Origin of the sequence: Achromobacter sp. MYb9 (assembly GCF_002975275.1) — a bacterium.
Classification (GTDB): Bacteria; Pseudomonadota; Gammaproteobacteria; order Burkholderiales; family Burkholderiaceae_B; genus Achromobacter.
Window position 1 is genome coordinate 1 of the sequence record NZ_PCOQ01000032.1, and the last position, 57671, is coordinate 57671.

Annotated in this window: 48 protein-coding genes and 1 tRNA gene (1 of these 49 running past the window's edge); 29 read left to right on the forward strand and 20 right to left on the reverse strand. The window is 65.6% G+C overall.

Annotated features, from left to right (window positions below):
• The first annotated feature begins 50 nt into the window (after window positions 1–50).
• Together CQ050_RS27965 and CQ050_RS27970 are read left to right on the forward strand one after the other, a co-directional pair.
• Entirely contained in the window at window positions 51–3428 is a 3378-nt protein-coding gene (locus tag CQ050_RS27965) for a beta-ketoacyl synthase N-terminal-like domain-containing protein (protein WP_146121074.1), read from the forward strand.
• A gap of 59 nt (window positions 3429–3487) precedes the next feature.
• Window positions 3488–4123, forward strand: a complete 636-nt coding sequence (locus CQ050_RS27970; protein WP_146121075.1) for a hypothetical protein — start codon at window positions 3488–3490, stop codon at window positions 4121–4123.
• 100 nt (window positions 4124–4223) lie between these two features.
• Here CQ050_RS27970 and CQ050_RS27975 read toward each other — a convergent pair.
• Window positions 4224–4299 (reverse strand) — tRNA-Ala (locus CQ050_RS27975).
• 68 nt (window positions 4300–4367) lie between these two features.
• Window positions 4368–5150: an exodeoxyribonuclease III gene (gene xth / locus CQ050_RS27980; protein WP_105560096.1), complete on the reverse strand. Its 783-nt coding sequence runs from the start codon at window positions 5148–5150 to the stop codon at window positions 4368–4370.
• A gap of 280 nt (window positions 5151–5430) precedes the next feature.
• On the opposite strand from xth, the gene CQ050_RS27985 reads away from it, so the two are divergent.
• Window positions 5431–5640: a hypothetical protein gene (locus CQ050_RS27985; protein WP_105560137.1), complete on the forward strand. Its 210-nt coding sequence runs from the start codon at window positions 5431–5433 to the stop codon at window positions 5638–5640.
• 37 nt (window positions 5641–5677) lie between these two features.
• On the opposite strand, the gene CQ050_RS27990 is transcribed toward CQ050_RS27985, so the two are convergent.
• Entirely contained in the window at window positions 5678–6481 is an 804-nt protein-coding gene (locus CQ050_RS27990; RefSeq protein ID WP_105560097.1) for a FadR/GntR family transcriptional regulator, read from the reverse strand.
• Between the two features lie 271 nt (window positions 6482–6752).
• Here CQ050_RS27990 and CQ050_RS27995 point away from each other — a divergent pair, with 271 nt between their 5' ends.
• Window positions 6753–8189 (forward strand): aldehyde dehydrogenase family protein, encoded by a 1437-nt coding sequence (locus CQ050_RS27995; RefSeq protein WP_199196952.1) that lies wholly within the window; start codon window positions 6753–6755, stop codon window positions 8187–8189.
• A gap of 112 nt (window positions 8190–8301) precedes the next feature.
• On the forward strand, window positions 8302–9006 hold the full coding sequence (locus CQ050_RS28000; protein WP_105560099.1) for a riboflavin synthase subunit alpha: 705 nt from the start codon (window positions 8302–8304) through the stop codon (window positions 9004–9006).
• A 21-nt stretch (window positions 9007–9027) separates the two neighbouring features.
• On the opposite strand, the gene CQ050_RS28005 is transcribed toward CQ050_RS28000, so the two are convergent.
• Entirely contained in the window at window positions 9028–10524 is a 1497-nt protein-coding gene (locus tag CQ050_RS28005) for a M81 family metallopeptidase (RefSeq protein WP_105560100.1), read from the reverse strand.
• 313 nt (window positions 10525–10837) lie between these two features.
• Between CQ050_RS28005 and speG the strand changes: the two genes are divergently transcribed.
• Window positions 10838–11422 carry a spermidine N1-acetyltransferase gene (gene speG / locus CQ050_RS28010; protein ID WP_105560101.1) on the forward strand — a complete coding sequence of 195 codons (585 nt, stop codon included), beginning with the start codon at window positions 10838–10840 and terminating at the stop codon, window positions 11420–11422.
• A 39-nt stretch (window positions 11423–11461) separates the two neighbouring features.
• On the opposite strand, the gene CQ050_RS28015 is transcribed toward speG, so the two are convergent.
• On the reverse strand, window positions 11462–13906 hold the full coding sequence (locus CQ050_RS28015; protein WP_369868964.1) for a heavy metal translocating P-type ATPase: 2445 nt from the start codon (window positions 13904–13906) through the stop codon (window positions 11462–11464).
• A 98-nt stretch (window positions 13907–14004) separates the two neighbouring features.
• Here CQ050_RS28015 and cadR point away from each other — a divergent pair, with 98 nt between their 5' ends.
• From cadR to lpdA, 9 genes are all read left to right on the forward strand, one after another.
• Window positions 14005–14439, forward strand: coding sequence for a Cd(II)/Pb(II)-responsive transcriptional regulator (gene cadR / locus CQ050_RS28025; RefSeq protein ID WP_105560104.1), 435 nt, complete (start codon window positions 14005–14007; stop codon window positions 14437–14439).
• 90 nt (window positions 14440–14529) lie between these two features.
• Window positions 14530–15123, forward strand: coding sequence for a nitroreductase (locus CQ050_RS28030; protein ID WP_105560105.1), 594 nt, complete (start codon window positions 14530–14532; stop codon window positions 15121–15123).
• A 101-nt stretch (window positions 15124–15224) separates the two neighbouring features.
• Window positions 15225–15737, forward strand: a complete 513-nt coding sequence (locus CQ050_RS28035; protein WP_105560106.1) for a sigma-70 family RNA polymerase sigma factor — start codon at window positions 15225–15227, stop codon at window positions 15735–15737.
• Complete coding sequence (locus CQ050_RS28040; RefSeq protein WP_105560107.1) at window positions 15734–16696, forward strand: FecR domain-containing protein; 963 nt, start codon at window positions 15734–15736, stop codon at window positions 16694–16696. Before CQ050_RS28035 ends, CQ050_RS28040 begins: the two co-directional genes overlap by 4 nt.
• 71 nt (window positions 16697–16767) lie before the next feature.
• The gene (locus tag CQ050_RS28045) at window positions 16768–19161 is read left to right on the forward strand and encodes a TonB-dependent siderophore receptor (RefSeq protein WP_105560108.1); all 2394 of its coding nucleotides are present in this window, start codon (window positions 16768–16770) and stop codon (window positions 19159–19161) included.
• A gap of 205 nt (window positions 19162–19366) precedes the next feature.
• Window positions 19367–20599 (forward strand): 3-methyl-2-oxobutanoate dehydrogenase (2-methylpropanoyl-transferring) subunit alpha, encoded by a 1233-nt coding sequence (locus CQ050_RS28050; protein WP_105560109.1) that lies wholly within the window; start codon window positions 19367–19369, stop codon window positions 20597–20599.
• 2 nt (window positions 20600–20601) lie between these two features.
• Window positions 20602–21645, forward strand: a complete 1044-nt coding sequence (locus CQ050_RS28055; RefSeq protein ID WP_006227340.1) for an alpha-ketoacid dehydrogenase subunit beta — start codon at window positions 20602–20604, stop codon at window positions 21643–21645.
• Window position 21646: 1 nt separating this feature from the next.
• Window positions 21647–22990 carry a dihydrolipoamide acetyltransferase family protein gene (locus CQ050_RS28060; protein ID WP_105560110.1) on the forward strand — a complete coding sequence of 448 codons (1344 nt, stop codon included), beginning with the start codon at window positions 21647–21649 and terminating at the stop codon, window positions 22988–22990.
• Between the two features lie 2 nt (window positions 22991–22992).
• Window positions 22993–24396 (forward strand): dihydrolipoyl dehydrogenase, encoded by a 1404-nt coding sequence (gene lpdA, locus CQ050_RS28065; protein ID WP_105560111.1) that lies wholly within the window; start codon window positions 22993–22995, stop codon window positions 24394–24396.
• 144 nt (window positions 24397–24540) lie between these two features.
• On the opposite strand, the gene CQ050_RS28070 is transcribed toward lpdA, so the two are convergent.
• Together CQ050_RS28070 and CQ050_RS28075 are read right to left on the reverse strand one after the other, a co-directional pair.
• Complete coding sequence (locus tag CQ050_RS28070) at window positions 24541–25002, reverse strand: MaoC family dehydratase (RefSeq protein WP_105560112.1); 462 nt, start codon at window positions 25000–25002, stop codon at window positions 24541–24543.
• A 50-nt stretch (window positions 25003–25052) separates the two neighbouring features.
• Window positions 25053–26042, reverse strand: a complete 990-nt coding sequence (locus CQ050_RS28075) for a tripartite tricarboxylate transporter substrate binding protein (protein WP_105560113.1) — start codon at window positions 26040–26042, stop codon at window positions 25053–25055.
• Window positions 26043–26243: 201 nt separating this feature from the next.
• Here CQ050_RS28075 and CQ050_RS28080 point away from each other — a divergent pair, with 201 nt between their 5' ends.
• Together CQ050_RS28080 and CQ050_RS28085 are read left to right on the forward strand one after the other, a co-directional pair.
• Window positions 26244–27146, forward strand: a complete 903-nt coding sequence (locus CQ050_RS28080; RefSeq protein ID WP_105560138.1) for a LysR family transcriptional regulator — start codon at window positions 26244–26246, stop codon at window positions 27144–27146.
• A 117-nt stretch (window positions 27147–27263) separates the two neighbouring features.
• Entirely contained in the window at window positions 27264–28424 is a 1161-nt protein-coding gene (locus CQ050_RS28085; protein WP_105560114.1) for a CaiB/BaiF CoA-transferase family protein, read from the forward strand.
• Between the two features lie 30 nt (window positions 28425–28454).
• Here CQ050_RS28085 and CQ050_RS28090 read toward each other — a convergent pair whose 3' ends face one another.
• The gene (locus CQ050_RS28090; protein ID WP_105560115.1) at window positions 28455–30470 is read right to left on the reverse strand and encodes a PEP/pyruvate-binding domain-containing protein; all 2016 of its coding nucleotides are present in this window, start codon (window positions 30468–30470) and stop codon (window positions 28455–28457) included.
• Window positions 30471–30689: 219 nt separating this feature from the next.
• A complete protein-coding gene (gene argH / locus CQ050_RS28095) occupies window positions 30690–32111 on the reverse strand; it encodes an argininosuccinate lyase (protein ID WP_105560116.1) in 1422 nt (473 codons plus the stop codon).
• A gap of 148 nt (window positions 32112–32259) precedes the next feature.
• On the opposite strand from argH, the gene CQ050_RS28100 reads away from it, so the two are divergent.
• The 3 genes from CQ050_RS28100 to CQ050_RS28110 all read left to right on the forward strand — a co-directional run bounded on the left by CQ050_RS28100 (window position 32260) and on the right by CQ050_RS28110 (window position 36224).
• On the forward strand, window positions 32260–33624 hold the full coding sequence (locus tag CQ050_RS28100) for a mechanosensitive ion channel family protein (RefSeq protein ID WP_105560117.1): 1365 nt from the start codon (window positions 32260–32262) through the stop codon (window positions 33622–33624).
• Window positions 33625–33700: 76 nt separating this feature from the next.
• Window positions 33701–35767 (forward strand): NAD(+) synthase, encoded by a 2067-nt coding sequence (locus CQ050_RS28105; protein ID WP_105560118.1) that lies wholly within the window; start codon window positions 33701–33703, stop codon window positions 35765–35767.
• A 118-nt stretch (window positions 35768–35885) separates the two neighbouring features.
• Window positions 35886–36224, forward strand: a complete 339-nt coding sequence (locus CQ050_RS28110) for a P-II family nitrogen regulator (RefSeq protein WP_006218942.1) — start codon at window positions 35886–35888, stop codon at window positions 36222–36224.
• 156 nt (window positions 36225–36380) lie between these two features.
• Here CQ050_RS28110 and gspF read toward each other — a convergent pair whose 3' ends face one another.
• Window positions 36381–37586 (reverse strand): type II secretion system inner membrane protein GspF, encoded by a 1206-nt coding sequence (gene gspF / locus CQ050_RS28115; RefSeq protein ID WP_105560119.1) that lies wholly within the window; start codon window positions 37584–37586, stop codon window positions 36381–36383.
• A 177-nt stretch (window positions 37587–37763) separates the two neighbouring features.
• Between gspF and gspD the strand changes: the two genes are divergently transcribed.
• On the forward strand, window positions 37764–40151 hold the full coding sequence (gene gspD / locus CQ050_RS28120) for a type II secretion system secretin GspD (protein WP_105560120.1): 2388 nt from the start codon (window positions 37764–37766) through the stop codon (window positions 40149–40151).
• A complete protein-coding gene (gspE, locus tag CQ050_RS28125) occupies window positions 40148–41575 on the forward strand; it encodes a type II secretion system ATPase GspE (RefSeq protein ID WP_105560121.1) in 1428 nt (475 codons plus the stop codon). The genes gspD and gspE overlap by 4 nt, the downstream gene beginning before the upstream one ends.
• 101 nt (window positions 41576–41676) lie before the next feature.
• Here gspE and gspN read toward each other — a convergent pair whose 3' ends face one another.
• The 8 genes from gspN to gspG all read right to left on the reverse strand — a co-directional run bounded on the left by gspN (window position 41677) and on the right by gspG (window position 47108).
• Window positions 41677–42435: a type II secretion system protein N gene (gene gspN, locus CQ050_RS28130; RefSeq protein WP_105560122.1), complete on the reverse strand. Its 759-nt coding sequence runs from the start codon at window positions 42433–42435 to the stop codon at window positions 41677–41679.
• The gene (gene gspM / locus CQ050_RS28135) at window positions 42435–43022 is read right to left on the reverse strand and encodes a type II secretion system protein GspM (RefSeq protein ID WP_105560123.1); all 588 of its coding nucleotides are present in this window, start codon (window positions 43020–43022) and stop codon (window positions 42435–42437) included. Before gspM ends, gspN begins: the two co-directional genes overlap by 1 nt.
• The gene (gene gspL, locus CQ050_RS28140) at window positions 43019–44011 is read right to left on the reverse strand and encodes a type II secretion system protein GspL (RefSeq protein ID WP_105560124.1); all 993 of its coding nucleotides are present in this window, start codon (window positions 44009–44011) and stop codon (window positions 43019–43021) included. Before gspL ends, gspM begins: the two co-directional genes overlap by 4 nt.
• 241 nt (window positions 44012–44252) lie before the next feature.
• Window positions 44253–45206, reverse strand: coding sequence for a type II secretion system minor pseudopilin GspK (gene gspK / locus CQ050_RS28145; protein ID WP_105560125.1), 954 nt, complete (start codon window positions 45204–45206; stop codon window positions 44253–44255).
• Window positions 45203–45829 (reverse strand): type II secretion system protein J, encoded by a 627-nt coding sequence (locus CQ050_RS28150; protein ID WP_369868969.1) that lies wholly within the window; start codon window positions 45827–45829, stop codon window positions 45203–45205. The genes gspK and CQ050_RS28150 overlap by 4 nt, the downstream gene beginning before the upstream one ends.
• 2 nt (window positions 45830–45831) lie before the next feature.
• Window positions 45832–46233, reverse strand: coding sequence for a type II secretion system minor pseudopilin GspI (gene gspI / locus CQ050_RS28155; protein WP_105560127.1), 402 nt, complete (start codon window positions 46231–46233; stop codon window positions 45832–45834).
• The gene (gspH, locus tag CQ050_RS28160; RefSeq protein WP_105560128.1) at window positions 46220–46708 is read right to left on the reverse strand and encodes a type II secretion system minor pseudopilin GspH; all 489 of its coding nucleotides are present in this window, start codon (window positions 46706–46708) and stop codon (window positions 46220–46222) included. Before gspH ends, gspI begins: the two co-directional genes overlap by 14 nt.
• Complete coding sequence (gspG, locus tag CQ050_RS28165) at window positions 46680–47108, reverse strand: type II secretion system major pseudopilin GspG (RefSeq protein WP_035214085.1); 429 nt, start codon at window positions 47106–47108, stop codon at window positions 46680–46682. Before gspG ends, gspH begins: the two co-directional genes overlap by 29 nt.
• A gap of 41 nt (window positions 47109–47149) precedes the next feature.
• On the opposite strand from gspG, the gene CQ050_RS30785 reads away from it, so the two are divergent.
• Window positions 47150–47380 (forward strand): hypothetical protein, encoded by a 231-nt coding sequence (locus CQ050_RS30785; RefSeq protein ID WP_146121076.1) that lies wholly within the window; start codon window positions 47150–47152, stop codon window positions 47378–47380.
• Between the two features lie 64 nt (window positions 47381–47444).
• On the opposite strand, the gene CQ050_RS28170 is transcribed toward CQ050_RS30785, so the two are convergent.
• Window positions 47445–47888 carry a general secretion pathway protein GspC gene (locus CQ050_RS28170; RefSeq protein ID WP_105560129.1) on the reverse strand — a complete coding sequence of 148 codons (444 nt, stop codon included), beginning with the start codon at window positions 47886–47888 and terminating at the stop codon, window positions 47445–47447.
• A gap of 195 nt (window positions 47889–48083) precedes the next feature.
• On the opposite strand from CQ050_RS28170, the gene CQ050_RS28175 reads away from it, so the two are divergent.
• From CQ050_RS28175 to CQ050_RS28190, 4 genes are all read left to right on the forward strand, one after another.
• Window positions 48084–50051: a PhoX family phosphatase gene (locus CQ050_RS28175; protein ID WP_105560130.1), complete on the forward strand. Its 1968-nt coding sequence runs from the start codon at window positions 48084–48086 to the stop codon at window positions 50049–50051.
• 238 nt (window positions 50052–50289) lie between these two features.
• Window positions 50290–52296: a LamG-like jellyroll fold domain-containing protein gene (locus tag CQ050_RS30790; RefSeq protein WP_233214343.1), complete on the forward strand. Its 2007-nt coding sequence runs from the start codon at window positions 50290–50292 to the stop codon at window positions 52294–52296.
• Window positions 52297–52316: 20 nt separating this feature from the next.
• Window positions 52317–52517 carry a hypothetical protein gene (locus CQ050_RS28185; protein WP_105560131.1) on the forward strand — a complete coding sequence of 67 codons (201 nt, stop codon included), beginning with the start codon at window positions 52317–52319 and terminating at the stop codon, window positions 52515–52517.
• Between the two features lie 35 nt (window positions 52518–52552).
• Window positions 52553–54724 (forward strand): phosphocholine-specific phospholipase C, encoded by a 2172-nt coding sequence (locus tag CQ050_RS28190; RefSeq protein ID WP_105560132.1) that lies wholly within the window; start codon window positions 52553–52555, stop codon window positions 54722–54724.
• A 3-nt stretch (window positions 54725–54727) separates the two neighbouring features.
• Here the strand turns inward: CQ050_RS28190 and CQ050_RS28195 are convergent, their stop codons facing one another.
• On the reverse strand, window positions 54728–55630 hold the full coding sequence (locus tag CQ050_RS28195) for a LysR family transcriptional regulator (RefSeq protein ID WP_105560133.1): 903 nt from the start codon (window positions 55628–55630) through the stop codon (window positions 54728–54730).
• Window positions 55631–55736: 106 nt separating this feature from the next.
• Between CQ050_RS28195 and ggt the strand changes: the two genes are divergently transcribed.
• Window positions 55737–57365 (forward strand): gamma-glutamyltransferase, encoded by a 1629-nt coding sequence (gene ggt / locus CQ050_RS28200; protein ID WP_105560134.1) that lies wholly within the window; start codon window positions 55737–55739, stop codon window positions 57363–57365.
• Window positions 57366–57400: 35 nt separating this feature from the next.
• On the forward strand, window positions 57401–57671 hold the beginning of the coding sequence (locus CQ050_RS28205; protein WP_105560135.1) for an ABC transporter substrate-binding protein. The gene runs 1244 nt beyond the window's last position; 271 of the gene's 1515 nt are visible here — the first part of the coding sequence; the start codon lies at window positions 57401–57403; its stop codon lies beyond the right edge, outside the window.

Consider the following 57671-nt stretch of genomic DNA (forward strand, 5'->3'; position numbering starts at 1 on the left):
CGATTGAAGCGCCGGCAGAGGCCGCTCACGAACTGGGTCAGCAGATCATCGTGGCTATTAGCGATGGCCTGATGCAGGTCCAGAGCGAAAAGAAGACGCCGCACGAAGAGCCCCGTGTATGGATGCCTTCGCACAAGTCCCATGCGGCGACCGTAGCGTCGATGCCTGTACCGGCCAAGATAGCGCCCAAACGACACTCGGACCAGGCTCGGACCGCGATCCGCGCGAGCATTGCTCAAACGCTCAAAGTGAGCGAGGCAGACCTCGAGGACGATCAACCGTTCTCGACATACGGTATTGATTCGGTCACAGGCGTGGCGCTGATCAATGCGATCAATCTGCAGCTAGGGTTGATGCTGCCCACCACCGTGTTGTTTGATCATGCCACGATTGCGCAGCTTGGCGCGCATATCAGCGCAATCAGCCCCGCCCTTGAAGAACCCTCGAGCCCGGCGGCCTTATCCGTTGCGGCGACGCTCCCCAGGCTGGAAGCCTCCGTGGAGAAAATCAAGATTATCCCGGTCGGACGAGGGCGCCGCCGGCATGGGGAAGCTATCGCCGCGCCGCCGCCTGCTGTGCAGCAAAGCCCGCAGAATACCGGGTCGCTATATCGGCGCGTATGGCTGGAGCGGCCCGGCACGATTGACGATCTTCACATCAGAGAGGATCACCTGCCGCCCTTGGGCGCACACGACGTGCGGATTGCGGTAAGAGCCTTCTCGCTGAACTTCGGTGACTTGTTGTGTGTGAAGGGCATGTATCCGACCCAGCCCGCCTATCCGTTCACGCCAGGCTTCGAGGCCAGCGGAGTGGTGGTCGCGATTGGGTCGAAAGTGTCGCGTGTCGCAGTGGGCGACGCGGTGATTGCGCTGGCGGGATCTACCCTCGGAGCGCATGCGACGGCATTGACCTGCGCCGAGACCCGGGTGTTTGCCTGCCCGGCCGGTCTGTCGTTTGAGGCAGCTTGCGCGCTGCCTGGCGTGGCGCTGACGATGATCGAGTGTTTCAAGAAGGCGCAGCTCAAGCCTGGCGAGCGGATCCTGATTCAGACGGCGGCAGGCGGTGTCGGCTTGATCGCGGTGCAACTGGCCAAACATGCGGGGGCCGACATCTATGCAACCGCCGGGTCCGAGGCAAAGCTCGATTATCTGGCATCCCTGGGGGTGCCGCATCGGATCAACTATCAGAAAGAGGACTTCGAGGCGGCCATTCAGCGGTTGACGCACGGTCAAGGGGTGGATGTGGTGATCAATACCTTGCCTGGGGATGCCGTTCAAAAGGGCCTGAACTGTCTTGCTCCTGGCGGCCGCTATATCGAGATTGCGATGACGGCGTTGAAATCTGCGCGGTCGATCGACCTGTCGGGCCTGACCGACAACCAAGTGTTGTACAGCGTCGATTTGAACAAGCTCAGCCACGGCAAACCTGCCATCCTTCAGGACTCCGTGCTCGAGATGGAGCGGTTGTTGGCCGAAGGCGTGATCAGTCCGACACTGGGCCGGACGTTCAACTTCAACGAAATCCAAAACGCCTACCGCTGGCTGCAGGACCGCCGGAATATCGGCAAAGTAGTGGTGAGCATTCCGGAAGAGGATCGCTTCGATGCCGACAAGACAATTGCGCTTGCACCGCAATTGGAACCGATCGCCGTGATCGGTATGAGCGGGCGCTTTCCAGCGGCGCCGGATGTAAATGCGTTCTGGGACAACCTGAGCGGCAATAGGGACTGCATTGCAGAGGTCCCTGAAAACCGCTGGCATCTTGATGGTTTCTTTAATTCCGATCGAGAAGAGGCCATCAATAAAGGCATGAGCTACTGCAAATGGGGCGGTTTTATTGAATTCGATGGCCGCAGCCCCAGATCTTTTTTGTCCGGCGTTCTGGGGGACGATGAGCCAGACAGCACGCCGTACCGGCTGACCGTGGAATCGATCTGGAGCGCCCTGGAGTCTTCCGGATATACGCGGTCGGCCTTGAAGAAAAGCACGCAATCCAGAACTGGCCTATATCTTGGAATGATTGGCGAACTGCGAAGGCCAGGCTCCGATGCCGCAGTGCAGCCGATGTCGTCCGGCAGCTCAAGCGCCCTTGTCGGTCATATCTCGAAATTCTTCAATTTCACGGGGCCGACCATTGCGGTAGACACACTCAGCGCCTCGTCTGCGACGTCGATCCATATGGCTTGCCTGGATCTTCACTATGGCAATTGCAGTGTTGCCGTTGTCAGCGGGGTAATGCTCCTGGACGAGGGGCTGTATCGCCGGGTATGCAAGGCAAACTATATGGCCAGCGGGACAGAGAGGCGGAGTTTCGCGGAAGGAAGAGATGGCGCGCTTTTCGGAGAGGGCGCTGCCACTGTGGTGCTTAAACCGCTGTCTCAGGCGATCCAGGACAAGGACACCATTCTCGCGACAATAAAATCGACGACATCGCAGTTTGGGGATGGCTCGGTAGAGACCTTGTCCAGGGCGATGTCTGACAATGTCCTCCGCGCAAACGTGCCGCCTCGGACCATAACGCATGTGGAATGCTCCGCGAATGGATCGCCTTTTGGCGATGAACTCGAATATGTTGCCACGAGCAGGGTCTTCGAGGCTTTCACGTCCGACCGGAATTACTGCTCCATCGGCTCTGTCAAGCCGAACATAGGGCATCTGGGGCCGGCCTCGGGAATGTCTCAGCTGCTGAAAGTAATCATGCAGATGAGACACGGAAAACTCGCGCCGTTCATGAATGCCACGGCATTTAGTCCGGTCTTGAATCAGAAATCCTCGCCGTTCTTCTTATGCAGCGAGATCCGACCCTGGCCGCGCCAGCGGGTTACGGCCGAAGGGGCCGAACACGAGGTTCCAAGGCGAGCCATGATCAATTCGTTCGGCTATGGCGGGTTTTACGCGGGCGCTATCGTAGAGGAATACATCGACCAGAATGATGCCCTGCGAAGCGTCCACTTCTCCGCTGGCAGGCCCGGGCCACAGGTTATTGTTCTATCGGCCGATGACAAGGGTGACCTGAAGGTAAAGCTGAACCAGCTGTCCCAGCATTTGAAGGGGAATCCGCAGGTTTCAATGGATGATCTTGCCTACACCCTGCAGATAGGGCGAGAGGCGATGTCCTATCGTTGGGCCACCGTCGCGACGGGCTACGATGATCTGCTTGATACGCTGGCCGATCCTTTCCAGGAGCTTCGTCCCGCAAAAACGAAAAATGGCGTATTTTTCGGTTGCGTCGCCAGCCTCTCGCCACGATGCAAACAAAGGCCCGCCGGGGCAGATCCGCAGTGCCCGGTCTGGAATGATGCCGATGAAAGTGATTTATTGAACTTGGCATCATGGTGGGTGGACGGCGGCGATGTGCCATGGAATGAATGCGCCCCCGACGATGCCCGAAGAATTGCGCTACCCGCCTATCCGTTTGCAATCCCATGAGCCTTTCACGTCCGGTCGGGCATGGCTCGATGTCTCGCGCTCTGGGTCTGGAGGGCGACGTGAGCCGCGAGCTCCTGCAACTGACCTGTCAGCCTGTCGCTTGCGCTGTCGAGATCATTGATCAAGACGGGGGCCTGTTGCCTGAGGAAATGGTCGTTGTCAGGAACGCTGCCTGGAAGCGGAGGGTGGAGTTTGCCGCGGGACGATCTGCCGCCAGGCGGGCGTTAGGGAAAATGGGTGAGCCTTCTCAACCGATCCCGAAGGGAAAACTGGGCGAGCCAATATGGCCGGCAGGGTACGGCGGGTCGATCAGCCATGATGGCCCGTTCGCAGCGGCTATCGTTCACGCCATCAAGACGTCCGCCGAGGCCCTGGCGATTGACCTGATAGACGCTTCCGATTTGACGCGCTATTGGGAGGTTTCCCACCTTGTCCGGGCGGCGGGTGAGTCGTCGGAGATTGCTGGCGATCCGAGGTCCGCGGCGCTTCTGTTCGGGGCGAAAGAGGCGGCAATTAAGCTGATATCTCCTCGCGCTGAACGTTACATAGGATTTGAGCGTCTTGTGGCCGCCAGGACAAATCGCGGGTTCCAGATAAGGTGCACGTACAGCAATCTATGTATTCTGGTGCGAACCTTCGAGTCCAACGGCATCATTGTGTCGCTGGGGATTCTCGACCGCCCGTGTGGCGCATGAGCCGCCCGCTTGGCGCGCTCCAGTGTCGCCGTAAAGTCAAACAAAAACAGCGCCTTAGGGCGCTGTTTTAGACTTCTTCAGATCACTCTGGAACTTGAAATGGTGGAGCGGAGGAGGATCGAACTCCCGACCTTCGCATTGCGAACGCGACGCTCTCCCAGCTGAGCTACCGCCCCAATGAAGCAAGACCAAAACTATACAGGAACAATCCAGCGGCGCGCAATATGCCGCCCGCCGAAAGTTCTCAGACGAATTCCAGGGTGGCGACGACCGGCGCATGGTCCGACGGCTGTTCGTTGCGGCGCGGCTCCTTGTCGATCACGCAGGCAATGCAACGCTTGACCAGCGGGGCTGACAGCAAGACGTGGTCGATCCGCAGGCCGGCGTTGCGGCGGAAGGCGAATTGGCGGTAATCCCACCAGGAAAACGACTTTTCCGGCTGCTCGAACAGGCGGAAGGAATCGGTCAGGCCCAGGTCGAGCAGCGCGCGCAAGGCGGCACGTTCCGGTTCAGACACCAGCACCTGGCCTTCCCATTTTTCCGGGTTGTGCACGTCTTCATCGGCAGGGGCGACGTTGTAGTCGCCCAGCACGGCCAGGCGGGGATACTGCTTGATCTCGTCGGCCAGCCAGTTGCGCATGGCGTCGAACCAGGCCAGCTTGTAGACGTATTTGTCGGAATCCACCGATTGCCCGTTGGGGCAGTAGGCGCATACGACTCGCACGTCGCCTTCGGGGCTGGGGAAAGTCAGGGCCAGGACGCGCTGTTGCGGATCTTCGTAGCCGGGGATGTTGCGCACCATCGACGTGCCCGGCACGCGCGAGATGATGGCGACGCCGTTATAGGTCTTTTGGCCAGCCCAGACCGCGTGGTAGCCGGCTTCCTTGAAAGCGGCTTCGGGAAACTTGTCGTCGGTAAGCTTCAGTTCCTGGATGCACAGCACGTCGACCGGATTGGCGGCCAGCCAGTCCAGCACCTGTTGCAGGCGCACATTCAGGGAGTTCACGTTCCAGGTGGCTAATTTCATGGTTCTTATCGGTCATTGACGGGGGCCGCGGCGCGTGGCCGGCGCGGTCCGGAAGAAGGGCGCTGCCGGCTTGCATGCCGCGTGGGTGGCAGGCCGCGGCGGGCCGTCCCGGCGAACGACGAATGATACCTTGCGCCGGGGTCGGATTTGCCGGGCGCCACGGAGGGCGCCGCTGAAGGATCGGGCCGAGACGACGCAACAATCCGGTGAGAATTGCTGAACCTTATCGTCGGTATCGTTTCGTAATATCTCCGCTGAAAGAATAATGAAAGGCGGAGAGATGGCGATATGCAGCGAATGCGAGAACATCGTGCAGCACACCCGTGGGGCGCCGGGCCATGCCGGGCTGATCCGCCTTGGCGCCGTGCGCAGCCTGGGGGCGGCCAAGCGCAAGGCCACGCACGAAGCGTTCGTCTGCGCGGTCTGCGATACCGGATGGGATTACCTGGACGACAAGCGCGATCCGTCGGCGGGATGGACGCGGTGCTGACGGTGTGCTGACGGTCCTTGGGCCCCGGCCGGGCTGATCAGTGTTCGGAACCGCTGTTCAGCATCCGGCTTTTCGCTTTTTCGATGTGCGCGCGCATGACGTTGCGGGCGCCGTCCGCGTCCTGTTGCAGGATCAACAGGTAGATGTGCCGGTGTTCGTCGATGGCGGCGCGGGTGCGTTTCCAGGGTTCGCTGTGGACCAGATGGCGCATGACGTTCACGGCGTGGCTGACGTCGTACTCCAGCGATTTCAACACTTGCACGAAGCGCTGGTTGCTGGTGGCCGCCGCGATGGCGCGGTGGAAGCCGTAGTCGTGATGGTGGGCGATGGCGCCTGAGGCGTCGGCTTCTTCATAGCCCGTCAGCATCCGATCCATTTCGCGCAGGTCGTCCGCGGTGCGGCGCAGGGCTGCCAGATAGGCGCATTCGGGTTCGATCACCATGCGCAGTTCCAGGCCTTCCAGGATATGGCCAACGCGGCGTGCCGGGTCCACGGCGGGCATGCCGCCCATCAGGTCGGGCTTGGCGCGCACGTAGGTGCCTGACCCGCGGATGGAGTCCACGAGCTGGTCTTCGCGCAGACGGTCCAATGCCTGCCGGACCACGGGGCGCGACACCTCGAACAACGCCGCCAGTTCCAGTTCCGTCGGCAGTTTGTTGCCGGGCGGGATCTTGCCGGTGGCGATGGCGTAGAACAGGCTTTCGTACACGCGTTCAGCAAAGCGTTCGGCGCGCACATAGCCCAAGCCAGAGGCCACTTCGGCCAGCACGTCCAATTCAGGACGGGGGCGGGTGGCGGCTTGCAACAACGATTCCAGCTGCGGGTCACGCACGTCGCTCATCAGCGTGCTCCTGATGTAAGTGCCAGGATTGTCATTCGGGATAACAGCCGTGGCGGAAAGGGATTCAGCCGTGAATCCTTGAAATATTAGGGATTACCCGATCGGCCAGGAAAATATCCTGAAGCTTGGGATAAAAGCTGTCAATTCAATTGACAAGTTACGGTGGCCTCTCGTACCTTGCTTGAAACCATTGCTCCGCGCTGCGTGACGCCATTCGTGCGTCACGAGCCCTTTTCGCAACCGGCCATCGGGCCGCTACTTTACTCCGCACATCGTGACTCAGAAGAACTTTATCGCCAATCAATGGGTGGCGGCCGCCGCCGGTGAAACCATTCCCGTCCTGAACCCGTCCGATGGCAAGGCCTTCGAGGCGATCGCCCGTTCGGGCGAAGCGGATATCGACCGCGCCGTGGAGGCCGCCCGCGAAGCCTTTGAAGGCGAGTGGGGCCAGATGGCGCCTGCCGCGCGCAGCCGGTTGCTGATGCGCATCGCGTTTGCGCTGCTGGACCGCCAGGAAGAATTGGCGCAGTTGGAATCGGCCGATACGGGCAAGCCCATCAAGCAGGCCCGCGCGGATGCCGCGGCGGTGGCGCGCTATTTCGAGTTCTACGCCGGCGCGGTCGACAAGCTGCATGGCGAGACCATTCCCTACACCCCGGGATTCACGGTGCTGACGGTACGCGAAGCGCATGGCGTCACCGGCCACATCGTGCCCTGGAACTACCCCTTGCAGATCTTCGGCCGCAGCGTCGGCGCGGCGCTGGCCGCGGGCAATGCCTGCGTGGTCAAGCCCGCCGAAGACGCGTGCCTGTCGCTGTTGAAGCTGGCCGAGATCGCCGCCGAAGTGGGTTTGCCCGCCGGCGCCTTGAACATCGTCACCGGCTACGGCCACGAGGCCGGTGCGGCGTTGACCGCGCATCCGGGCATCGACCACATCTCGTTCACCGGCTCGCCGCAGACGGGCAAGATGGTGGCGCATGCCGCCGCTGAAAACCATGTGCCGGTCACGCTGGAACTGGGTGGCAAGTCGCCGCAAGTCGTGTTCGACGATGCCGACCTGGACGCCGCCATGCCGGTGCTGTTGGCCGCCATCATTCAGAACGCCGGCCAGACCTGCTCGGCGGGCAGCCGCGTGCTGATTCAGCGCGGCGTGTACGAAACGGTGCTCAAGCGCTTGTCGGATGCGTTCTCGGCCACCGTCACCGGCCCCGCCGCGCAAGACCTGGACGTGGGCCCGCTGATCAGCGCCCGCCAGCACGACCGCGTGCGGGGTTTCCTGGCGGAAGCCGAGGCCGAAGGCCTGAAGGTCGCCGCGAGCGGCACGCTTGCTAACGGCACGCCGGAGTCCGGCTATTACCAGCCGCCCGTGCTGTTCCGCGACGTGCCGCCCGATAGCCGCCTGGCGCAGGAAGAAGTGTTTGGCCCCGTGTTGGCCGCAATGGTGTTCGACACCGAGGAAGAAGCACTGGAAATCGCCAACGGCACGCTGTACGGCCTGGTGGCGGGCGTGTGGACCCGCGACGGCGCGCGCCAGATGCGCCTGGCCCGCAAGCTGCGCGCCGGGCAGGTGTTCGTGAACAACTACGGCGCCGGCGGTGGCGTGGAACTGCCTTTCGGCGGTTCGCGCCAGTCGGGCTACGGTCGTGAAAAGGGCTTCGAAGCGCTGTATGGCTTCACGACGCTGAAGACCATCGCGATCCGTCATTGATATCGCGGCGGGTGGCGTCCGCCACCCGGTCTTGCGGGGCGGTTCCTGGCAAAATATCGGTTAACGTTGACGTTTTGCTTCAGGGGCCTGCCGCCCCGTATTCAGGATCCGTATGTTCACCGGTATTGTTCAAGGCACCGCGAAGATCGCGAAGATCGCGGATCGCGACGGCCTGCGCACCTTCACGCTGGAATTCCCCCCTGGTTTCTGTGCCGACCTGGCCATAGGCGCCAGCGTGTCGACGGACGGGGTTTGCCTGACCGTCACGGAATTGGTGTCCGACAACCAGGCAACCTTCGATGTCATGCTGCAAAGCCTGGCCATCACCACGTTGGGCAGCTACGCCGAAGGCGACCGCGCCAACGTCGAGCGCGCCGCCAGGGACGGGGCCGAGATCGGCGGGCACCCGCTGTCCGGCCATGTGGACTTCACGTCCGAAGTGATCATGGTGAAGTCGTCCGACACCAATCGCCTGATGCGCTTCAGCATCCCCCCGGATTTCCGCAAGTACGTGTTCGCCAAGGGCTACATCGCCATCAACGGCGCCAGCTTGACCGTGTCGGAAGTGAACCGCGCCGAGGGCTGGTTCGAAGTCTGGCTGATTCCCGAAACCCGCCGCATGACCGTCTTTGAAGACAAACAGGTGGGCGACTTCGTCAACATCGAAATCGAACGCAGCACGCAGGTGGTGGTGGACACCGTGCGCGAAACCGTCCAGGAAAGCCTGGGCAAACTGCAACCGCTGCTGGAAGCCATCCTGAAAGAGAAGGGGCTGACGCTGGAAGATTTCGTCAGCCCGCAGGGCAAAATCAAATAAGCCTGCCTTGCCGCACGCCGGTCATTGGCGCGCGAACGGCTGCCCCAGCGGCCGAATCCGGATGCCCGGTTGCAGCCGGGTCCAGGGCAGGTCCGCCGGGTCAGCCTGCATCGGCCCCGGCGCCTTCGCCACCAGCACCTCGTGGGCGATCGGCTGGAAGTCGGCGCGGAAATGCACCGAACTCTTCACGACCAGTATCCCCATTTCCTCGGGCTGCACGCCGCCTACCCGGAACAGATTGCGGTCCAGCATCTGCGCCTTGCTGGCGCTGACCACGACGCGCACGCCGCCGATCCGCAAGCCGGCGACCGCGCCCAGATCCACATCCATGCCATGCATCATCGGGCCGTCAAAGCGCAGCTTGCCGGGCGATAGCGTTTCCACCAGGAATTCGCCTTCGAAAGCCGTGTCGCCCGCCACGCCTGATTGGCCGCCCAAGCGTAGCGTGACCGTCTTGCCGATGCCGGCGGCGGTAGCGGCGCGCACGGCGTCCGGGTCGTAGAAAAGCCCCAGCGCCGCGTTCTGCGCATCCGCCTCGACCAGTGCGCGCAGCATGCCGGTCGTGTTGGCGTCGCCGCCCGCGCCGGGATTGTCCTGCGTGTCGGCGATGACGACAGGGCGCGATGCGCCGTGTGCCAGGGCCTGCGCGCGCCGTACCGCTTCGGCCGGTTCCAGGAAGTCCGGCGACCATTGCGGTTCCAGTTCCAGCACGCGCTGATACAGCGTATCGGTAACCTGTTCCACTGCCGCGGCATCCGACCCATACGCCCAGACGACGGGGCCGCATTCGGGGAAGTCGGCGGCGGGAAAGCCGGGCGCGAAAGAAATGGAGGCAACGCCCGGCGTCTGCTCCAGCCGGGCCAGCGTTTCGTATACGCCCTGCGACGGCTGCAGCATCGTGCACATGCCGTTGATGGGAATCAGGAAGGGCAGGCGGCGTTCACTGCGCACCCAGCGGCGGCCCGCGGCGATGCGCGCCAGCAGCAGGCGCGCGGCATGTTCGCCGGTATCCGCCATGTCCACGTGGGGATAGGTGCGGAACGCGGCCAGTCCGTCGGCTTCGCGCAGCATTTCGGCGGTGACGTTGGCGTGCAGGTCCAGGCTGGCGATGACCGGCACGTCGGGCCCCACGATCTGGCGCACGCGCGCCAGCAATTCGCCTTCGCCGTCATCCAGGTGTTCCGTGACCATCGCGCCATGCAAGTCCAGGTAGACGGCGTCGTAGGGCCCGTTGCGCGCGGCATCCAGGATTTCGCCGGCGATGCGTTCGTAGGCATCGCGGGTGACATGGGCGGACGGACTGGCGCCGGCCCAGATCACCGGGCGCACGGTGTGGCCTTGCGCCTGGATGGCGTTGATGAAGCCGCCTGCGGGAATGTTGACCGAGCGTAGCGCCAGCACGTCTTCGCCGCGCACCATGGCGGGAAAGCCTTCACCCCGGACGAAATTGTCGTAGCCGGCCTTGGACGGCGCAAAGGTATTGGTCTCGTGCTGAAAGCCTGCCACCAGGATATGCATGTCGTTTCCTCTTGTTCATCGGGATAGCGCGCAACAGCCGGCAGTGTGGCACGAGAGGGGCGCGAAAGCACCGCAAAAAGCGGATGGAATCGTCACGGAGTGGACGGACGATTACCCGTACTGGCACCGGGTTCAGCGCGTCGCCTGGCGTTGTTTATTTATGTATTTTGAATTTATAGATCAAGTAAATACGGGGCTTTCAAGCCAATTATGTCCTAAGGCAGCCGTAAATAGCCGTTTCGACTCTGAAATGCCCATGAAAAGGGCGTTTCGGACGGATTCGAATACAATGATGGCACTTTCGGAGGTTTCTATGTCGGTCATATCCGATATCAAAATACGCCCCCTGGAGCGCGGCGACCTGCACTTCGTGCACAAGATCAACAATAACGACGTCATCATGCGTTATTGGTTCGAAGAGCCCTACGAGGCCTACGACGAACTGGTTGCCCTCTATGACCGCCACTTGCACGACCAGAACGAGCGGCGTTTCATCATCGAGCACGACACCGGCCAACCCGCAGGCCTGGTGGAACTGGTGGAAATCGACTACATCCACCGCCGCGCGGAATTCCAGATCATCATCGCGCCCAGTTATCAGGGGCGGGGCTACGCCAAAGCGGCGACCCGCATCGCGGTGGGCTACGCGTTCCGCGTACTGAACCTGCACAAGGTCTATCTGGTGGTGGACAAGGACAACATGGCGGCCGTGCACGTGTACGAACGCTGCGGCTTTCAGATCGAAGGGCTGCTGAAGGAAGAGTTCTTTTCCAACGGCGCCTACCGCGACGCATACCGCATGGCGCTGTTGCAGCATGAACATCTGCGCGATGTGGGCCCCGGCGCGCCCGATGCGCCCGTACTGCGGGATTGGCCGCAGGAAGAACAAACGGGCTGACGCCCGTTCATCCGTCTCCGTGTGTTGACGCGTGGCGCCTCAGGCTGCCGCGCGCAGCAGGCGCAGGCCGTTGGCCACCACCAGCAGGCTGGCCCCGACGTCGGCGAACACCGCCATCCACAGCGTCGCGTTGCCGGTCATGGCAAGCGCCAGGAACACCACCTTGATGCCCAGCGCCAGCGTGATGTTCTGCATCAGCACGCGGTGGGTTGCGCGAGACAAGCGCAGGAAGGTCCCGATCTTGCGCAGGTCGTCGTCCATCAAGGCCACGTCCGCGGTTTCGATGGCGGTGCCCGTGCCGGCGGCGCCCATCGCGAACCCGATGTCGGCGCGGGCCAGCGCCGGCGCGTCGTTGATGCCGTCACCCACCATGCCCACGCGGCCGCTGGGCGCCAGCTTGCTTTCGATGGCGGCGAGCTTGTCTTCAGGCAGTTGATCGCCGCGGGCTTCGTCGATGCCCACCTGTTTCGCAATGGCCTGGGCGGTAGGGGTGTTGTCGCCCGTCAGCATCAGCGTGCGCACGCCCAGCGCATGCAGGTCGGCGATGGCGGCCGCGCTGGTGGGTTTGACCGTGTCTGCCACGGCGGCCAACGCCATCACCCGGTGGCCGTCGGTCAGTCCGATGGCGCTCTTGCCCTGGCGTTCGAGTTCGTCCAGGCGGGCTTCCAGCTTGGGGCTCGACACGCCCAGTTCGCGCATCAGGCGGCGGTTGCCCAATTGATAGGTCACGCCGTCGATCTGCGCGCTGACGCCGCGGCCGGGCAGGGCCGTGAAGGCGTCGACCTCAAGCAACGCCATGCCGGCGTCGCGTGCCGCATTGGCAACCGCCAGCGACACCGGGTGGTCGGAACGGGCGGCCAGGCTGGCCGCGATCAGGGCTGCGGGGTGACGGGCCTGGTCGGACACCTCCCACTCCTGCAGGTCGGTCTGCACCGGTTTGCCGTGCGTCAGCGTGCCGGTCTTGTCCAGCGCCAACCACTTCAGGTTGCGGCCTTCTTCCAGATACACGCCGCCCTTGACCAGAATGCCGCGCCGCGAGGCGGCAGTCAGGCCGCTGACGATGCTGACCGGCGTTGAAATCACCAGTGCGCACGGGCAGGCGATGATCAACAGCGCCAGCGCGCGGTAGATGGCATCGAACCACGGCTGGCCCCACAGCAGGGGCGGCGCCACGGCCACCAACACGGCCACCGCCACCACGACCGGCGTATAGATGCGCGAGAAGCGGTCGATGAAGCGCTGGGTCGGCGCGCGGGCGCCCTGGGCCTGTTCGACGGCGTGGATGATGCGGGCCAGCGTCGTATTGCCGGCGGCCGCGGTCACGCGGTATTCGAACGAGCCCGACGTGTTCACCGTGGCGGCGAACACCGGATCGTCCTGCGCCTTTTCCACGGGCAGGCTTTCGCCGGTGATGGGTGACTGGTCCACGGCCGAACTGCCGCTGACGATGATGCCGTCGGCGGCGATGCGTTCGCCGGGGCGCACCCGCACCACGTCGTTCACCTGCAATTGGGCGGCGGGCACTTCAAGCCAGCGGCCGTCTGCCTGGCGCACCGTCGCGGTTTCGGGGGCCAGGTCCAGCAGGCCGCGGATGGCATTGCGCGCACGGTCCAGCGAACGGGCCTCGATCAATTCGGCCACGTTGAACAGGAACATCACCATGGCCGCTTCGGGCCATTGGCCGATGAGCACGGCGCCGGTCACGGCAATGCTCATCAAGGCATTGATGTTGAGGTTGCCGTTGCGCACGGCGATCCAGCCTTTGCGGTAGGTGGTAAGGCCGCAAGCCAGAATGGCGGCCACGGCGAATGCCGCAGTGACGCCCAGCGGCCAACCGGCGAAATGCGAAAGTTCGGACAAGGCGGCCAGCACGCCGGAGCCGCCGATCAGCCACCAGTTCACGGGTTTGGCGCCGGGGGCAGGGGTGCCGGGTGCGCCGTCGGTCAGCGGTTCCGGCGTCATATCCAGCGACTTGATGGCGGCGATGATGCGATCCAGCGCGCCCTCGGCGTGCACCACCGTCAGCACGCGTTGCATCAGGTTGAAGTCCAGCGCATGCACGCCGTCCAGATTGCCCAGCTTCTTGCGGATCAGCGTTTCCTCGGTGGGGCAGTCCATCTGACCGATGCGCAGGCGTGCCAGCAACTGGCCCGGACCGGCGGCAAGCGTGGAGCCGCCGTCGCCCGAGAGCGACATGTTTTCCATGCCCTGCGCGTGGCCGCAGCAAGCGGCCTCCGGCTGCGCGTGACGATGGCCATGATCATGGGCGTGGTCATGCTTGTGGCCGTGATCATGATCATGATCATGGTTATGGTCGTGGCTGTGATCGTGGTCGTGGCGATGATCGTGCCCGTGGCCCCCGTCGACCGCTGCGTGATCGTGACCCGCCTGGCCGTGCGCAGGTTCGCCGTGCCCGGCGCGGCAGCAGGCGCCGTCTTGCCCGGCGGGCTTGGGTTTGTGGGTGTTGACAGGAGGGAGGGACATCTTCTACGCCTTATGTAAGCTGATGGTCGTATTCCACACCTTGGAGTTACTATAGGGTCAACCCCTTATTTCAAGCGGATGCGATCCAGGGAGGCGCGATGCGTATTGGCGAATTGGCCACGGCGGCCGGCACCACCGTCGAAACGGTCAGATACTACGAAAAAGAAGGGCTGCTGCCCGCCCCGGAACGCGGCCTGAACAACTACCGCAGCTACGGGCAACCCCATCTGGAACGGCTGCGCCTGATCCGGAATTGCCGGGCGCTGGACATGACGCAGGACGAAATACGCGCCATCCTGTCACTGGCCGATAACCATCAAACCGGATGCGGCCCCATTAACGAACTGTTCGACGAACACATTTCGCATGTGGATGAACGCATTGCCGAACTGACGCAACTGAAGACGCAGCTGACCGATTTGCGGCAGCGCTGCCTGTCCGCGCGACCCGACGCGGAAGACTGCGGCATTCTGCACGGCCTGTCTGAAATGCAGGTCGAAGAGCGCCAGGAGCGTCACACCCACCTGGGCTGATGCCCTTGCTGCGGGCCGGGGGATGCCCGCCCCGTCCGCCGCCATCGCTTAATATGAGAATCTGTTTCTTTCCCATTTGCGCCCGAATCCATGACCGTAACCACCACCGCCACTCCGCTGCACGCCCTGACCACGCGCCGTTCCGTGAAGTTCTTGCGGGGCCCGGCGCCCAAGCCCGACGAACTTGAACAGATCCTGCAGGCCGCCATGTCGGCCCCCGACCATGGCGCGCTGCGCCCGTGGCGTTTTGTCGTGATCCAGGGCGAGGCCATTGGCAAGCTGGCGGATGTGGCGCTGGACGCGGTCAAGCGCAGCGGCGACCCGCGCATGACGCCTGAAAAGGAAAAGTCGGTGCGCGAATGGATGGCGGGCGTGCCGCTGTTCATTGCCGTGGCGCAGAAGATCGCGCACGACAACACCAAAATCCCCGAACACGAGCAACTGCTGGCCACGGGTTGCTCGGTCATGAACATCCTGAACGCGGTTCATATGCTGGGCTATGGCGCATTCTGGAGCACCGGGGTCGGCACCTATGTCGAAGACGTGCAGAACGCGCTGGGCCTGGATTCGCTGGATTACCGTTTCCTGGGCTATCTGGCCATCGGCACGCCGGGTTGCGCCGTGCCGCCGGCCAACCGCCCCGACTATCGCGACTTCGTCACGGAGTGGACCGGCCCGGTCTGACCGAAAAAGACGCGTCTTGCAGGGCGCCCCTGAACAGGGCGCTTGCGCGCCAGGCAATAAATGACAATAATTCTTATTGTTAATTAGCCTGGCGCCTTTCCATGTCCCCATCCGCACAGCCCACGGAGCATTCCGCTGCCGAGCTGTATGAAGCGCATCACTCCTGGCTGCAAGCGTGGCTGCGGCGCAGGCTAGGGTGCCGCCATGATGCGGCCGACCTGGCGCACGATACGTTCGTGCGTGTCCTGGCTGGCCGCCAGACCGAGACCATTCGCGAACCGCGCGCGTTCCTGACCACGTTGGCGCAGCGCACGCTGTTTACCTTCTGGCGCCGCCGCGAGCTGGAGCGCGCGTATCTCGACAGCCTTGGCGCCTTGCCGCCGGCCACCGTGGCCAGCGAAGAAAGCCGTGCGTTGGTGATCGAGGCCTTGATGCATATCGACCGCGCATTGCAACGCCTGCCGCTCAAGGCGCGCCAGACCTTCCTTTACAGTCAGCTCGACGGACTCGGCTACGCCGAGATCGCCGTGCGTGTCGGCGTTTCCGTCATCACGGTGCGGCGCTACATGAAGCAGGCCATCACGCTGTGCGTGGCGGCGCGCCTGGACGCATGACCGCGCCGTTGCTGCCGGCCGATCTGGAATCGGCCGTGGATTGGATGGTGCTGCTGTCCTCGGGCAGCGTGACTGCCGCCGACCGCGCGCGGTTCGAGCAATGGCGGCTGGCGGATCCCCGCCATCGCGCGGCGTGGGAGAAGGTCAACGCCGCCGTCAAGGATTCCTTTGCGGCGCTGGGCGGAGGCGAGCAGCGGCTGGCGGCTGGCCGCGCCTTGCTGACCCCGCCGGCCAGGCGGCGGATGCTGCGCAATGCGCTGGGCCTGGCGCTGGCGGCGGGCGGCCTGGCCGCGCTGGTCGATCGCCAGACCCCGCTGCGTACGCTGGCCGCCGACCTGCGCACGGGTACCGGCGAACGTCGCGCCTATACCTTGCCGGACGGCAGCGAGTTGACGCTGAATGCGCGCTCGGCCGTGAATCTGGATTTCAGTGCTGGCGAGCGCCGCGTGCGCTTGAAAGCGGGCGCGGTCTATGTGCGCGTGGCGCCCGACGCCGCGCGCCCCTTCATCGTCGCAACCGCCGAGGGCGAGGTGCAGGCGCTGGGGACGGTGTTCAGCGTGGCCCGGGAAGAAGAGGCTTGCGTGGTCAGCGTGGTCGAACATCTCGTCGAAGTGCGCGCCGTCGGCCAGCGCCGCGTGCTGCGGGCAGGCGAGGGCCTGCGGTTCGATGCGCGGGGCCTGGGCACGCCCGACGCCATGCTGGCCGACGCCGCCGCGTGGCAAAGCGGCATGCTGGTCGTGCATGACGAGTCATTGGGGGCGGTGGTGCAAGCGCTGCGGCCCTACCGGCGCGGCATCATCCGGATTACGCCGGCCGCCGCGCGGCTGCGCGTGTTGGGGGCGTTTCCGCTGGACGACACGGGCCGCACGCTGGAGTCGCTGCGCCAGACCTTGCCGATCGAGGTCACGTCGTTGGGCGGGTGGTTCGTCAGCATCGACCTGCGCCCCGCCTCGCACTGAAAATAAATGATCACTTTTGTCCGCGTCGTTGGACATCCCTCCTGAAACACCAAACTGTTGCAGGAGAACCCATGTTCCATCGTCGCCCGCTTCGGCCCCTGGCCGCCGCGCTGTTCATTGCCCTGGCCGCGCCTGCGGTCCATGCCCAGACCCCGCCGGGCGGCCCTGCCGCCGCCCGCGCTGTTTTGCGCTTCGACGTGCCCGCTGGCGCCTTGGGCGATACGCTGACCCGCATCGCTCGGCAGAGCGGGCGCGCCGTGTCCGTCGATCCCGCCCTGGTGGCGGGCCGCAATGCGCCGGCCATCGTCGGCGATTACACGGCAGAAGACGCGGCGCGGCGTGCGCTTGCCGGTAGCGGCCTGGAACTGGCCGTCACGGCCAATGGCACGCTGAGCGCGCGGCGCGCGCCCGAAGGCGCCGCCATGCTTGAGCCGGTCCGCGTGACCGGTTCCATCGAATCGCCCACCGGGCATGTGGACGGCTACGTGGCGCAACGCGCGCTGTCGGGCACCAAGACCGACACGCCGCTGATCGAAACGCCGCAATCCATATCGGTCGTCACCAGCGACCAGATCCGCGCGGTCAAGGCGGGTTCGGTAGCGGATGCGCTGGGCTACACGCCCGGCGTGTCGGCGCAATCCCCCGCTTTCAGCCGCATGGTGGACGACCTGATGCTGCGTGGCTTCAATGTGGCCGCGGGGAACTCCGGGCAATTGCGCGACGGCCTGAAACTGCAGTCCAGCGTCTATGACGGCGGGCAGGAACCCTATGGGCTGGAACGGGTGGAGGTGCTGCGCGGCGCGTCTTCGGTGCTGTACGGGCAACTGAGTCCGGGCGGCGTGGTCAACACCGTCAGCAAGCGCCCCTCGGCCGATTCCCTGCGCGAGCTGAACCTCGATACCGGCAGTTATGGACGCCGCCAGGTGTCGGGCGACTTCACCGGCGCGCTGACCGAGGATGGCGCCTGGACGTACCGGCTGACGGGGTTGGCCCGCAACGCCGACAACTGGGTGGACCATGTGCCGGACGACCGGACCTACCTGGCGCCGGCCCTGACGTGGCAGCCTTCGGCGGCCACGTCGCTGACGCTGCTGGCCAGCTATCAGCGCATCCGCACGCGCTTTGCCGCGCCCATGCCCGCCGCCAATACCTTGAACGGCCAGATCCCTCGCGACCTCTTCATCGGCGAGCCGGATTTCGACCGCTACGACACCGATACCTACACCGTCGGTTATGCGTTCGAGCACGCATTCAACGACCGGGTGACGCTGCGCCAGAGCGCCCGGTATTTCACGGCGGACGGCACTTGGGACTATCTGAGCTTCGGCGCGTTGCAGGCCAACGGCCAGACCTTGCGGCGTGGCGTGGTCAGCCGCAGCGAACACTCGTATGGCGTCGCAACCGATACGTCGCTGGAACTGAAGCTGGACGGCGGGCCGTTGCAACACACGGTGCTGGCCGGGCTGGACTACTACCGCAGCGGCTATGACTCGCATCGCCATTCCGGCACGGTGGCCGCGCTGGCGGACATCTATCACCCCGTATATGGTGCGGTGCCGACGCTGAATACCGCCGCCGACTACGGCATCAATACGCGTTCCGATTCGCTGGGCTTGTACCTGCAAGACCAGATCAAGATCCAGGACAAATGGGTGCTGGTGCTGGGTGGCCGCCAGGATTGGGCGGATACCGACCAGAAGAACTACGCCACGGGCGCCACGACACGCCTGCGCGATAGCGCCACGACCGGCCGCGTGGGCCTGGTGTACCTGGCCGACAACGGCCTGGCGCCTTACCTCAGCGCCAGCCAGTCGTTTGCGCCGACGATCGGCGTCGATCGCGCGGGCAACGCGTTCAAACCGACCAAAGGCACGCAGTACGAACTGGGCCTGCGCTATGAGCCGCCGGGCGGCAACATGCTGTACAGCGCGGCGGTCTATGACCTGACGCAGACCAATGCGTTGACCGGCGACCCGGCCGACGCGACGTACTCGGTGCAGACCGGGCGGGCGCGGTCGCGGGGGTTGGAACTGGAAGCCAAGGCACGCCTGGGCGCCTTGAACCTGACGGCCAGCTATGCCTACACCGACGCCCGCACCACGCGAAGCACGGTGGCGTCGCTGGTTGACCAGCGCATCGCACTGGTGCCGCTGCACAGCGCCTCCATCTGGGCCGACTACAACCTGACCGCCGCCGGCGTGCCAGGTCTGACCGTCGGCGCGGGGGTGCGTTATGCCAGCTCGACGAACCTGCCTGGCTATCCCGCGAATGTGCCCGGCCAGTTCCTGGTCGACGCCCTGGCCGGTTATGACTTCGGCGCGCTGGACCCGGCCATGTCCGGCCTGTCGCTGACGGTGAACGCGCGCAATCTGTTCAACCGCGGCTACCTGGCTTGCGCGGGGGCGACGGGGTGCCGCTACGGCGATCCGCGCACGCTGTATGCCACCCTGAGCTATCGCTGGTAAACGCTGGAAAACCCCTAGTGAGATACGGGCCCGCATGCGTGCTGGCCCGTCTCGGCGACCCCGTCCCCTGTGCTAATCTCGTCGACGGCCACGCATATTTATCCCTATGCGAGGGGCCGACGATGGCAGCGCCTGAGGTCACACACCTTTGGCAATGTCTTGGTAGGAAGAAAACGCATGACACGATCAAGCGTGGAGACAATATATGAGCCAATATGGGCCGCTGAAGTTGCACGTCCCCGAGCCCACCGGGCGTCCGGGTTGCAAGACCGACTTTTCCTATCTGCATCTGTCGCCTCCTGGCGAGGTGCCCAAACCCCCCATTGATGTTGCCGCGGTCGATACCGGCGGACTGGCGTACAGCCTGGTCCGGGTGATCGACGACGACGGCCGCGCGGTCGGGCCGTGGGCGCCCGAGATCAGCAACGATCAACTGCGTGCGGGCATGCGGGCCATGCTGAAGACGCGGATTTTCGACGGCCGCATGCTGACGGCGCAGCGCAAGAAGAAGATCTCGTTCTACATGCAGAGCCTGGGCGAAGAAGCCATCGGCACGGCGCACGCGCTGGCGCTGGAGCAGGGCGACATGTGTTTCCCGACCTACCGCCAGCAGAGCATCCTGCTGTCGCGCGATGTGTCGCTGGTCACCATGATGTGCCAGCTGATGTCGAATGAACGCGACCCGCTCAAGGGGCGCCAGCTGCCGGTGATGTACTCCGACCGGGCAAACGGCTTCTTCACCATTTCCGGCAACCTGGCCACGCAGTTCATCCAGGCGGTGGGCTGGGCGATGGCGTCCGCCATCAAGGGCGACACGCGCATCGCGTCGGCCTGGATCGGCGACGGCGCCACGGCCGAAGCCGACTTCCACACCGCGCTGACGTTCGCGCATGTGTACCGCGCGCCAGTCATCCTGAACGTGGTCAACAACCAATGGGCCATCTCCACCTTCCAGGCCATCGCCGGCGGCGAAGGCGCGACCTTCGCGGGCCGCGGCGTGGGCTGCGGCATCGCGTCGCTGCGGGTGGACGGCAATGATTTCCTGGCGGTCTATTCCGCCTCGCGCTGGGCCGCCGAACGCGCTCGCCGCAACCTGGGCCCGACCTTGATCGAATGGGTGACGTACCGCGCCGGTCCGCACTCGACCTCCGACGACCCTTCCAAGTACCGCCCCGGCGATGACTGGGCGCACTTTCCGCTGGGCGACCCGATCGAGCGCTTCAAGAAGCACCTGATCGGCCTGGGTATCTGGTCCGACGCCGAACACGATGCGGTTCGCGCCGAACTGGACGCCGAGATCGTCGCGGCCCAAAAGGAAGCGGAAAGCTACGGCACCCTGGTGGACGGCCACGTCCCCAGCGCGGCCAGCATCTTTGAAGACGTCTACAAAGACATGCCGGAGCATCTGCGCCGGCAGCGCCAGCAGCTCGGAGTCTGATCATGGCAATTGATAACAACGCTGGTCCGGCCTCTGCGCCGATGACCATGATCCAGGCATTGCGCTCGGCCATGGATGTGATGCTGGAGCGTGACAACAACGTGGTGGTGTTCGGCCAGGACGTCGGCTATTTCGGCGGCGTGTTCCGGTGCACCGAGGGCTTGCAGACCAAGTACGGCAGCTCGCGCGTGTTCGACACGCCGATCTCCGAAGGCGGCATCGTGGGCGTGGCGGTGGGCATGGGCGCCTATGGCTTGCGGCCCGTGTGCGAGATCCAGTTCGCCGACTACTTCTATCCCGCTTCCGACCAGATCGTGTCGGAAGCCGCCCGCTTGCGCTATCGGTCGGTGGGCGAGTTCATCGCCCCGATGACCATCCGCATGCCTTGCGGCGGTGGCATCTACGGCGGGCAGACGCACAGCCAAAGCCCCGAAGCCATGTTCACGCAGGTCTGCGGGTTGCGCACGGTGATGCCGTCCAACCCCTACGACGCCAAGGGCTTGCTGATCGCCTCGATCGAAAACGACGACCCGGTGATTTTCCTGGAACCCAAGCGGCTCTACAACGGCCCCTTTGACGGTCACCACGACCGCCCGGTGACCCCGTGGACCGGGCGTCCGGGCAGCGTGGTGCCGACGGGCTACTACACCGTGCCGCTGGACACCGCCGCCATCGTGCGGCCGGGCAAGGCGCTGACGGTGCTGACCTATGGCACCACGGTGTATGTGTCGTTGACCGCCGCCGAAGAGACCGGCATCGACGCCGAAGTGATCGATCTGCGCAGCCTCTGGCCGCTGGACCTGGAAACCATCGTGAACTCGGTGAAGAAGACCGGCCGTTGCGTGGTGGTGCACGAAGCCACGCGTACCTGCGGGTATGGCGCGGAACTGATTTCGCTGGTTCAAGAGCACTGCTTCCATCACCTGGAGGCGCCTGTCGAGCGCGTGACCGGTTGGGATACTCCCTACCCGCACGCGCAGGAATGGGCGTACTTCCCCGGCCCGCGCCGGGTCGGCGAAGCGTTCAAACGCGCGATGGAGGTGTGAGATGGGGATCCATATCATCAAGATGCCGGACATCGGCGAAGGCATTGCCGAAGTCGAACTGGTGGGCTGGCACGTCAAGGTGGGCGACACCGTCGCCGAGGACCAGCCGCTGGCCGACGTAATGACGGACAAGGCCACGGTGGAAATTCCATCGCCGGTCGTGGGCAAGGTGGTGGCGCTGGGCGGCGACGTGGGCCAGGTCATGGCCGTGGGCGGGGAATTGATCCGGCTGGAAGTGGAAGGCGAGGGCAACGTCCGCGCCGGATCGGCCGCGCCTCAGAAGGCGGCGCCTGCCGCGTCCGAAGCCCCCGCGCCCGTCAAGCCGGAGGGGGCCGCGAAGGCGGCAGCGGGCGGCATCGCGGGCCAGATCGCGGCGTCCGTCTCGCAGGCGGCAAGCCCGTCGGCAGCCAGGCCGCAAGCCGCGTCGCGACCGGCCAACACCACGCCTGTCGTGGCGCGCCAGCCGGGCGACAAGCCGCTGGCGTCGCCCGCCGTGCGCAAGCGCGCGTGGGACTTGGGTGTTGAACTGCGCTACGTGCCAGGCAGCGGCCCGGCCGGCCGGGTCATGCACGAAGACCTGGACGCCTACCTGCAGTCGCAAGGGGCAGGCACCGCCGCACGCGGCGGGTCGGCCTATGCGCAACGCAACGATGAAGAAGCCGTGCCCGTGATCGGCCTGCGCAGGAAGATCGCGCAGAAGATGGCGGAGTCCAAGCGCCGCATCCCGCACTTCAGCTATGTCGAAGAAATCGACGTGACCGAACTGGAAGACCTGCGCGTGCAGCTCAACCAGAAATGGGGCGAATCGCGCGGCAAGCTGACCTTGCTGCCGCTGTTGGCGCGGGCCATGGTCGTGGCGCTGCGGGACTTCCCGCAGATCAATGCGCGCTATGACGATGAAGGCGGCGTGGTGACGCGCTACGGCGCCGTGCACATCGGCATCGCCACGCAAAGCGATGGCGGCCTGATGGTGCCGGTGATGCGTCACGCCGAGGCGCGCGACCTCTGGTCGATGGCCGCCGAGATCGGCCGGCTGGCGCAAGCGGTGCGCAACGGCACCGCGGGGCGCGACGAACTCTCCGGGTCCACCATCACCATCACCAGCCTGGGGCCCTTGGGCGGCATCGTCACGACACCGGTGATCAACCATCCCGAAGTCGGCATCGTGGGCGTGAACCGCATCGTGGAACGGCCCGCTTTCCGCAACGGCGCCGTGGTGGCGCGCAAGCTGATGAACCTGTCATCGTCCTTCGACCACCGCGTGGTGGACGGCATGGACGCGGCGCGGTTCGTTCAGGCGGTACGCGCGCTGCTGGAACAACCCGCGCTGCTTTTCGTGGAGTAAGCATGAGCCAGATCACAAAGACAACGACCTTGCTGGTGATCGGCGGCGGCCCCGGCGGCTACGTGGCCGCCATCCGCGCCGGCCAATTGGGCGTGCCGACCATCCTGGTCGAAGGCGGCCAGTTGGGCGGCACTTGCCTGAACATCGGTTGCATCCCATCCAAGGCGCTGATTCACGCGGCCGAGGAATTCGACAAGGCGCGCCATTACGCGGACACGTCGCCGCTGGGCATTTCGGTGTCGGCGCCGGCCATCGACATCACGCGGACCGTGGCGTGGAAAGACGGCATTGTCGGCAAGCTGACGGGCGGCGTGGCCGCGCTGTTGAAGAAGAACGGCGTGGAAGTGGTGCCGGGCTGGGCCAGCCTGCTGGACGGCAAGACCGCGGAAGTCACCGCGGCGGATGGGTCCATCGTGCGCATCCAGTGCGAGCACCTGCTGCTGGCGGCCGGCTCCGAGCCCACGCCGCTGGTGTCCATGCCGTTCGGCGGCATCGTGGTGTCTTCCACCGAAGCGCTGTCGCCGGCCAGCATCCCCAAGCAATTGGTGGTGGTCGGTGGCGGTTACATCGGCCTGGAGCTGGGCACCGTGTACCGCAAGCTGGGCGCCGAAGTCGCCGTGGTGGAAGCGCAGGACCGCATTTTGCCGACCTATGACGCGGAACTGACCAAACCCGTGGCCGCCGCGCTGGCGAAGATGGGCGTGGCGTTGCACCTGAACCGCAAAGTACTGGGCCTGAACGGTGCGGGCGACGCGGTGCGGGTGCAGGACGGGGCAGGCGTCGAAACCCTGCTGCCGGCCGACCGCGTGCTGATCGCGGTGGGGCGCCGTCCCCGCACGCAAGGCTGGGGGCTGGAAAGCCTGCAGCTTGACCGCAAGGGCAATGCGTTGCGCATCGATGACCAGTGCCGCACGTCCATGCGCGATGTCTGGGCCATCGGCGATATCGCCGGCGAACCCATGCTGGCGCATCGCGCCATGGCGCAGGGCGAAATGGTGGCCGAGCTGGTGGCGGGCAAGCGCCGGCATTTCCAGCCGGCATCGATCCCGGCCGTGTGCTTTACCGATCCCGAGGTCGTGGTGGCCGGGCTGTCGCCCGCCGAGGCGGAAAGCGCGGGGCTGGATTGCCTGACGGCGTCCTTCCCGTTCGCTGCCAACGGACGCGCCATGACGCTGGAGTCCACCGACGGCTTCGTCCGCGTGGTGGCCCGGCGCGACAACCACTTGATCGTGGGCTGGCAGGCGGTGGGGCGCGGCGTGTCGGAACTGTCGACGGCGTTCGGCCAATCGCTGGAAATGGGCGCGACGCTTGAAGATGTGGCGGGCACCATCCACGCGCACCCGACCTTGGGTGAAGCCGTTCAGGAAGCGGCGCTGAAGGCGCTGGGCCACGCGCTGCATATCTGATTCGCCAAGCCCGCACAGCACCGCCGCGCGCCGGACCTCCGGGCGCGGCGGTTTTTCTTATCGCCGGGCCGCCCCAGGATAGGAACGCCCCTTGGGGGGGGGCAGCAAACACGCACCACGTGTGCGGCGCGGGGCCCCCACCTTTCAGACGGGGCGTTTGCGCAACAGGTATTTCTGCTGACCATCCATCACCAGCACGCCGTGCTGGTTGCGCACTTCGCTGCGCATGGCCAGCACGCCGGTGCTGCGGCCGGGGGCAAGCTCGGTCACGTGCAGGGACGCATACAAGGTGTCGCCCGAGAACACCGGTTTCAAGAAGCGGCTGCTTTGCTCCAGGAAGGCCTTCAGTGAATCCTCCACCATGTGCGGGAACAGGCCGGCGCCCGCCGCGGTCTGGATGGCCACCTGAAAACCGTGCGCAAGCATGTGCGGCATGCCATGGGCGCGGCAATACTCCACGTCGTAGTGCACCGGGTGGTTGTCGCCGCTGGCCAGCTGGAAGGCGGCGAACAGCGCGTCGGTCATGGTGCGGGACGGCAGGTTGAAGACCTCGCCAATCTCGAAGTCTTCGAAGTAGCGCTGGGCGCACAGTTGATGCTTGATCATGCCGGGGTCCTGTCTGGAAGGGGTTGCATGGGGGGATCGGGCGGGGCGCGTCAGTTCGCGGTCATGTTGGCCGCGCGGGCGACCTGGCTCCATTTCTTCAACTCGCTATCCAGGAAGGTGGCCAATGCCGCGGGCGACGGTTCCGTTTCCAGCACCAGGCCCATGTCGTAGGCGCGACGCTTCAACGCCTCGTCCTGCAGCGCGGCCTGCAGGGTCGACGTCAGCGTCTCGATCACCGGGGCAGGCGTGCCGGCAGGCGCGAACACGGCATTCCAGGTATAGGCCTCGTATCCCGGGACGGCTTCGGCAATGGCCGGGGTGTCCGGCGTCTGCGGCAGGCGCTGGCTCATCGACGTGGCTAGCAATCGCACCGTTCCGGCATGCACTTGCGCCAGGCCGGTGGGGGCGCTGTCGATCATGAATTCCAGGTGTCCGCCAATGACATCGGCCATGGCGGGAGCGCTGCCGCGGTAGGGAACGTGCATGGCGCGGGTGCCCGCCAGGTAGTTGACCAATTCGGCGCCCAGGTGCGGCGCGCTGCCGATGCCGGCGGAACCGTAGTTGACCTTGCCCGGGTGGGATTTCAGATAGGCCAGGAATTCCGGCAGGTTCCGTGCCGGCAGGGATTTGTTGACAATCAGCACCAGCGGCGCCTTGGCGGCCAGACCCACCGGGGCGAAGTCTTCGACGGTACGGTAGGGCAGCGTCGCATGGATGCTCGGATTGACGGCATGCGCCACCGTGGTCAACAGCAACGTGTAGCCGTCGGGCGGCGCTTTCGCAACCGTCTCGGTGCCGACCAACGTGCCTGCGCCAGTGCGGTTTTCAACGATGATGGTCGCGCCCGCCTGGCGGCCCCAGCTTTCGGCCAGGGCACGGGCGAAGGTGTCCGTCGGTCCGCCCGCCGCATAGGGCACCACCAGTTTCACGGGGCGCGAAGGAAAGCCCGGCTGCGCCCAGGCCAGGGGGGCAGCCGCCAGCAGGCTGATGGCCGCGGCCAGTTTTCGGGCCGGTGCGGCCCAGCGGGATAGGGGGATCATGGCTTGTCTCCGTTCATTGTTTTGCCTGCCGGACGCTGCCGGGAAGGTCCGGCAGATGGCGGCTTCGGGTTTGTTCCCTGGTTTCGGCAAAATATAAAGACGATGATCCGGGGCGAATAGTCGAATGTTTTTTCGTCGACTTAGAACCTTTCTAACAGCGGGTTTCCTTGCCGGCATGGCGGAGGTTATGGGGTGATGGCGTTGCGATACGAATTGACCGACCTGCGTGTTTTCATGGCCATTGCCGAGGCCAAGAGCCTGACGGGCGGCGCGTCCGACCTGCATCTGACGGCGCCGTCGGCCAGTTATCGGCTGAAGAACCTGGAACAGGCGATGGGGGTTCCGCTGTTCGTGCGCACGCAGAAGGGCATGTCGCTGACGCCAGCCGGCATGACCGTGCTGCGCTACGCGCAGACCATCTTCGCCAATGTCGAGCGCCTGCAGGGCGAAATGCGCCGGCACACGGATGGTGTCGAGGGGCATATCCGCGTGTTCGCCAACAGCAGCACGATGAGCAGCCTGCCAGCGGCGCTTAGCCGGTTCCTGGCGGCCTATCCCAACGTCAACATCGACCTGGAAGAGCGCCTTAGCGCCGAAACCGTCAAGGCGGTGCTGGACGGGCACGCGGATGTGGGGCTGGTGGCCGGCGCCATCGAGATGCGGGGCCTCGAATTCATCACCTATGGCAAGGACGAATTGTTGTTCATCATTCCGCCGCGCCATCCGTTGGGCCTGCACTTGCGCGTGTCGCTGGAGGCCGCGCTGGCGCACGATATCGTGGCGATCGGCCGAAAAAGCAGCAATTTTCTTTATCTGCAGCAGATGGCCGAGCAGTTGGGCATCAAGCCGCGGGTCCGCGTGCATGCGCCCAACTTCGATGCCGTATTGCGGTGCGTGCAGGAGGGCGCGGGCATTTCGCTGGTGCCGCGCTCGGTTGCTGCGGCGGCGCTTTTGCAGGGCAAGGTCGAAAGCGTGGAAATCGAAGAGGCCTGGGCCGCGCGCGAACAACGCGTGGTGATGCGCAGCATGGAGGCATTGCCGGTTTTCGCGCGCGATTTCGTAGGCTATGTCACCGAGCTTACCCCCGCCGACGCTGGCGATTAGAGAATCTTGAAGCGCAGTTAAAAATTATCGACTGGCGGCGGCGCACAGGGCGTTCCTATAATTTTTTCGCACTGCCGGCCGGCTCATGGGCTGGCTTCCTTGGACGCGCAGGACGATATGACAGCAGCTTTGAAACCCCTGGACGGCATGACGGTCGTCGCGCTTGAGCATGCCGTGGCGGCGCCGTTCGCCAGCCGTCAATTGGCGGATCTTGGCGCCCGTGTGATCAAGATCGAACGCCCCGGCACGGGCGATTTCGCACGCGGCTACGACGCGTCGGTACACGGACAGTCTTCATTTTTCGTGTGGGCCAACCGGGGCAAGGAAAGCCTGTGCCTGGACCTCGAACAGGGCGCCCAGCGCGCCGTGCTGCAGCGGTTGCTGGCCGACGCCGACGTCTTCATCCAGAACCTGGCTCCCGGGGCGGCGCAGCGCAAGGGGTTGGACTTCGCCACCCTGCATGCCGACTTTCCCCGCCTGATCGTGTGCGATGTTTCGGGGTATGGCGACAGCGGCCCCTTTCGCGAGAAAAAGGCCTACGACCTGCTGATCCAGGCCGCGGCTGGCTTGATTTCGGTGACGGGCACCCCTGACGCGCCAGCGCGCACCGGCATATCGATCGCCGATATCTCGGCAGGCATGTACGCGTACTCCGGCATCTTGACGGCCCTGTTGCAGCGCGCACGTACAGGCAAGGGGCTGCGGGTAGATGTCACCATGCTGGAGGCGCTGACCGAATGGATGTCGTACCCCTTGAATGCTGCCCGCTATGGCGGGTCGCCGCCGGCGCGCAACGGTGTGGCTCATCCCGCCATCGCCCCTTACGGCCAGTATCAGGCGGGCGACGGGAAGGACATTATTTTTGGCCTGCAGAACGAACGCGAATGGGCGCATTTCTGCGCGGGGGTGCTGCAGGACCCGGCCCTGGCGCAAGACGGGCGTTTTTCGTCCAACGTCCTGCGTGTCTCCAACCGCAAGGCGCTGGATGCCCGTATCGCCGAATGCTTCGCGCCGCTCTCGCGCGAGGAAGTGCTGCGCCGGCTGGACGACGCCGGTATCGCCAATTCCGCGCTGAACACCATGCACGACGTCTGGGACCATCCCCAGTTTGCCGCCCGCGACCGGTGGCGCGACGTCGCTACGCCAGCGGGCCCGATCCGGGCACTGCTGCCGCCCGCCACGTTGTCGGGCGTGGAGGCGGCCATGGGCGACGTCCCGGCGCTGGGCCAGCACACGCAGGCGATCCTGGCCGAGCTGGGCGTCACGCTGGCGGCTTGACGCTGCTGGCCGGTGGGCCGCGGCGCCCCTTTACTTGCCGCCATCCACATACGGCCGGGATTGCAGGACGATGATGTTATCGCCCTGCACGGCCCATTCGATGTCCTGGTCCACGTTGCCCAGACGCAGCTTGATCTGGCTGCCCACGGCGGCCAGCCGGGCGACCAGTGCGTCGGTCAGCACCTGGCGCGAACCTTCGATCGGCACTTCGCGCACGCCGCCCGCCGCGTTTGGCACCAGTTGCGTGTCTTCGGCCGACCGGCTTAGCACCTGCACGGCCTTGGACCAGCTGGAATACATCAGTTGCTCTGCCTGGCGCTTGCCTTCCACCACTTTGATTCCCAGGCCGCGTTTGGCCGAGATGTAGGTCACGTAGCGCCGCGACGCGTCGAAGGGATCGCGCGTGATCATCACGCCTGAACTGTCCGAGGCCGCCGCCTGTTGAACCAGCACCGCCATCACCACGCCGTCCTGGCCGATGCCTGCCGCGCGCCGGGCCTCGTAGGCTTCGAAGTTGTAGATGGACGCCCACACCGTCTGGATCGCCCGGGGCAGCGCGTCGGCTTGCGTGACGTTGGGCACCGTGGTGTAGAGCCCCGCGCCGCTGAACCCGGGCAGGTCTTCGGAATTCGACGAGCTGCGCACGAATACGCCGCGGCCCTGCAATTGTTTTTGCCAGCGATCGCGCCAGGTGGCGGCAAGCGCCGGGTCGGGCTGGGCGTTGACGATGTCCTGGCGCAAGGCGGCGAGCTCGGCGCGGCGGACATTGGCGTCGCTGGCGAAGTCTGCCCGCTGCTCCAGCGCGGCGATGCGTTGCGGCAGGTGCAGCTGCTGCATGAACGCGGCGTATTGAGCGAAGGGGATGCAGAAGCCGTCCGGCACGCTGGCCAGCGGGGCCAACGCCGATTTCAGCGCGCCCAGGTTGGCCGCCTTGACGCCGCAATGGCGGCTGTCGCGGGTCGACATGCCAGTCAGCGGCTTGATGGCCTTGACGGTCAGGTCGGGCTTGGGCAGCGGCAGGCCGCCCGCCTTGGGGCCTGGCGTGGCGGGCGCATCGGGCTTGGCGATGGGCCGTACCTGATAGCCGTTGCTGGCGACATTCAGCTCTACCCATTGGCCGTCGTAGTCGCGCAGCGCGGCGACTCCGTCTCGCACATAGGCGTTGGGAATGCGCCAGCCCTTGGCCAGCAGATTCACGTGCGACAGCAGGGTAGAGGGCCGCTGCGTGATCAGGCCTGCCACGGGGGGCAGCGCCACGGGCACTTCGTCCAGCACCAGGATGTCGGTCGGCGACAGGTCGGGTGTGTCCTCCACCGAGGCCACGATGCGCAGGCGGCCCTGGGCGCGTCCGGTGTTCAGCGGCAGGAAGGTCTGTTCGCGCAGCAAGGCCTCCTGGGTCACGACATCCAGCCCGGCGCGTTGCGCCGTCTGCTCATGCATCGTGGAGTTCGCCTTGAAGCGAAGCGGCGCGTAAAAGGTGGCGCGCAGCCGTTCGCCCGTCAGGGCCAGCAGTTCGGGCGTCAGCCGGTCGCCTTCCCAGAACTCATAGGTGTAGCCGGGCAGGTCGCGCTGCCAGCTCAGGGTGCCGAACAGCAGGCGGCGTTGCGGATCTTTATATTGCGCGATCAGCGTGGCTTTGTCCGCGTCGGGCAGCAGGCGACGCTCGCGGGCGAAGTTCTCGTGCAGCGAGTAGCGCGGCGTATCGATGTAATAGATGCGGTCGCCATGTTTGCGGTCGATCACGAACAGCACATGCGGAATCTCAAGCGGCGTGCCCGGGTTGTACACGCGGGCCAACTGCTGGAATTCCTCCGGGGTGCGGATCTGGCCCAGGAAGGCGGGGCCGCCGCGCTTGGCGTCCTCGGGTTTGCGCGCTTCGATCTCGTCGGTGCGCAAGGGCCGGGCGTTCTCGTAGGGGGAGGGCTTGCGGGCGGTTTGCGCGTGCGGCGCGGCGCTGATGCTGGCGGCCAGGAGGCCGAACGCGGTCAGGACAATCAGGCTGGGCCGGCGTGGGCCAAGACGATGTGATGCAGGCGGTGGGCGCATGAAAAGGCGGGCGGGTCGCAGGGAGTTGCGATGATATCGGAGCCCCCGCGTGGTGCCGCGGAAGAATGTATCCAGATGTGTCCAGTCATTGTCGTTAAGGCCTTTGGCCTTACAAATGCCCAATTTCAGGGATACGCGGACGGCCGGCCGCCGACGGCATCGCCCAAATGCAACAAGGCCCCCAGAAGGGGGCCTTGTTTTTGCCAGCCTGGGCCGGAATCAGCCTTCGGCCGTTTCCGCCAGGATGCGCTTGGCTTCTTCGGCCACGCGTTCGGGGGCGGTGCCGCCGATGTGCTTGCGGGCGGCGACCGAGCCTTCCAGCGTCAGCACTTGGTGGACGTCGTCGCCGATCTGGGCGTGGTAGGCCTTGAGTTCGTCGGTGGACAGGTCAGCCAGGTCGCAGCCGCGCTGTTCGCAGTCGCGCACCGCGTGGGCCACCACTTCGTGCGCGTCGCGGAACGGCACGCCGCGCTTGACCAGGTAGTCGGCCAGGTCGGTGGCGGTGGCAAAGCCCTGCAGCGCCGCGGCGCGCATGTTGTCGGCCTTGACCTTGATGCCGGCAGCCATGTCCGCGAAGATGGTCAGCGTGTCGCGCACGGTGTCCACGGTGTCGAACAAGCCTTCCTTGTCTTCCTGGTTGTCCTTGTTGTAGGCCAGGGGTTGGCCTTTCATCAGGGTCAGCAGGGCGACCAGGTTGCCGTTGACGCGGCCGGTCTTGCCACGGGCAAGTTCGGGCACGTCGGGGTTTTTCTTTTGCGGCATGATCGAGCTGCCGGTGCAGAAGCGGTCGGCCAGGTCGATGAAGCCCACGCGCGGGCTCATCCACAGCACCAGCTCTTCGGACAGGCGCGACACGTGCGTCATGATCAGCGCGCCAGCGGCGCAGAATTCGATGGCGAAGTCGCGGTCGGATACTGCGTCCAGCGAATTGCGGCACACGCCGTCAAAGCCCAGCGTCTTGGCCACGCGTTCACGGTCGATGGGGAACGACGTGCCGGCCAGCGCGGCGGCGCCCAGGGGCAGGCGGTTCACGCGGCGGCGGCAGTCGGCCAGGCGTTCGGCGTCGCGGCCGAACATTTCAGCGTAGGCCAGCAGATGGTGGCCGAACGTGACGGGCTGGGCGACTTGCAGGTGGGTGAAGCCCGGCATGATGGTGCCGGCGTTGTCCAGCGCGACCGCGGCCAGCGCGTGACGCAGCTGGCGCAGCAGGTCTTGCAGGTTGTCGATTTCGTCGCGCAGCCACAGGCGGATGTCGGTGGCGACCTGGTCGTTGCGGGAACGGCCGGTGTGCAGGCGCTTGCCCGCATCGCCCACCAGTTCCACCAGACGCTTCTCGATGTTCAGGTGCACGTCTTCCAGATCCAGCAGCCATTGGAAGCTGCCGGCATCGATTTCGGACAGGATCTGCGTCATGCCGCGCTGGATGTCGGCCAGATCCTGGGCGCCGATGATGCCCTGGGCGGCCAGCATGTCGGCATGCGCGAGCGAGCCCTGGATGTCGTGGCGCGCCAGGCGCTTGTCGAAATCCACGGACGCCGTGTAGCGCTTTACAAGTTCGGAAACCGGTTCCGAGAACCGGGCGGACCAGGCCTGCGCCTTATTGGCGAACTGGTTTTGATCGGAGGAGGGAGTGTTTGCCATGATGGGCGGAATTATAGGGCCTGCCGCCGATGCGGCGCACGCGCCGGGGTAGCATGGCCCTCATATCGCCGTGCCGGGACCTCGGCCCGGCGCGACTTGTCGGATAATCCACAGTCAGTTTCAAGAACTTAAAGCGAGTACACGACATATGCCCCTGGAATGGGAAGAACTGGTTACCCAACTTGATACCCACATGCCGCGCGAGGCCTGGGCGCAGACGCTGGTCGGCATCGGCGTGCTGATTCTGACGGCGCTGTTCGTCCAATGGGTCGTCGCCCGGGTGGTGCTGCTGTTGGCGCACCGCGTGCTGGTGCTGAGCGGCCGTGGAGACTGGGACCAGGCCCTGCAGCGCCGCCGCGCCTATCAGAACCTTTGGTACGCGGTGCCTTTCGCGGTGGTGTCGCTGGGCATCGACCTGGTGCCTCACGTGGAAAAGGCGGTGACCATCGTCGGCCGGCTGGCGCATGCGGGCGCCTGGATCTGCGTGTTCGTCGCATTCTCGGGCGTGTTGAGCGCCTGGCAGGACACCTATTCAGCCACGACGCGGGCGCAAACCCGGTCCATCAAGGGCTATATCCAGATCGGCAAGCTGATCCTGATGGCGGTATGCACCGTTTTGGTGCTTTCCATCCTGATCGACCGCTCGCCGCTGTGGATGATCTCGGGCCTGGGGGCGTTGTCGGCGGTGTTGTTGCTGGTGTTCAAGGACACGCTGCTGTCGCTGGTGGCCAGCACGCAGCTGACCAGCAACGATATGCTGCGCATCGGCGACTGGATCGAAATGCCGCAATCGAACGCCGACGGCTTCGTCAAGGACATCGCGCTGCATACCGTCAAGGTGCAGAACTGGGACAACACCGTCACCACGGTGCCGACCTACAAGCTTTTTTCGGAAAGCTACCGCAACTACCGCCACATGTTCGAATCCGGCGGCCGGCGCATCAAGCGCACCCTGCGGATCGATGCTTCCAGCGTGCGCTTCCTGACCGACGACGAAGCCCAGCGGCTGATGCGTTTTCGCCTGCTGCACGACTATCTTCAAGCCAAGACCCAGGACATCGCTCAGGCGAACCAGACGATGGGCGAGCTGGCCAGCGTGCCGGCAAACCGTCGGCGCCTGACCAACATCGGCACGTTCCGCGCCTATGGACTGGCGTTCCTGAAACAGAACAATGAAGTCCGCCAGGACATGGCGATGATGGTCCGCATGATGGAACCCACGTCGGACGGCATCCCGGTCGAGGTCTATTGCTTCACGGCGGTGACGGCGTGGGTGGAGTACGAGCGGATTCAGGGCGATATCTTCGACCACCTGCTGGCCATCCTGCCGGAACTGGGTCTGCGCCTGTACCAGCAGCCGTCCGGCGCCGATATCGGCGCAATGGGCAGCTATTTGCGCGAGGGTGCCGTTCAAGCCGCCTTGGCGGGCGAGCGCGACCGGCAGGCCCTGGCCCCGCCGATGGACGCCATGCCGCTCGAGCGCGGGCTGACCGACGGCAAAATGCCCCGCTAGGCGGCGGCGCCTGGAAGCGCCGTGAGATAATGGGGCGGTTGGAACTTAGTCATCATTGACCCAGGCGATCACCCCGATGTCGAACCCGTTCTTCAACCTGTATTCCCACGGCTTCGCCCGGGTGGCGGTCGGCGTGCCCGAATGCCGGGTCGCCGATCCGGCATTCAACGCCGCGCAAACCATCGAGCTGGCGCAGCAGGCCGCCCAGGGCGGCGCCGTGCTGGTGGCGTTTCCCGAACTTGGCCTGTCGGCCTATACCTGCGACGACCTGTTCCACCAGAAGGCCTTGCTGGACGAATGCGAGGCGGCGGTGGCCCAGGTGGTGCAAGCCACGGCCGAACTGGATATTGCCGTCATCGTCGGCGCGCCGTTGCGCGTTTCGCACCAGTTGTTCAATTGCGCGGTGGTGGCCGCGGGCGGACGCGTGCTGGGCGTGGTGCCCAAGAGCTACCTGCCCAACTATGGCGAATTCTATGAAGCCCGCCAGTTCAGCGCCGCCGATTGCGCCGCCGCGACCGAAATCCGGCTGCTGGGCGAAACGGTGCCTTTCGGGCCCGAGCAGCTCTTCCAGATGGAAAAGCTGCCGCTGTTCCAGTTCCACGTTGAAATCTGCGAAGACGTCTGGGTGCCCATCCCGCCGTCCTCGTTCGCCGCGCTGGCCGGCGCCACCGTGCTGGTGAACCTGTCCGCCTCGAACATCGTCGTCGGCAAGTCGGAATACCGGCACCAATTGGTGGCGCAGCAGTCGGCCCGTTGCCTGTCAGCCTATATGTACACGTCGGCGGGGCGTGGCGAATCGTCCACCGACCTGGCTTGGGACGGCCAGGCGCTGATTTACGAAAACGGCGAACTGCTGGGCGAATCCGAACGTTTCCTGAACCATTCCCACCTGCTTTTCTCGGACGTGGACCTGGACCGCCTGTCGCGCGAGCGCATGCGCCAGACCACGTTTGGCCAGTCGGTCCGCCGCCACCAGAACGAGGTGCGCCGGTTCCGCACCGTGCCGGTGCCGGTGAACCCGCCGTTGGACGACGCCGAATTGCCTCTTGAGCGCCGCGTGGCGCGTTTCCCCTATGTGCCAGCCGATCCGCAGCGCCGGGACGCCCGCTGCAAAGAGGTCTACAACATCCAGGTGCAGGCGCTGGCGCAGCGTCTGTCGGCCAGCAAGATGTCGAAGGTCGTCATCGGCATTTCCGGCGGGCTGGATTCCACCCATGCCTTGCTGGTATGCGCCCAGGCCATGGATACGCTGGGCTTGCCGCGGTCGAACATTCTGGCCGTCACCATGCCGGGCTTCGCCACCAGCACCCGCACGCTGCAGCAGGCGCGCCGGCTGATGGCCGTGGTGGGCTGCACGGCTTCCGAAATCGACATCCGCCCCAGCTGCCTGCAGATGCTGAAAGACCTGGGCCACCCCTATGCGGAAGGCAAACCGGTCTACGACATCACGTTCGAGAACGTGCAGGCAGGCGAGCGCACCAACCATCTGTTCCGCCTGGCCAACTTCAGCAACGCCATCGTCATCGGCACGGGCGACCTGAGCGAACTTGCACTAGGCTGGTGCACGTACGGCGTGGGCGACCACATGTCGCACTACAGCGTCAATGCCAGCGTGCCGAAGACGCTGATCACGCATCTGGTGCGCTGGGTGGCCGAGTCCGGCCGCCTGGGCGGCGAGGGCGCCGAGGTGCTGCTGGACGTGCTGGGCACGGACGTCAGCCCTGAATTGGTGCCTGGGGGCGACGACGACAAGCCGGTGCAGAAAAGCGAAGCGTCCATCGGCCCTTACGAGCTGCAGGACTTCAACCTGTATTACACGCTGCGCTACGGTTTCGCGCCGACGAAGGTGGCGTTCCTGTCGCTGGCGGCCTGGCGCGACCGCGATGCCGGCGCCTGGCCCGACGCCGGCCATGTGGTCCGCAACCAGTACGATCTGGCCGCCATCAAGCGCAACCTGAAGATCTTCCTGGACCGGTTTTTCCGCACAAGCCAGTTCAAGCGCACCTGCGTGCCGAACGCGCCCAAGGTCGGGTCGGGCGGTTCGCTGTCGCCGCGCGGCGACTGGCGGGCGCCCAGCGATTCCGAGTCGGTGGTGTGGCTGCGCGACGCCGAGCGCATTCCGGACGCGGCCCCGGACGCCTGATACGGGTTCTCCCGCTACTGCGGCGCGACGCCGGTGGTATTCTCTTATTCATTGCGCCTTGCCTGCCGGGACGGTACGGCAGGGCGCCGCAACAGATCAAAAACCCAGGACGACCAACGTGAAACAAGTCACCGCCATCATCAAACCCTTCAAGCTCGACGAAGTCCGCGAAGCGCTGGCCGAAGTCGGCGTCAGCGGCTTGACCGTGACCGAGGTCAAGGGTTTTGGCCGTCAAAAAGGCCATACCGAACTCTATCGTGGCGCGGAATACGTCGTGGACTTCCTGCCCAAGATCCGCGTTGAAGTCGTGCTGCCCGATGATCAGGTGGAAGCCGCCATCGAAGCCGTGGTCAAGGCTGCGCGCACCGGCAAGATCGGCGACGGCAAGATTTTCGTCAGCCCGGTCGAACAAGCCATTCGCATCCGCACCGGCGAAAGCGACGAAGAGGCGTTGTGAGCCCCGCCTGTCGATAAGGCAGCAATTACACCAGGGCTGTCCCAACGCGGGACGGCCCTTTTTGGTGCAGCCGTCTTCAGGGCTGTCTCTTCGGGGCAATCTCTTCAGGGCAATCTTGTCCGGGCCGGCGCACATAGGTTGAAGCGCGGAACTCCCTTAGCGGATCAGCTGGTTCATCTCAAGAATCGGCATCATCACCGCCAGCACGATCAGCAGCACGAATCCCCCCATCAGCAGGATCAGCGCCGGTTCCAGCAACGCCGTCATCGCCATCGCGCGCCGTTCCAGGTCGCGCGACAGGTTCTGCGCGCCGCGATCCAGCAACTCGGGCAGGCGGCCGGTCTTTTCGCCGCTGGCGATCAGGTGCACCAGTAGCGACGGAAACACTTTTTGCGCGCCCAGCGACGCCGACAGGGCCGCGCCTTCGCGCACGCGCGCCGACGCTTCGTCCACGGCCTGGCGCAGCACGTCGTTGCTTAATGTGCGGCGGGCGGCATCCAGCGCGGTCAGCAAGGCCACGCCGCTGCCGCACAGAATCGCCAGCGTGGACGCGAAGCGCGCCGCGTTCACCCCCAGCACGAAACGTCCCGCCAGCGGCAGCCGCAACACACGCGCGTGCCACGCGCGCCGCGCCGCCGGCGCCCGCAAGGTATAGCGCCACAACGCGATCAGCACCACCAGCGCCACGCCTGTCGCCATGCCCCATTCGCGCACATAGTCGGACAAGCCCAGCATCACGCGGGTCAGCAACGGAAGCTGCTGCTTGGCGTGGTTGAAGGCCGACACCACCTGCGGCACCACATAGCCCAGCAGGAAGATCACGATGATGACCGACACGCTGCCCACGACCGCAGGGTAGATGAACGCCGTCATCACCTTGCTGCGCAACGTGTTGCGTTCTTCGATGTAGTCCGCCAACTTTTCCATGACCTGCGCCAGATCGCCGGACTCTTCGCCCGCGCCGATCAGCGCGCGGTAGATCTCGGGGAAGTCGCGCGGTCGCGCCGCCAACGCGGTCGACAGCCGGTGGCCGGCGCGCACGTCATCGCGCACGCCGCCCAGCGTGGCGGCAATGTGCTTCTTTTCGGCCTGCTCCAGCGTTGCGGACAGCGCGGCATCCAACGGCAGCCGCGCGGCCAGCAGGCTGGCCAGCTGACGCGTCAGCCACGCCAGGTCGGCGTCGGACAGACGGGCGCGCAGGCTGGCGCCCAACCCTTGCGCACGCGCCGCCAGTGACGTCGACAACGGCAACAGCCCACGGCCACGCAACTGGTTGCGGGCCCCGCGCTCGGAGTCGGCATCGATCGTGCCGCGCACGATTTTTCCAAGCGCGTCGGTGGCTTCGTAACGGAAGGAAGGCATAGTGAAAGGCAGGGGCCACACACGAATGCGAAACGTGCAAGAGCCCCGAATTTAAAGGGTTTCCAGCCAGTATGTTGCATGTCAAATATGACCGTAGTGTTGCACTGTCACCCCGTATACTCCGACGCGCTTTCACGTTTTTTCACACGATTTCACGTCTCAGGCACCTATCTCGTCATGCGTCATCTCGCGCAGTTCAGCCTTGCGGTCTTGCTCGCAGCAAGCCAAATCGGACCGGCACTCGGCACGGCCCACGCCCAACAGGCAGACAACCGTGTCAGCCTGAATTTCGTCGACACCGATATTCCCGCCGTGTTGCGCGCGCTGTCGCTGTTCACGCATCGGAATTTTCTGGTGGATCCTCGCGTCAAGGGAAAGCTCACGCTGGTGTCGGACCGGCCCGTCGATAGCGGACAGGCGCTGGCCATGCTGACGGGCGCGCTGCGCTTGCAGGGGTTCGCGATCGTCGATGTCGATGGCGTGACGCGCGTGGTTCCCGAGGCCGACGCCAAGCTGCAAGGCAGCGCAGTCGTGGGCAACACACGGCCCGCTGCGCCCGCGCCGGGCGCGCCTGCCGGCGGTGCGGCACGCGGGCCGGTGCCGGTGGCGGCGTTCGCCAAAGGCAGCAGCAGCGGCGAAATGCTGACTCGCGTGTTCCCGTTGAAATACGAGAACGCCGCGAACCTGGTGCCGGTGCTGCGCCCCATGGTGCCGCCGAACAACCCCATCAACGCCTACCCCGGCAACAACACGCTGGTGGTGACGGACTACGCGGACAACCTGGAACGAATCGCGCAAGTCATCGCGCGCATCGACGTGCCCAGTTCAATCGACACGGACGTGGTGCCCGTGCGGTCGGGCATCGCGACCGACATCGCCATCCTGGCGTCGCAGTTGCTGGATACGCAAAGCAGCGACCCCACGCAGCGCATTGCCGTCGTGGCGGATCCGCGCAGCAACAGCGTGCTGGTGCGTTCCGGCAGCCCGGCGCGCACGCGGCTCGCCCGCGATCTGATTCTGAAACTGGACGCACAGCAGAATCGGGCCGGCAATCTGCATGTGGTCTACATGCGTAACGCGCAGGCCACGCGCATCGCCGAAGTGCTGGGCGGCTTGTTGACCGGCCAGGCGAATGCCGCGCCGGGCGCCAATGGCGCCAATGGCGCCGCCGGCGGCGCGTCGGGGCCCACGGGCGCAGCCCAAGGCGGCGCCCGCCCGCAGAACACCGCGGCCAACGCCGGCAGCCAGATGGGGCAGGGCATGTCGGGATCGTCCAAGGGGGGCTTGTCGGGCGAGCAGGAGCGCATCGCCCGCGAAGACAACAGCACGCAGGCGGTCTCGTATTCCGCAGGCGGCGCCACCATCCAGGCGGATCCAGCGACCAACTCGCTGATCATTTCAGCGCCGGAACCGCTGTATCGCAGCCTGCGTGAAGTGATCGACCAACTGGACCAGCGGCGTGCGCAAGTGCTGGTGGAAAGCCTGATCGTCGAAGTCAGCGAACAGAAAGCGGCGGAATTCGGCATCCAGTGGATGACGGGCGCGGGCAACATCAACAGCGGCGGCACCAGCTTCATCGGTGGCACCAATCTGGGGGGCAGCGGCATCACCGGTTCGGGCCCGACGTCCATCGACGCGCTGGGCGGCGGCTTGAGCCTGGGCGTGGTGAAGGGCACCGTGGACGTGTTGGGCAACGAGGTCATCAACCTGGGCGTGCTGGCGCGCGCCATGCAGAATTCGGGCGAAGCCAACATCCTGTCCACGCCGAACCTGCTGACGCTGGACAACCAGTCCGCCAGCATCCTCGTGGGCAAGACCGTGCCGTTCGTGACGGGCCAATACGTGACCTCGGGCAGCAACGGCAGTTCCAATCCGTTCCAGACGATCGAACGCGAGGATGTCGGCCTGAAGCTGAACATCCGGCCGCAGATATCGGAGGGCGGCGCGGTCAAGCTGGACATCTATCAGGAAGTCAGCAGCATCGACGAAAGCCGTTCGAACTCCACCACCGGCATCGTGACCAACAAGCGTGCCATTGACACCAGCGTGCTGATCGACGACGGCCAGATCATCGTGCTGGGCGGCCTGCTGGAAGATAACGTAACGCTGACCACCAACGCCGTGCCGGGCCTGAGTTCGCTGCCCGTGATCGGTTCGCTGTTTCGCTACGATTCGCGCACACGCACCAAGACCAACCTGATGGTCTTCCTGCGGCCCTATGTCGTGCGCGATTCGAACCGCAGCGCCAGCGTCACCATGGACCGCTACGACTACATGCGCCGCGCGCAAGGTGTGGCGCAGCCTGCCAATCATTGGGCGCTGCCGGACATGCAGGCGCCGATGCTGCCTGCGGCGGGCTCCCCGCCGTCGGTGTCGAACAATGCTTACGACCTGCGGCCCGAACAGCAGGCGGCCACGATGCGCCGCCCGCCGCCCGCCACCGTTGAATCCTTTGCCGTCCGGCAGGTTCCGGGCATGGCGCCCCAGCGCGATGCATCGACGGCGTTTCGGGTGTCGCGGTCGATCACAATGGGCGTGGCAGTGGACCCCGAGTCGCTGCTATGAGCGCGCATCCCTTGCCCTATGCCTGGGCGCGCGCGCAGCGCGCCGTGCTGTCACTGCGCGCGGGGCAGGTGCAGTTGACGGTCAGCCCGCGTACCCCGGAATGGGCGGTGCGCGAGATCCGGCGGTGCCACGGCGATATCGCCTTGACGCAGGTGGCCGACGAAGCGCTGGAAACCTTGCTGACGGCGGCCTACAGCCATTCCGAGGACGCCGCATCCGTCATGGGCGTGGCCGAGAACGAGATCGACCTGGACCGGCTGCTGCAGGACATGCCGGAAGTGGCGGACCTGCTGGAAGCGCAAGACGACGCGCCCGTGATCCGCATGATCAACGCGCTGTTCGCGCAAGCGGCGCGCGATGGCGCCAGCGATATCCATATCGAGCCTTTCGAGACGCATTCGGTGGTGCGCTACCGCGTGGACGGCACCTTGCGTGACGTGGTGTCGCCACGCAAGGCGTTGCACGCCGCGCTGATTTCGCGCATCAAGATCATGGCGCATCTGGACATCGCCGAAAAGCGCTTGCCGCAGGACGGCCGCATCGCGCTGCGCGTGGGGGGAAGGCCGATCGACGTGCGGGTATCCACGTTGCCGACCGGGCATGGCGAACGCGCCGTGCTGCGCCTGCTGGACAAGGAGGCGGGGCGGCTGCAGCTGGAGCGGCTGGGCATGTGCCCCGAGGTGCTGGCCCAACTGGATCGCCTGATCCGCCAGCCGCACGGCATCGTGCTGGTGACCGGCCCGACAGGCAGCGGCAAGACCACCACGCTTTACGCCGCGCTGAGTCGGCTGGACGCCGCCACCAGCAACATCCTGACGGTCGAAGACCCGATTGAGTACGACCTTAACGGCATCAGCCAGACCCAGGTCAACGCCAAGATAGACATGAGTTTCGCGCTGGCGTTGCGCGCCATCCTGCGCCAGGATCCCGACGTGATCATGATTGGCGAGATCCGCGATCTTGAGACGGCGCAGATTGCCGTGCAGGCGTCGCTGACGGGCCATCTGGTGCTGGCCACGCTGCACACCAACGATGCCGTGTCGGCGGTGACGCGCCTGACGGACATGGGCGTCGAACCCTTCCTGCTGGCGTCGTCGCTGCTTGGCGTGCTGGCGCAACGTCTGGTGCGCAAGCTGTGTCCGGAATGCAAGAAGCCCGCCATGCTGGATGGCAAACAGGTGTTCCACCCGGTCGGATGTCCGGCCTGCAACCATACGGGCTACAGCGGGCGTTCGGGCATCCACGAGCTGTTCACGGTGGACGACGAGGCCCGGCGCCTGATCCACGAGGGGCGCGACGAACGCGAATTGCGCCTGGCCGCGGTGGCGGCGGGCATGCGCACCATGCGGCAGGACGGCCAGCGCTGGGTGGATGGGGGGCAGACGGCGCCCGAGGAAATCGTGCGCGTGACGCGCGACGCATGATGTCTGGCATGGCGTAGCGGGTGGCGCCGGCGGCAAGTCGGCGCCCGGGATCTGGAGCCTCTGGCGCCCGCGCCACGCGCGCGGCCAGGCGCCGGTCGACGCTACTTGCCGGTGCCGAACACCACCGTATCCTTAGTGCGCCGCCCCAGGGTGGACATCAGTCCGTCCAGGGCGGCGCGTTGCGCTTGCGTCGCCGAAGGCGCGAACGTGGCCTGGCCTTCGAAATTGACGCCGCGCGCCGTCACGCTGCCCTGTCCGGACACTGCCAGCACGCCGTTTTCGGTGCTGAGGAGAAGGGCGGCGCCCGGTTTGCCGGTGCCTTGCAGCCGCAGCAGGTAGGTGCCCACCGGCGCAACGGAGGTCAAGGCCGTACCGGCATTGCGCCAGCGCAAATCGGCGATCGGACCGGACGGCAGGGGGCCGCCCAGGCGCAATGCCTGCCAGCTTATCTCGAGCATGCCTTCGGGCGCCAACGTGTTCCACGGCGCGCCCAGGGCGGGCAAGACGGACGCCGGCACGCGCAGGGACTGCGCCGGCAATGAGATGCCGGTCCAGCCCACGCGGGCGCGCAGCGGGCCTTGCAGCCACGGATGCGAGACCTCCAGAGCCATCGTGTCCCAGCGCCATCGCCATTGCACGGCTTGCGGCAAAACGCGCCGCGATCCCGGTGCGCCTAGCGCGATCCAGGCGCTGCCTTGCCATAGGGTGCCGCTGGCGTCGGCCAGCGTCACCAACGAAGGGTCGGGCTGCAGGGCCAGCAACCAGCGCGCCGGCAGCACGCTGATGGCGGCGGCCAGCGCACAGGCACCGCTGGCCAGCAGCAGGGCGGCAGCGCGTTTGTTGATACGGGGCAGCGGCATCAGCGGGGCCCCGCCTTGTCCGGCAGGGCCAGCGTCACCTGGCCGTTGACCAGACCGGGCAGTGGCCGGCCGTTGGGGTTGGCGGCGCGGGTCAGTTCGACCTTTTGCGTGGCCAGGCCCCAATCGCGGCCCGCCCCTTCCAGCCAGCGCAGCAGCGCCGATGATGGCGCCTGGTTCAGTTCCAGCCGTACACCGCTGCCGGATTCCGGTTGGCCCAGCGTCCACATGCCCGCCGGCAGGCCGCCGCGTTCCAGGCTGGCGCCCAATTCCGCCGGGGTAGGCATGCTGGCGGCCGGGGCAGCCGAGCGTTGGCGCAACGACCGCGCCTGCGATGTCAGGTCGGCGACGCTGGCGGCCTGGGTGCGCAGCGCGGGCAATTCCGCTTGCAGCTTGCGGACGGTGTTCAAAGGCGGCTCGATGAAGACGACGAAGACAATGGCCGCGCCTAACAGCGCGGCTGCGCCGGTGACCAGCCGGCGTTCGCGCGGCGCCAGCGCCGCGTAGCGCTGGCGCGCGCGGGCCAGCGCCGGGTCCACGGGTTTGCGGATGGATTGCCAGGCGTGTTGCAGGCGTTGGTTCAGGGTCATGGTTGCTTGCGCAGGATGCGCCAGGTGTTGTCGGTGTCGCTGCGTTCCAGTTTCAGGCCCAATGCGGCGGCCTGCTGGATCAGCGCCGGGGTTTCCGCGACGCGTTGGGCTTGTTCGCCGGCATCGGCCAGTTGCAGGGTCAGCGCCTGGTCGGCATAGCTCAGGCGTGCGACCTTGTCGGCCGCGAAGGGCAGCGTCTGCGCGGCGGCGCGGGCCAGTGGCAGGAAGTCCGCCGCGCTGGCCGAGCCCCGGTTGGCCAGCAGCGCGTCCAGGCCTTGTTGGGCCTGCCGCGCCGGGTCCAGCACCACGGGCAGGTCGGGGAAGGCGGCCAGCACCTGCTGGCGCATGCCGTTCTTCAATGCGTCGGCTTCGGCGCTCAATTGCGCCGCATGGATGTTCAGGCCTGCGATCCAGACCACGGCTGCCGCCGCGCCCCAACGCCAGACGGGACGCCAGCGCGAGACACGGGCGGGGGCCAATTGCGGCATCGCCAGCGACCACGACGGCGATGCCGCCTGCCAACGCGGATCCGCCGGGTCTCGCAAAGGGGCATCCGAGGCGGGCGCCAGCGTCTGCGGGGCGATGAGCGCATGCGCGCGCAAGCCTTGCGCATTCAACAGGCCCCAGGCCCGGCGCACGGGTTCGCGCGGCGCCCAGGCCAACGGCACCTTGCCATCCGCGCCGCGCGGGCCATAGCCGATCGCAAGCGCATCCAGATCGCTTAGCACCAGCGGTTCCAGGGCGCTATGGACCGCGGCGGCCATGCGCGCGCGGGCGACGGCGGGAATCTGCACCGTGGTGGCGATGACGTCCCCGGGATGCAGCACCGCTTCGCACGCGGCATTCGGATAGGCGTTGCCCAGCGCCTGCAAGGTCATTTCGCCTTGCTGCGCGCAACGCCCACGCCGGTCGAACCACGCATAGGGCAACGGCGAACCCGCGCTGAATTCATCCAGGGCAGGTAGCGCGATACGCAGGGAGTTTTTCATCGCGGGGCCGTCCCCAAGATGAAAAGGCCCCCCTGGGGGGCAGCAAGTCCGCGAAGCGGATGTAGCGTGGGGGCATTATTCAGCGGGGCCGTCCCCAAGATGAAAAGGCCCCCCTGGGGGGCAGCAAGTCCGCGAAGCGGATGTAGCGTGGGGGCATTATTCAGCGGGGCCGTCCCCAAGATGAAAAGGCCCCCCTGGGGGGCAGCAAGTCCGCGAAGCGGGTGTAGCGTGGGGGCATTATTCAAGGAAGTTCTCGTGTCCATATCGTGTCGGGCGCGGCTGGCGGGGCACTGCGTACCAGGGCTTGCATGGAAACCCGGGCCCGTTCGTAGACCACGGTGCCGCTGGCCATGAACCAGCCGCTGGCGGTCGTAACGGTGGGCGCGGGCGTGTCCACGCCGGTGCCGGTCAGCCGGTTGGCGAAGTCGCCGGTGTTGTTGAACCAGTTGCCGCGGTCCCGCTCGCCCGTTATCGCCCGCGCCTGGCTGAGCGACAGGCCGGGCACCAACGCGGCGATGACCTCGGCGGGCGCGGTGTTGACGTTGACGCTGGTGGCCACCGGCAAGACGGTCATCGTGAGGCGCATGGCGTTGCGCGCGGGCGGTTCCAGCCCAAGCTGGGCGGCGATCTCGTCCACGCCTCGGGGCAGCGGCGCGCGCGCGTCAGGCGCCGCGACGCGTTGGCCGTTCGACGATGACGGCGAGTCGGCCGCCAAGGCCGGGGGCTGCGCGGCGGCGATGAGGTCGATGATGTGGCCGGCCAGGCTGTCGGGCAGCTGCTGCACGTTCAATAGCCGGCGCAGCACTTTTTCCTGTTCGGGTTGGGGCACGCCGTTGCGGGCCAGGTTGCTCAGGTTGTATTTCCCTTGCTCGTCCTGGACGCGTCCCGAGAATACGGCGACCCGATCGTCGCCGGGCCGTTCGATGCGTGTGTCCAGCACGGGCGTTGCCCAGATCTGGTCGCCGCGGGTCGTGGATTCGCGCTTGCCGTGATCGCGGATGACCAGGCGCGCCCAGTCGATGCCGCCTGCGAGCATGACGCGGGCCTGCACGCGGGCCAGTTCGTTTTCCACTCGGCGGGTGCTGGCCGTCTGGCGCTGGAACAGGCTTGTCGTCAGCGCGGCCACGATGGCGACGATGATCAGCGCGCTGATGACCGCCGCGCCGCGTTCGCGGACCGGAGGGCGGGCCGTCATGGCAGCTCCAGGATGCGGATATAGCGCTGGGGGGCGTTGGCCGCGCCGCGTTCCAGCGTGATTTCAATGCCGGTCGGCGCGGTGGCGAAGCTGGCATTGGCGTCGACCCAGCCCGTGCCGGGGACCCAGGCGCGCACGCCCAGCACCCGCACGCCAGGCAAGAGCAGCACACCGTCGACCGCAGCGGGCAGCGGGCTGCGCGGCGCCGACGGGCCGCTGGCGCGCCACAAGCCGTCTGCCCGCACCTGCCATTGCACGCGCTGCCACAGGCCGTTGCCGTCAGGGTCGGGGCGCAGCAGCTCCAGGGCGTTGCCGCCGCTTGTCCGGCGCAACAGGCGCAGGCCCGTCGTCAATGTCAACGCGTCCTTGCCTGCGGAATCGAAGCTGGGTCCGGAATACGACAATTCAACATCGCGCCCCATCTGGCCCAGGGTGCGGACGATGGCGTCCGTGTCTTCGGCTTCCTGCTCGATCCAGTCGCGCGCACTGGAGACGCTGGCCAGGCCGCGCCACGCCATCAGGCTGACCAGCGCCATCAATGCCAGGGCCACCAGTACTTCGATCAGCGTGAAGCCGGCCTGGGCTGCGCGGGCGGGGGACGATCGGTTCGATGCGGGACGCATGCTCATCGCAGGCTGGACAACAGCCCGTCCAGTTGCAGCAGCACCGCGTCCGGGCGCGAGGACGCGGCGTCATGGACATTCACGGAAACCTGCCGAAAGCTGCGGTTCATGGAATTGGTGAACACCAGTTCGCATTGCAGCGCGCGGCCGCCTTGCGGACAGGGCACCGTCTGCGAGCCGGCGCGCGGCAGGGTCTGTTCCAGCCGCAGCTGCGTCAACGCGTTTTGCGCCGCCAGCAGCGCCAGCGTCTTGTCCTGCAAGGCGCGGTTGTTGGCCGACATGACGCCGGTTGCGCGCAGGGCGGCGGCCATCGCCACGGCGATGATGGCCAGCGCCACTAGCACTTCGATCAGGGTGAAGCCGCGCTGGCGATCAGCGGAGTGGGGCGATTCAACGGATGTCATAGCGGCCGGAGGCGTCGCGTTGCAGGGTGACGCTGGCGTCGCCCGCGCGCAGGGTAAGCGCCATGGGGGCCGCCACCCATTCGGTGTTGAAGATCAGCGGGCGGTCGGGATCCAGCCGTAGCTGGACGGCGCCCGCCCGCCAGGTCTGCGCGCGCAACATGTCGTCGTGTTCCAGGTGATCGACCGGCACCGGCGTGTCTTCCTGGGCGCTGGGACCCGGCAGGCGGCCCTGGCGTTCGAACGACCAGCCCTGGCCGTTCGCCAGCCAGCGAATGGGGCGCCCGTCGCTGCGGGCTTCGCTTTGCGCCACGGTGAAGGCGTCGGCCAGGCGTTGGGCATCGCTACGCAGGCCGTTGTCGCTTTTCCCGATGGACAGGCTGACCATGCTGGCCGCGATGGCCACGATCACCAGCACTACCAGCACTTCGACCAGCGTGAATCCGCGTTCAGAGTTCCCAGGAACCGATGTCGGCATCGCCGTTTTCTCCCCCGGGCTTGTTGTCGGCGCCGAACGAGAAGACATCGATGTCGCCCTTGACGCCGGGGCTCAGGTATTGGTACGGATGCCCCCAGGGGTCGTTGGGCAACTTGTCCAGGTAACCGCGCCAGTTGTTGGCGCCATCGGGCTTTTCCGCCAGCGCGCGCAGTCCCTGTGCCGTGGTGGGGTAGCGGCCGTTGTCCAGCCGGTAGAGCTTGAGCGCCTGCATGATGCCCGCGATGTCTTGCCGGGCGGCAACTTGCCGGGCTTGATCGGGACGGTCCAGCACGCGTGGCACGATCAGGGCCGCCAGGATCCCCATGATCACAATCACCACCATGATTTCGATCAGGGTGAAACCTTGCTGGCGGGCGAGCCCGCGCGGTAACTGACGCACTTTGCAACTCCGGTATTCAGTAGAAGCACGGAATTGTGGACATGAAATATGACAGTAATGCGTTGCAAAGCTGGCCGCCTGCTACCATGGCCTTTCTACAAGGAGCGGTAATGGCTACAAAAGAGAAGTCTTCGACTGGATTGGCGGCGTTGGTGGAAAAGGCGCTTCAACAGAAGAAGCTGGCTGCCGCCACACAGAAACCGGCAGGGTCCTCCCTGTCGAACCTGGCAGGCCGCAAGCAAATGGGCCGCCCCGCGGGCCGCAAGCGCTGATCGGCGGGCGCTTGAAAGGAAGCGCCGCCTGACCCGCAATCATCAGATTCAAGCTACCAGCGTTTCAATTCACCTGCGCGATCCCTGCCGACGCTGCCAGCGCGGCGGGGGTGGCCAGGCGGTTCAATCTTCCCCCTTGTTCCACCGTCACGGCATCCACTGCGATATCGCGCAGCACGATGCCCGGGGCCACTTCGCCGCCCGCCCGATAAGCCAGCGGCGGGCCGCCATCCACGCTTAGCACCGCCGCGCCGTCCGGGCCGGCCGCGATCAGGCCCAGTACGCTGATCTGCGTGCGCATCACCTCGTCCTTTCCGAACCACAACGCTACCGGCGTGTTGTCAGCTGCGCGCGGCGCGGCGGCCGACACGGCCGGCGGCAACGGGCCGGGGCGCGGCGCAAGCAGCACGGCGGCCCAAACGCCCACGCCCGCGGCAAGCGCCAGCACGGCAAGGACGCGCAGCGTGGCGGGCGCGGAAGGCAGGGAAGGGCGCAAGGAAAGCGGCATAAGGGCGACAACGAATACGAAAAGCGACGCGCCCGACTATAGCGGTTGTTCATGACAACGCCGATACCGGTAATCCGCGTTCGATTCAGGTTCCGTACAGTTTTTTGTCATGGCGCTTACATGGCGGGTATCTAGCATGCCGGCAACGCTCGACTTTCCCCGAGCGCGTTTATCCGATCCAACTGGGACACCCGCATGCAAGATACGAATCAAGCCAATCGCCGCCGACTCCTGAAGATGCTGGGAGGCGCGCCGATGCTGCCGATCGGCGGTGTCAGCATGGCCGCGCTGCTGGCCGGCTGTAATTCGAGCGACGACGATGACGACAGCGATGGCTCGACGAATCCGAATCCCAATCCCCCGGCCACGCCGGTGACGTTTTCGTCCGCCGCGTTCACGTCGATGCCCGCGCCGACCCTGGCCACGCCGCAACTGATGGCGCGAACGACCGTGAGCTCGGCGATGGCGCTGACCTTCAGCGACGGCTCCAAGCGCACCGTTGAACTGGGCTACGAGCCGTTCTTCATCACGGGCGACGCCGTGCCGGACGGCAAGGGCGGCACGATGGTGGCGGGCGGGTACTTCAACCTGGCCGGCGCGCCGATCATGGACAACTCGGTGCCCGCCCGCGCGCGCCAGTTCTTTTCGAACTGTCCGGACGGCACGTCGCTGCTGGCCCTGTCGGAGCCGACCAAGGTCGCCGGCGTGGCTGGTAACGCGGTCTATGCCGTGGTGCAATTCGAATACCAATCGATGGACCAGGCCGGCAACGACATGTACGGTTTGCTGCCGTCGCCGATTGCCGTGCTGACCCTGTCGCAAGACCCGAACACCGGCAAACTGAGCCTGGTGAAGTACAGCAATGTCGACACCGCGTCGGTGCATGGCCTGTGGATCACCTGCGGCGCCAGCCTGTCGCCCTGGGGCACCCACCTGTCCAGCGAAGAGTACGAGCCGGACGCAACGACCGCCCGCACGCTGGCGTCATTCCAGGCCTACAGCCAGAACCTCTACGGCGACCCCGCCAAGGCCAATCCGTACCACTACGGCCACATGCCGGAAGTTACCGTGCATCCGGACGGCACGGGCACCATCAAGAAGCACTATTGCATGGGCCGCATTTCGCACGAGTTGGTGCAGGTGATGCCCGACCAGCGCACCGCGCTGATGGGCGACGACGCCACCAACGGCGGCCTGTTCATGTTCGTGGCCGACCGCAAGGCGGACTTGTCGGCGGGCACGCTCTACGTGGCCCAATGGACGCAGACTTCGGGCACGGGGGCGGGCGCCGGCACGCTGAAGTGGATCAAACTGGGTCATGCCACCAGCGCTGAAATCAAGGAGCTGGCTGACCAGTTGGTGGCGGCCGACATCATGGACGTGCGCACCACCGACCCGGCCGACGCGTCGTTCACCAAGATTCGCTACAACAACAAGGACAACTGGGTGAAGCTGCAGCCGGGCCGCCGCCAGGCCGCGGCGTTCCTGGAAACGCACCGCTATGCGGCGCTCGTGGGTGGCACGCTGGCCTTCACCAAAATGGAAGGCACGACCGTCAACGCCAAGGACAAGATCGCCTACAGCGCCATGTCGCGCATTGAATCGTCCATGATCGACGGGAAGGTTGCGGGCCTGAAGGTGGAAGCCAACGCGGCCGGCGCGGTGTACCAGCTGCACATGCAAGCCGGCCAGGTCGACACCGACGGCAGCGCGATCGACAGCGAATGGGTGCCGGTGGACATGGACGCGGTGGCGGAACTGGTCGGCAAACCGCTGGCGACGCCGGATGCGCTGGGCAACACGCACAACGCCGATTTCGTCTCGAACCCCGACAACCTGAAGTTCTCGGAAAAGCTGCGCACGTTGTTCGTGGGTGAGGACAGCGGCGGCCACGTCAACAACTTCATGTGGGCCTACAACGTCGACACGAAGGCGTTGTCACGCCTGCTGTCGTGCCCGGTGGCCGCGGAATCCACCGGTCTGCAAGCCGTGGACGAAATCAACGGCTGGACCTACATCACCAGCAACTTCCAGCACGCGGCCGATTGGGGTGGCGTTCACGCCGTGGTGCGGCCCACGCTCGAGCCGCTGGTCAAGGCCAACTACAAGGACGGCTTCGGCGCAGCCGTCGGCTACCTGACCGGCGTGAAGATCGGCGCGTAGTCCACGCGTCATCCAGGCAGCGCCGCACAGGCCGCGAAGCGGCGCATGCGCGGTGTTGGCCGCAACGTCAGGGACCGGTCCGCCGGTCCCTTTTTCATGCGCGGACGCACTCCGTTTTTCGCAAAAGAATCCTGATCCGTCGATCAGGCTTTCTGCCCTTGGGTTCATGGGGCCTTCACGTTGGGCCGCCACTATGTGCGCAGCATAAAAACCCTGTTCATGAAACGAGAAGAGAAGCATGCAAGCATTGAATTGGAGAAGATGGTGCGCCATGTTGCTGGCTACCAGCGCATTGGCGGGCTGTGGGGGTAGTGACGATGACGACGACACCGAGGCGCCGCCGACCACGCCGCCGGTGACCGAGCCGGGCAAGCCGGCCGTCGAAAAGGTGCTGTTCATTGGCGTCGATGGGCTGACCTATGACGCCATGCGCCAAGGCGTGGCGGACAAGAGCTTGTCCAACATCGGCCAGTTGACCCTCACGCGCGCCTGGACGGGTGGCGTGACGGGCGGCGTCACGCAACAGCCCACCCTGGCGGTTCCCGGCTGGGCCACGCTGCTGACGGGCCAGTGGGCCGACGCGCATGGCGTGCGGTCCAACGCCGCGGGCCAGGCGGTGAAGTCGCCCAGCCTGTTCCAGCGCGTGAAGGCGGCGCATCCCGATGCACGCGTGTCTGCAGCCTTCAATTCGACGTTGCTGGCGGGGCTGGTTGGCCGCGACCGCGACGCCGGCTACCTGCAAGCCGTGACGGACTGCGCCGGCGTGGATGATTGCGTCGCCACGCAAGCGCGTGACCGCATCACGGAAGGCTACGACGTGGTGGTGGCCCAGTTCGGCGCCGCCGAGCGTGCCGCCTCGGATAGCGGTTTTGGCGCGAATTACCAAGCAGTCATCCGCCAGACGGACGCCGCCGTGGGCGTGCTGGCCAAACAGGTCGCCGACCGCCGCGCCGCGAATCCCGGCGAGAACTGGCTGATCGTCTTGGCCGCCAGCCATGGCCTGGATAAGACGGGCGCCAGCGACGGCCTGCCCATGTCGTTGAACAAGACCATCGTGCTGGCGACGAACCAGCCCGCGATGCTGGGGGGTACGTCGGACGACGCGTCGGTTGACGGCGTGTGGGACAACAACTGGTATGCGCTGCCCAGCGCGGCCGATGTGACGCCCACGCTGCTGGCTCACCTGGGCGCGCTGCCCGCCGCGGGCGCCTACGATATGGCGGGCACGCCGCTGTCCGAACCCCTGGCGCTGCGCCGGCTGGCGGCGCGCACGTCCATGGACAACAAGACCGTGTCGCTCTCGTGGGTGCGCGTGGGCGAACCCAGCGACGAGATCGTGGTCAGCCGGGACGGCGCCGAAGTGGCGCGCTTGCCGGCAACCGCCACGGATTACGAGGACACGGGTTTCACCTTCGATACGGAAGGTGTGCATGCGCTGAACTACAGCGTGTCCGCCGGGCGCGCCGTCAGCGCGACCCGCGCCACGGTGGTCTATGCCAAGCCCGTGCCGCTGCTGGCCTCGCTGCGCACCGGCCTGACGATGCTGTTCCCGTTCGAAGGCAATGTGACCGACGTGGCGGCCGGCGGCGGCGCGATCACGCCGTACGACGGCGTGCAGGCGCCGGCCTACGCCAACGCGGGCATCTTCGGCAAGATGTTCCAGAACGAACGCGGGGCCGCCGCCCTGGGCGCCTTCAAGCTGGATTACCCGGCGGGGCTGCTGGACAGCTTGCAGGTCTTCACGATCGGTTTCTGGTACCAGTCTGACGGCACGGCCAACGACCGCTCGATCCTGGGCAACAAGGACTACAACTCTGGCGGCAACCCCGGCATCACCATCGCCCAGTGGGCCGGCCCCGAGCTGCGCTTCAACCTGGCGGGTGGCGGGTCGCGAGTCGACATCAATGGCGTGAAGTTCACGCCGAACAAGCCGGTCTACATCGCCATGACCATCGACAAGGCCGCCAAGACCATGACCGCCTACGTCTATGACAAGGACATCGGCTATTCGCGCCGCTCGGTCGGCACGGGAGCGGTGAATCTGGCGCAAGTGGCGGGCGTGTTTGGTCCGCACATCGGCCTGAACGAAGACGGCCGCGGCACCTACGGCATTTGCTGCGCCGGCACCAAGGGCCCCTACACGATGAATTTCGACGACCTGGCCTTCTGGTCGCGCGCCCTGACCGACGACGAAGTGAAGTCCCTGGCCATGTCCGGCAAGTCCGTTTCCGAACTGTTTCCCTGATGTTCCAAGGATAGAAAACCATGAGCAATTCCATGATTTTGCGCGGTTTGCTGCGCGCGGGCGCAGTGCTGATGCTGACCGCCACGCTGGCTGCATGCGGTGGCGACGATAGCGACGACAGCAAGCCCGACGACGGCGCCGGCACGCCCGGCAACGGCGGCACCGAAACGCCGGTGACGCCGCCCACACCGGCCAAGCCCGAACTGCGTTGCGCGCCTTGAGCCGCGCTTCTTCCAGAGACATAGGAAACGAAACCGTGAAGTCCGAAAAAGACCCGATCCACGCCGGCAAGCGCCGCTTTCTGCGCAACGCCGCGGCCTCCACCGCCGGCCTGACCGCGCTGTCGATGTTCCCGCCCGCCATCCGCCGCGCGCTGGCCATCCCGGCCAATAACCGCACCGGCACGATCAACGACGTCGAGCACGTGATCATCCTGATGCAGGAAAACCGCTCGTTCGACATGTACTTCGGCACGTACAAGGGCGTGCGCGGTTTTGGCGACCGCATGACGATCCCGCTGCCGCAGAACCGGTCGGTCTGGGAACAGAGCAACGGCACGCGCGTGGTGATGCCGTATCACCTGGACAGTACGCAGGGCAACGCCCAGCGCGTGGCCGGCACGCCGCACGACTATATGGACGCGCAGATGGCGTGGGATGGCGGCCGCATGGACCAGTGGCCGCGCTACAAGCAGAACCAGTCCATGGGCTACTACCGCCAGAAAGAGGTGGACTTCCAGTTTTCGCTGGCCGAAGCCTTCACGCTGTGCGATGCCTACCACTGTTCTACCCACGGCGGCACCAACACCAACCGCCTGTTCCTGTGGACCGGCACCAACGATCCGCTGGCGCAGGGCAACGGCCCGTCGACCCGCAACCAGTGGGATAGCCTGGGCGCGTCCACCACTGGCTGGACCTGGAAGACGTACCCGGAACGCCTGCAAGAGGCCGGCGTCAGCTGGAAGGTGTACCAGAACCTGCCCGAGAACTTCGGCGACAACTCGCTGGCCGGTTTCCAGCAATACCGCCGCGCCAACGAACAGGCGGGCAACGCGGCCAACGGATCCCCGTACCCGGCCTGGACGCCCAGCATGGATGCCGCCAACCCCTTGTACAAGGGCACGGCCAACACCATGCCCGATGGCGGCTTCCTGCAAGCCCTGCGTGATGACGTCAACAATGGCACCTTGCCGCAAGTGTCGTGGATCGTGGCGCCCGCCACGTATTCCGAACACCCCGGCCCGTCCAGCCCCGTCCAGGGCGCCTGGTATATCCAGGAAACGCTGGATGCGCTGACCTCGAACCCGGATGTGTGGAGCAAGACCGTCCTGTTGATCAACTTCGACGAAAACGACGGTTACTTCGACCATGTGCCGCCGCCCGCCGCTCCGTCGCTGACAAAGGACGGTTCGATGATCGGCGCGTCTACCGTCAATACCGACCTGGAGCGCCACACGCACGCGTCGGCCCAGGACGCGGCCGATAACCGTGTGTACGGCCCCGGCCCGCGTGTGCCGATGTATGTAGTGTCGCCGTGGAGCCGTGGCGGCTGGGTCAATTCCCAGGCGTTCGACCACACGTCGGTGCTGCGTTTCCTGGAAGCCCGCTTTGGCGTGCCGGAAGACAACATCAGCCCGTGGCGGCGTGCCGTGCTGGGCGACCTGACGTCGGCCTTCAACTTCGCCACCCCCAACGACGAAAAGCTGCCTGACCTGAATACGCTGACGCGTGCCGGCGCCGACCAACTGCGCTCTGACCAGCAAGCGTTGACCGCCGTGCCGTTGCCGGACACGACGACGCAAGCCAAGCCGGTGCAGGAGAAGGGCTACCGCTACGCGCGCGCCTTGCCCTACGAGCTGCACACCAGCGGCCGCAGCCAGCCCAATACGGGCAATATGTGGCTGGTGTTCTCCAACACGGGCAAGCAGGCGGCGGTTTTCCACGTGTATGACCGCCTGCATCTGGACGATGCGCCGCGCCGCTATACGGTGGAACCGGACAAGCAGCTGGAAGGAAGTTGGGATACGGCGGCCGATGGCGGCAAGTACGATCTGTGGGTGTTGGGCCCCAACGGCTATCACCGCCATTTCGCGGGCGACCTGGCGCTGGCGCGCACCTCGCAGCTGGATCCCGAAATCCGCGTCTGCTATGACATCGCCAATGGCGACCTCTATGTCAGCTTCATCAATAGCGGCAAGGACGCGTGCACCTTCGAAGTCACCCCCAACGCGTACTACACCAATAACGAGCGTTGGACGCTGACCGTGCCGGCGGGCAGCAAGGTCGAACAACATTGGGCGCTGGAAGGCAGCGGCCACTGGTACGACTTCACGGCCCGCCTGTCCGAAGACCCGTCCTACCTGCGCCGCTTCGCCGGCCACGTTGAAACGGGCAAGACCTCCATCACGGATCCGGCAATGGGCACCTGACGGTCAGGCGGCGGTTTGCGGTTCGCGCGCCCGGAATGCCGTGGCGCACGCCTCGCAGATCGCCGCCGTAATCCCTTGGCGCGCGTGTTCGCGCCGTTCCAGCATGCCGATGGCCCGCGAAAGCGGGCCTAAGTCTTCCGGCAGCGTCAATATCCGCAGTTCCGGGCTGTGCTGCCAATTGGACCCATTGATCAGCGGCAGCAGGGTCACGCCGACTTCCTGGCGCACCAATTCCACCAGCGTCTCGATGGCGTTGAGTTCCAGGAACTCGTTCAACGGCACCGCCAGGCGCCGCAACAGACGGTCGATCTGCAGGCCCGTGCGCTGGGTGCGGTCGAACCGCAGGAAGGGGTTGTTCGCCAACACCTGGCGGGCGTCCTTGCCCGTGGCGGAAGCTGGGGCGATCACGACCAGTTGCTCTTCATATAGCGGGGTCCAGCGCGTGCTGGCCATCTTGCGTCCGGCTTCCACCAGGAACGCGGCGTCCAGTTCACCGTCTTCGACCTTGCCGGCCAGCTCGCTGGCCTTGCCCGACAGGATGCGCACGTCCAGCTTCGGATGGGCCTTCTTCAGGCCCGACACGACCTTGGACAGGGTTCCCATGCACGACACGATGCTGCCCACCGACACGGCGCCCGCCAGTTCGCCAGGCACGGTGCGCGGCAACCTCATTCGGTCGTATAAATCCAGTAAATGCTTGATTTCAGGTAGCAATTCCCGCCCGGCTGCGTTAAGAATGGCGAGACGCCCGCTGCGGTCGAACAGTTCGCGGCCCAGTTCGGCCTCCAGCGAACGCATCTGGAAGCTGACGGCCGCCTGGGTCAGGGCGACCTGCTCGGCGGCTTCGGAAAAAGAGCCGTGGTGCGCAACGGCCAGGAAAGTGCGCAAAAACCGGATGGTGCTCATCGCTGCGACCCATAAAAATTTCTTTTATGACGGAACAAAAAATCAAATTGATTTAATTAGATCACGAGAGTACCTTCGCCTGCTTACCCGTTATGAGACAAGCCACATGAAATCCTTCGACTGGGGCAACCCGTATCCTTCCGTACGCATCCCGCTGTTCGCGCGCAACGTGGTCTCCACGTCGCATCCGCTGGCAGCCCAGGCGGGGCTGCGCATGCTGCTCAAGGGCGGCAATGCCGTGGACGCCGCCATCGCGGCCGCGGCCACGATCGTCCTGGTCGAACCCGTGTCGTGCGGCCTGGGCGGCGATTGCTTCGCCATCGTCTGGGATGGCAAGGAACTGCATGGCTTGAACTCGTCGGGCGTGGCGCCCGCCGCCTGGAACACCGAATACTTCAAGGCCAAGTACGGCACGGGCCCGGACGGCCTGGCCATCCAGCCCAAGCGCGGCTGGGATGCCGTGACGGTGCCGGGCGTGGTGGCCGGCTGGGCGGCGTTGCACGAGAAGCTGGGCAAGCTGCCGTTCGAGCAACTGTTCGAACCCGCCATTGAAATCGCCGAGCGCGGCTATGCCGTGCCGCCGGTGGTGGCGCACAAGTGGGCCGCCGCCGCGGACGAACTGAAGTCGCAGCCGGGCTACGCCCAGGCTTTCCTGCCCGAAGGCCGCGCGCCCAAGGTGGGCGAGCATTTCCGTTTCCCCGATGCCGCCAACACGCTGCGCCGCATCGCCGAATCCAAGGGCCGCGACTTCTATGAAGGCGAACTGGCCGAACGCATCGCCGCGTTCAGCAAGGAATGCGGCGGCGCAATGACGCTGGAAGACCTGCGCAATTACCGTCCGGACTGGGTCAAGCCCATTTCCAAGTCGTACCGCGGCTACGAGCTGCACGAGATCCCGCCGAACGGGCAGGGCATTGCCGCGCTGATCGCGCTGGGCATCGTGGAACGCTTCGATATGTCGGACATCCCCGTGGATTCCGTGCAGTCGCAGCATATCCAGATCGAAGCCATGAAGCTGGCCTTCGCCGACCTGTACAAGTACGTGGCCGATCCGCGCGCCATGCAGGTCACGCCCGAGCAAATGTTGTCGGATGCCTACCTCGACAGCCGCGCCAAGCTGATCCGCCTGGACCGGGCGACGCACGCCGAGGCGGGCCGCCCGCACGCCGGCGGCACCATCTACCTGACCGCCGCCGACGAGAACGGCATGATGATCTCGTTCATCCAGTCGAACTACATGGGTTTCGGGTCGGGCGTGGTCGTGCCGGGCACCGGCATCAGCATGCAGAACCGTGGCGTGGGTTTCTCGATGGATCCCAAGTCGGCCAACGTGGTCGAAGGCGGCAAGCGCCCGTTCCACACCATCATCCCGGGTTTCCTGACGCGTGGCGGCAAGCCGGTCATGAGCTTCGGCGTGATGGGCGGCGACATGCAGCCCCAAGGCCACATGCAGACGGTCGTCCGCATGATCGACTACCACCAGAACCCGCAGGCCGCCTGCTGCGCGCCGCGCTGGAAGGTCAACCGCGACTTCACGCTGGACATCGAGACCAACATGAAGGCGTCGACCATTGCAGGCCTGAAAGACCTCGGGCATGCTTTGAAATCCGTTGACGATCCCTACATGGACTTCGGCGCCGGCCAGTTTATCTGGCGCATGTCCGAGAACGACAACGAACTGGGTTACGTCGCCGCCAGCGACAGCCGTCGCGACGGCCAGGCGGTCGGCTTCTAAACGTTAGGTTCGCAAGCAACAAGGGGAAAAACACAATGAAACGCTTGACCATGACCTTCGGCGCCAGCTTGCTGGCGCTGGCCGCGGGGGCCGCGTGCGCCCAGAACATCCGGATCGGCCTGCAGGAAGACCCGGACGTGCTGGACCCGCACCGCGCCCGCACGTACGTGGGCCGCATCGTGTTCACGTCGCTGTGCGACAAGCTGGTGGACATTGATCCCAAGCTGCATTTCGTGCCACAACTGGCCACGTCGTGGACGTTCAGCCCCGACAACAAGGTACTGACGTTCAAGCTGCGCGACGACG

Coding starts and splice junctions, on each gene's coding strand:
- xth (WP_105560096.1), bottom strand. CDS start 5,150: ATGAAATTAGCCACCTGGAACGTGAACTCCCTGAATGTGCGCCTGCAA.
- CQ050_RS27985 (WP_105560137.1), top strand. CDS start 5,431: ATGGCGATATGCAGCGAATGCGAGAACATCGTGCAGCACACCCGTGGG.
- CQ050_RS27990 (WP_105560097.1), bottom strand. CDS start 6,481: ATGAGCGACGTGCGTGACCCGCAGCTGGAATCGTTGTTGCAAGCCGCC.
- CQ050_RS28000 (WP_105560099.1), top strand. CDS start 8,302: ATGTTCACCGGTATTGTTCAAGGCACCGCGAAGATCGCGAAGATCGCG.
- CQ050_RS28005 (WP_105560100.1), bottom strand. CDS start 10,524: ATGCATATCCTGGTGGCAGGCTTTCAGCACGAGACCAATACCTTTGCG.
- speG (WP_105560101.1), top strand. CDS start 10,838: ATGTCGGTCATATCCGATATCAAAATACGCCCCCTGGAGCGCGGCGAC.
- CQ050_RS28015 (WP_369868964.1), bottom strand. CDS start 13,906: ATGTCCCTCCCTCCTGTCAACACCCACAAACCCAAGCCCGCCGGGCAA.
- cadR (WP_105560104.1), top strand. CDS start 14,005: ATGCGTATTGGCGAATTGGCCACGGCGGCCGGCACCACCGTCGAAACG.
- CQ050_RS28030 (WP_105560105.1), top strand. CDS start 14,530: ATGACCGTAACCACCACCGCCACTCCGCTGCACGCCCTGACCACGCGC.
- CQ050_RS28035 (WP_105560106.1), top strand. CDS start 15,225: ATGTCCCCATCCGCACAGCCCACGGAGCATTCCGCTGCCGAGCTGTAT.
- CQ050_RS28040 (WP_105560107.1), top strand. CDS start 15,734: ATGACCGCGCCGTTGCTGCCGGCCGATCTGGAATCGGCCGTGGATTGG.
- CQ050_RS28045 (WP_105560108.1), top strand. CDS start 16,768: ATGTTCCATCGTCGCCCGCTTCGGCCCCTGGCCGCCGCGCTGTTCATT.
- CQ050_RS28050 (WP_105560109.1), top strand. CDS start 19,367: ATGAGCCAATATGGGCCGCTGAAGTTGCACGTCCCCGAGCCCACCGGG.
- CQ050_RS28055 (WP_006227340.1), top strand. CDS start 20,602: ATGGCAATTGATAACAACGCTGGTCCGGCCTCTGCGCCGATGACCATG.
- CQ050_RS28060 (WP_105560110.1), top strand. CDS start 21,647: ATGGGGATCCATATCATCAAGATGCCGGACATCGGCGAAGGCATTGCC.
- lpdA (WP_105560111.1), top strand. CDS start 22,993: ATGAGCCAGATCACAAAGACAACGACCTTGCTGGTGATCGGCGGCGGC.
- CQ050_RS28070 (WP_105560112.1), bottom strand. CDS start 25,002: ATGATCAAGCATCAACTGTGCGCCCAGCGCTACTTCGAAGACTTCGAG.
- CQ050_RS28075 (WP_105560113.1), bottom strand. CDS start 26,042: ATGATCCCCCTATCCCGCTGGGCCGCACCGGCCCGAAAACTGGCCGCG.
- CQ050_RS28085 (WP_105560114.1), top strand. CDS start 27,264: ATGACAGCAGCTTTGAAACCCCTGGACGGCATGACGGTCGTCGCGCTT.
- CQ050_RS28090 (WP_105560115.1), bottom strand. CDS start 30,470: ATGCGCCCACCGCCTGCATCACATCGTCTTGGCCCACGCCGGCCCAGC.
- argH (WP_105560116.1), bottom strand. CDS start 32,111: ATGGCAAACACTCCCTCCTCCGATCAAAACCAGTTCGCCAATAAGGCG.
- CQ050_RS28100 (WP_105560117.1), top strand. CDS start 32,260: ATGCCCCTGGAATGGGAAGAACTGGTTACCCAACTTGATACCCACATG.
- CQ050_RS28105 (WP_105560118.1), top strand. CDS start 33,701: ATGTCGAACCCGTTCTTCAACCTGTATTCCCACGGCTTCGCCCGGGTG.
- gspF (WP_105560119.1), bottom strand. CDS start 37,586: ATGCCTTCCTTCCGTTACGAAGCCACCGACGCGCTTGGAAAAATCGTG.
- gspD (WP_105560120.1), top strand. CDS start 37,764: ATGCGTCATCTCGCGCAGTTCAGCCTTGCGGTCTTGCTCGCAGCAAGC.
- gspE (WP_105560121.1), top strand. CDS start 40,148: ATGAGCGCGCATCCCTTGCCCTATGCCTGGGCGCGCGCGCAGCGCGCC.
- gspN (WP_105560122.1), bottom strand. CDS start 42,435: ATGCCGCTGCCCCGTATCAACAAACGCGCTGCCGCCCTGCTGCTGGCC.
- gspM (WP_105560123.1), bottom strand. CDS start 43,022: ATGACCCTGAACCAACGCCTGCAACACGCCTGGCAATCCATCCGCAAA.
- gspL (WP_105560124.1), bottom strand. CDS start 44,011: ATGAAAAACTCCCTGCGTATCGCGCTACCTGCCCTGGATGAATTCAGC.
- gspK (WP_105560125.1), bottom strand. CDS start 45,206: ATGACGGCCCGCCCTCCGGTCCGCGAACGCGGCGCGGCGGTCATCAGC.
- CQ050_RS28150 (WP_369868969.1), bottom strand. CDS start 45,829: ATGCGTCCCGCATCGAACCGATCGTCCCCCGCCCGCGCAGCCCAGGCC.
- gspI (WP_105560127.1), bottom strand. CDS start 46,233: ATGACATCCGTTGAATCGCCCCACTCCGCTGATCGCCAGCGCGGCTTC.
- gspH (WP_105560128.1), bottom strand. CDS start 46,708: ATGCCGACATCGGTTCCTGGGAACTCTGAACGCGGATTCACGCTGGTC.
- CQ050_RS30785 (WP_146121076.1), top strand. CDS start 47,150: ATGAAATATGACAGTAATGCGTTGCAAAGCTGGCCGCCTGCTACCATG.
- CQ050_RS28170 (WP_105560129.1), bottom strand. CDS start 47,888: ATGCCGCTTTCCTTGCGCCCTTCCCTGCCTTCCGCGCCCGCCACGCTG.
- CQ050_RS28175 (WP_105560130.1), top strand. CDS start 48,084: ATGCAAGATACGAATCAAGCCAATCGCCGCCGACTCCTGAAGATGCTG.
- CQ050_RS30790 (WP_233214343.1), top strand. CDS start 50,290: ATGCAAGCATTGAATTGGAGAAGATGGTGCGCCATGTTGCTGGCTACC.
- CQ050_RS28185 (WP_105560131.1), top strand. CDS start 52,317: ATGAGCAATTCCATGATTTTGCGCGGTTTGCTGCGCGCGGGCGCAGTG.
- CQ050_RS28195 (WP_105560133.1), bottom strand. CDS start 55,630: ATGAGCACCATCCGGTTTTTGCGCACTTTCCTGGCCGTTGCGCACCAC.
- ggt (WP_105560134.1), top strand. CDS start 55,737: ATGAAATCCTTCGACTGGGGCAACCCGTATCCTTCCGTACGCATCCCG.